The 57258-nt window shown below is 65.4% G+C and carries 52 protein-coding genes and 1 pseudogene (1 of these 53 only partly in view); 18 read left to right on the top strand and 35 right to left on the bottom strand.

Annotated elements, in window-relative coordinates; all coding sequences use genetic code 11:
• From rseP to rpsB, 8 genes are all read right to left on the bottom strand, one after another.
• On the bottom strand, positions 1-580 hold the 5' portion of the coding sequence (gene rseP / locus RBB39_RS13395; protein ID WP_306169144.1) for an RIP metalloprotease RseP. Its footprint begins 779 nt before the window's first position; only the first 580 of its 1359 coding nucleotides appear in the window; its start codon is at positions 578-580; the stop codon falls past the left edge of the window.
• A gap of 97 nt (positions 581-677) precedes the next feature.
• Entirely contained in the window at positions 678-1901 is a 1224-nt protein-coding gene (gene ispC / locus RBB39_RS13390) for a 1-deoxy-D-xylulose-5-phosphate reductoisomerase (protein WP_306169143.1), read from the bottom strand.
• Positions 1898-2704, bottom strand: coding sequence for a phosphatidate cytidylyltransferase (locus tag RBB39_RS13385; protein WP_306169142.1), 807 nt, complete (start codon positions 2702-2704; stop codon positions 1898-1900). The genes ispC and RBB39_RS13385 overlap by 4 nt, the downstream gene beginning before the upstream one ends.
• Positions 2697-3467 carry a polyprenyl diphosphate synthase gene (gene uppS, locus RBB39_RS13380; RefSeq protein WP_045991283.1) on the bottom strand — a complete coding sequence of 257 codons (771 nt, stop codon included), beginning with the start codon at positions 3465-3467 and terminating at the stop codon, positions 2697-2699. The genes RBB39_RS13385 and uppS overlap by 8 nt, the downstream gene beginning before the upstream one ends.
• A 202-nt stretch (positions 3468-3669) precedes the next feature.
• Complete coding sequence (gene frr, locus RBB39_RS13375) at positions 3670-4227, bottom strand: ribosome recycling factor (RefSeq protein ID WP_045991183.1); 558 nt, start codon at positions 4225-4227, stop codon at positions 3670-3672.
• Between the two features lie 4 nt (positions 4228-4231).
• Positions 4232-4999 (bottom strand): UMP kinase, encoded by a 768-nt coding sequence (gene pyrH, locus RBB39_RS13370; RefSeq protein WP_045991184.1) that lies wholly within the window; start codon positions 4997-4999, stop codon positions 4232-4234.
• 143 nt (positions 5000-5142) lie between these two features.
• Positions 5143-6012 carry a translation elongation factor Ts gene (gene tsf / locus RBB39_RS13365; protein ID WP_124803480.1) on the bottom strand — a complete coding sequence of 290 codons (870 nt, stop codon included), beginning with the start codon at positions 6010-6012 and terminating at the stop codon, positions 5143-5145.
• Between the two features lie 150 nt (positions 6013-6162).
• Positions 6163-6909 (bottom strand): 30S ribosomal protein S2, encoded by a 747-nt coding sequence (rpsB, locus tag RBB39_RS13360; RefSeq protein WP_045991186.1) that lies wholly within the window; start codon positions 6907-6909, stop codon positions 6163-6165.
• 395 nt (positions 6910-7304) lie between these two features.
• On the opposite strand from rpsB, the gene map reads away from it, so the two are divergent.
• From map to RBB39_RS13325, 7 genes are all read left to right on the top strand, one after another.
• A complete protein-coding gene (map, locus tag RBB39_RS13355; RefSeq protein WP_045991187.1) occupies positions 7305-8096 on the top strand; it encodes a type I methionyl aminopeptidase in 792 nt (263 codons plus the stop codon).
• Between the two features lie 6 nt (positions 8097-8102).
• A complete protein-coding gene (locus RBB39_RS13350; RefSeq protein WP_045991188.1) occupies positions 8103-10778 on the top strand; it encodes a [protein-PII] uridylyltransferase in 2676 nt (891 codons plus the stop codon).
• A gap of 156 nt (positions 10779-10934) precedes the next feature.
• The gene (gene dapC / locus RBB39_RS13345) at positions 10935-12131 is read left to right on the top strand and encodes a succinyldiaminopimelate transaminase (RefSeq protein ID WP_124803484.1); all 1197 of its coding nucleotides are present in this window, start codon (positions 10935-10937) and stop codon (positions 12129-12131) included.
• A gap of 43 nt (positions 12132-12174) precedes the next feature.
• Complete coding sequence (locus RBB39_RS13340; protein ID WP_108132280.1) at positions 12175-12513, top strand: arsenate reductase; 339 nt, start codon at positions 12175-12177, stop codon at positions 12511-12513.
• Between the two features lie 50 nt (positions 12514-12563).
• Complete coding sequence (gene dapD / locus RBB39_RS13335; protein WP_108132279.1) at positions 12564-13589, top strand: 2,3,4,5-tetrahydropyridine-2,6-dicarboxylate N-succinyltransferase; 1026 nt, start codon at positions 12564-12566, stop codon at positions 13587-13589.
• Between the two features lie 45 nt (positions 13590-13634).
• Positions 13635-14831, top strand: coding sequence for a succinyl-diaminopimelate desuccinylase (gene dapE / locus RBB39_RS13330; protein WP_045991192.1), 1197 nt, complete (start codon positions 13635-13637; stop codon positions 14829-14831).
• A 4-nt stretch (positions 14832-14835) separates the two neighbouring features.
• Positions 14836-15225 (top strand): hypothetical protein, encoded by a 390-nt coding sequence (locus RBB39_RS13325; RefSeq protein ID WP_045991193.1) that lies wholly within the window; start codon positions 14836-14838, stop codon positions 15223-15225.
• Positions 15226-15349: 124 nt separating this feature from the next.
• Here RBB39_RS13325 and RBB39_RS13320 read toward each other — a convergent pair whose 3' ends face one another.
• A complete protein-coding gene (locus tag RBB39_RS13320) occupies positions 15350-15814 on the bottom strand; it encodes a cold-shock protein (RefSeq protein ID WP_045991194.1) in 465 nt (154 codons plus the stop codon).
• A 132-nt stretch (positions 15815-15946) separates the two neighbouring features.
• On the opposite strand from RBB39_RS13320, the gene RBB39_RS13315 reads away from it, so the two are divergent.
• Positions 15947-16225 carry a SlyX family protein gene (locus tag RBB39_RS13315; protein WP_181248591.1) on the top strand — a complete coding sequence of 93 codons (279 nt, stop codon included), beginning with the start codon at positions 15947-15949 and terminating at the stop codon, positions 16223-16225.
• A gap of 379 nt (positions 16226-16604) precedes the next feature.
• On the opposite strand, the gene trxB is transcribed toward RBB39_RS13315, so the two are convergent.
• The 3 genes from trxB to RBB39_RS13300 form a co-directional block, all read right to left on the bottom strand.
• Positions 16605-17558 carry a thioredoxin-disulfide reductase gene (gene trxB, locus RBB39_RS13310; RefSeq protein ID WP_306169141.1) on the bottom strand — a complete coding sequence of 318 codons (954 nt, stop codon included), beginning with the start codon at positions 17556-17558 and terminating at the stop codon, positions 16605-16607.
• 284 nt (positions 17559-17842) lie between these two features.
• Positions 17843-18445, bottom strand: coding sequence for a peroxiredoxin (locus tag RBB39_RS13305; protein ID WP_045991196.1), 603 nt, complete (start codon positions 18443-18445; stop codon positions 17843-17845).
• A 242-nt stretch (positions 18446-18687) separates the two neighbouring features.
• Positions 18688-18897, bottom strand: coding sequence for a CPXCG motif-containing cysteine-rich protein (locus RBB39_RS13300; protein ID WP_045991197.1), 210 nt, complete (start codon positions 18895-18897; stop codon positions 18688-18690).
• Between the two features lie 220 nt (positions 18898-19117).
• Here RBB39_RS13300 and acnA point away from each other — a divergent pair, with 220 nt between their 5' ends.
• The gene (gene acnA, locus RBB39_RS13295; RefSeq protein ID WP_045991198.1) at positions 19118-21862 is read left to right on the top strand and encodes an aconitate hydratase AcnA; all 2745 of its coding nucleotides are present in this window, start codon (positions 19118-19120) and stop codon (positions 21860-21862) included.
• 256 nt (positions 21863-22118) lie between these two features.
• On the opposite strand, the gene RBB39_RS13290 is transcribed toward acnA, so the two are convergent.
• The 16 genes and pseudogenes from RBB39_RS13290 to radC form a co-directional block, all read right to left on the bottom strand.
• Positions 22119-23798, bottom strand: coding sequence for an NAD-dependent malic enzyme (locus tag RBB39_RS13290; RefSeq protein WP_108132277.1), 1680 nt, complete (start codon positions 23796-23798; stop codon positions 22119-22121).
• Between the two features lie 270 nt (positions 23799-24068).
• The gene (gene trpS / locus RBB39_RS13285) at positions 24069-25103 is read right to left on the bottom strand and encodes a tryptophan--tRNA ligase (RefSeq protein ID WP_045991200.1); all 1035 of its coding nucleotides are present in this window, start codon (positions 25101-25103) and stop codon (positions 24069-24071) included.
• 104 nt (positions 25104-25207) lie between these two features.
• Positions 25208-26323 (bottom strand): alanine dehydrogenase, encoded by a 1116-nt coding sequence (ald, locus tag RBB39_RS13280; protein WP_222516075.1) that lies wholly within the window; start codon positions 26321-26323, stop codon positions 25208-25210.
• Between the two features lie 213 nt (positions 26324-26536).
• Positions 26537-27217, bottom strand: a complete 681-nt coding sequence (locus tag RBB39_RS13275; RefSeq protein ID WP_045991202.1) for a response regulator transcription factor — start codon at positions 27215-27217, stop codon at positions 26537-26539.
• On the bottom strand, positions 27214-28773 hold the full coding sequence (locus tag RBB39_RS13270) for a cell wall metabolism sensor histidine kinase WalK (protein WP_108449733.1): 1560 nt from the start codon (positions 28771-28773) through the stop codon (positions 27214-27216). Before RBB39_RS13270 ends, RBB39_RS13275 begins: the two co-directional genes overlap by 4 nt.
• The gene (locus tag RBB39_RS13265) at positions 28770-30380 is read right to left on the bottom strand and encodes a hypothetical protein (RefSeq protein ID WP_306169140.1); all 1611 of its coding nucleotides are present in this window, start codon (positions 30378-30380) and stop codon (positions 28770-28772) included. The genes RBB39_RS13270 and RBB39_RS13265 overlap by 4 nt, the downstream gene beginning before the upstream one ends.
• Positions 30377-31486 (bottom strand): hypothetical protein, encoded by a 1110-nt coding sequence (locus RBB39_RS13260; protein WP_306169139.1) that lies wholly within the window; start codon positions 31484-31486, stop codon positions 30377-30379. The genes RBB39_RS13265 and RBB39_RS13260 overlap by 4 nt, the downstream gene beginning before the upstream one ends.
• Positions 31487-31764: 278 nt before the next feature.
• Entirely contained in the window at positions 31765-32325 is a 561-nt protein-coding gene (locus tag RBB39_RS13255; protein ID WP_306169138.1) for a carbonate dehydratase, read from the bottom strand.
• Positions 32326-32549: 224 nt separating this feature from the next.
• The gene (locus RBB39_RS13250) at positions 32550-32972 is read right to left on the bottom strand and encodes a TraR/DksA C4-type zinc finger protein (protein ID WP_108132275.1); all 423 of its coding nucleotides are present in this window, start codon (positions 32970-32972) and stop codon (positions 32550-32552) included.
• Between the two features lie 403 nt (positions 32973-33375).
• The gene (locus RBB39_RS13245; protein ID WP_045991208.1) at positions 33376-33834 is read right to left on the bottom strand and encodes a thioesterase family protein; all 459 of its coding nucleotides are present in this window, start codon (positions 33832-33834) and stop codon (positions 33376-33378) included.
• 162 nt (positions 33835-33996) lie between these two features.
• Positions 33997-34149 (bottom strand): annotated as a pseudogene (locus tag RBB39_RS13240) (putative signal transducing protein); the annotation flags it as partial.
• A 178-nt stretch (positions 34150-34327) separates the two neighbouring features.
• The gene (locus tag RBB39_RS13235) at positions 34328-35518 is read right to left on the bottom strand and encodes a class I SAM-dependent rRNA methyltransferase (protein WP_045991285.1); all 1191 of its coding nucleotides are present in this window, start codon (positions 35516-35518) and stop codon (positions 34328-34330) included.
• A 64-nt stretch (positions 35519-35582) separates the two neighbouring features.
• Complete coding sequence (mutM, locus tag RBB39_RS13230; RefSeq protein ID WP_306169137.1) at positions 35583-36503, bottom strand: bifunctional DNA-formamidopyrimidine glycosylase/DNA-(apurinic or apyrimidinic site) lyase; 921 nt, start codon at positions 36501-36503, stop codon at positions 35583-35585.
• Positions 36504-36658: 155 nt separating this feature from the next.
• Complete coding sequence (gene rpmG / locus RBB39_RS13225; RefSeq protein WP_016856547.1) at positions 36659-36814, bottom strand: 50S ribosomal protein L33; 156 nt, start codon at positions 36812-36814, stop codon at positions 36659-36661.
• A gap of 112 nt (positions 36815-36926) precedes the next feature.
• Positions 36927-37163, bottom strand: a complete 237-nt coding sequence (gene rpmB, locus RBB39_RS13220; RefSeq protein ID WP_045991211.1) for a 50S ribosomal protein L28 — start codon at positions 37161-37163, stop codon at positions 36927-36929.
• A gap of 398 nt (positions 37164-37561) precedes the next feature.
• A complete protein-coding gene (gene radC / locus RBB39_RS13215) occupies positions 37562-38236 on the bottom strand; it encodes a DNA repair protein RadC (RefSeq protein WP_124803508.1) in 675 nt (224 codons plus the stop codon).
• A gap of 280 nt (positions 38237-38516) precedes the next feature.
• Here radC and coaBC point away from each other — a divergent pair, with 280 nt between their 5' ends.
• From coaBC to slmA, 5 genes are all read left to right on the top strand, one after another.
• Positions 38517-39863 (top strand): bifunctional phosphopantothenoylcysteine decarboxylase/phosphopantothenate--cysteine ligase CoaBC, encoded by a 1347-nt coding sequence (coaBC, locus tag RBB39_RS13210; RefSeq protein WP_253028489.1) that lies wholly within the window; start codon positions 38517-38519, stop codon positions 39861-39863.
• Positions 39864-39923: 60 nt separating this feature from the next.
• Positions 39924-40391 carry a dUTP diphosphatase gene (gene dut / locus RBB39_RS13205; RefSeq protein WP_124803512.1) on the top strand — a complete coding sequence of 156 codons (468 nt, stop codon included), beginning with the start codon at positions 39924-39926 and terminating at the stop codon, positions 40389-40391.
• A 59-nt stretch (positions 40392-40450) separates the two neighbouring features.
• Complete coding sequence (locus tag RBB39_RS13200; RefSeq protein ID WP_253028490.1) at positions 40451-41833, top strand: phosphomannomutase/phosphoglucomutase; 1383 nt, start codon at positions 40451-40453, stop codon at positions 41831-41833.
• Positions 41834-41854: 21 nt separating this feature from the next.
• Positions 41855-42760, top strand: a complete 906-nt coding sequence (gene argB, locus RBB39_RS13195; RefSeq protein ID WP_045991215.1) for an acetylglutamate kinase — start codon at positions 41855-41857, stop codon at positions 42758-42760.
• Positions 42761-42896: 136 nt separating this feature from the next.
• The gene (gene slmA, locus RBB39_RS13190; RefSeq protein WP_045991216.1) at positions 42897-43505 is read left to right on the top strand and encodes a nucleoid occlusion factor SlmA; all 609 of its coding nucleotides are present in this window, start codon (positions 42897-42899) and stop codon (positions 43503-43505) included.
• A 132-nt stretch (positions 43506-43637) separates the two neighbouring features.
• On the opposite strand, the gene RBB39_RS13185 is transcribed toward slmA, so the two are convergent.
• Positions 43638-44078 carry a VOC family protein gene (locus RBB39_RS13185; protein ID WP_124803516.1) on the bottom strand — a complete coding sequence of 147 codons (441 nt, stop codon included), beginning with the start codon at positions 44076-44078 and terminating at the stop codon, positions 43638-43640.
• A gap of 44 nt (positions 44079-44122) precedes the next feature.
• The gene (locus RBB39_RS13180; RefSeq protein WP_124803518.1) at positions 44123-44575 is read right to left on the bottom strand and encodes a DUF411 domain-containing protein; all 453 of its coding nucleotides are present in this window, start codon (positions 44573-44575) and stop codon (positions 44123-44125) included.
• 149 nt (positions 44576-44724) lie between these two features.
• On the opposite strand from RBB39_RS13180, the gene RBB39_RS13175 reads away from it, so the two are divergent.
• Both RBB39_RS13175 and RBB39_RS13170 read left to right on the top strand, forming a co-directional pair.
• A complete protein-coding gene (locus RBB39_RS13175; RefSeq protein ID WP_124803520.1) occupies positions 44725-45258 on the top strand; it encodes a DNA-3-methyladenine glycosylase I in 534 nt (177 codons plus the stop codon).
• Entirely contained in the window at positions 45246-46394 is a 1149-nt protein-coding gene (locus RBB39_RS13170) for a metal-dependent hydrolase (protein ID WP_306169136.1), read from the top strand. The genes RBB39_RS13175 and RBB39_RS13170 overlap by 13 nt, the downstream gene beginning before the upstream one ends.
• A gap of 110 nt (positions 46395-46504) precedes the next feature.
• Here the strand turns inward: RBB39_RS13170 and RBB39_RS13165 are convergent, their stop codons facing one another.
• The 3 genes from RBB39_RS13165 to metE form a co-directional block, all read right to left on the bottom strand.
• On the bottom strand, positions 46505-47110 hold the full coding sequence (locus RBB39_RS13165; protein WP_124803524.1) for an FMN-dependent NADH-azoreductase: 606 nt from the start codon (positions 47108-47110) through the stop codon (positions 46505-46507).
• A gap of 191 nt (positions 47111-47301) precedes the next feature.
• Positions 47302-48057, bottom strand: coding sequence for a COG3650 family protein (locus tag RBB39_RS13160; RefSeq protein WP_124803526.1), 756 nt, complete (start codon positions 48055-48057; stop codon positions 47302-47304).
• 208 nt (positions 48058-48265) lie between these two features.
• Entirely contained in the window at positions 48266-50566 is a 2301-nt protein-coding gene (metE, locus tag RBB39_RS13155) for a 5-methyltetrahydropteroyltriglutamate--homocysteine S-methyltransferase (RefSeq protein ID WP_253029476.1), read from the bottom strand.
• Positions 50567-50670: 104 nt separating this feature from the next.
• Between metE and RBB39_RS13150 the strand changes: the two genes are divergently transcribed.
• Positions 50671-51585 carry a LysR family transcriptional regulator gene (locus RBB39_RS13150; protein ID WP_045991224.1) on the top strand — a complete coding sequence of 305 codons (915 nt, stop codon included), beginning with the start codon at positions 50671-50673 and terminating at the stop codon, positions 51583-51585.
• 45 nt (positions 51586-51630) lie between these two features.
• Here RBB39_RS13150 and RBB39_RS13145 read toward each other — a convergent pair whose 3' ends face one another.
• The gene (locus RBB39_RS13145) at positions 51631-53235 is read right to left on the bottom strand and encodes an ATP-binding protein (RefSeq protein WP_222516089.1); all 1605 of its coding nucleotides are present in this window, start codon (positions 53233-53235) and stop codon (positions 51631-51633) included.
• A 4-nt stretch (positions 53236-53239) separates the two neighbouring features.
• Complete coding sequence (locus RBB39_RS13140; RefSeq protein ID WP_083970186.1) at positions 53240-53953, bottom strand: winged helix-turn-helix domain-containing protein; 714 nt, start codon at positions 53951-53953, stop codon at positions 53240-53242.
• A gap of 380 nt (positions 53954-54333) precedes the next feature.
• Here RBB39_RS13140 and RBB39_RS13135 point away from each other — a divergent pair, with 380 nt between their 5' ends.
• Entirely contained in the window at positions 54334-57222 is a 2889-nt protein-coding gene (locus RBB39_RS13135) for a ribonucleoside-diphosphate reductase subunit alpha (RefSeq protein ID WP_253029475.1), read from the top strand.
• Positions 57223-57258: the final 36 nt, after the last annotated feature.

The following is a 57258-nucleotide window of genomic DNA, read 5'->3' as shown; positions in this document are numbered from 1 at the left end:
GATAGCTGCGGGAGGCACTCGAGCCCTCCTCGCGGGCCTCGATCTCCAGGCTGCCACTGGCGCCGATGGCCGCCACCAGCTTGAGATTGACCTCGTCCCAGGAGCGCACCGTCTCGCCACCGATGGCGGTCAGCTCCATCCCCGACTCTAGGCCCGCTTCGGCCGCCGGCGTCTGCGGGGTGACGTCACCCACCACCGGCACCACCGTGGTAGTCCCGGCGACGAACAGCGCCCAGTAGGCCACCAGTGCCAGCAGGAAGTTGGCCAGCGGGCCCGCCGCAACGATGGCCATGCGGGCCCACACCGACTTGCGATTGAACGCCTGATCGAGCTGGTCCTCGGGCACCTCGCCTTCGCGCTCGTCGAGCATCTTGACGTAGCCGCCCAGCGGAATCGCGGCGATGGCAAATTCGGTGCCATGGCGATCGAAACGCGACCACAGCGGGCTACCGAAACCCACCGAGAAACGCAGCACCTTGACCCCGCAACGCCGCGCCACCCAGAAGTGACCAAACTCATGGAAGGTGACCAGCAGGCCGAGTACGACGATCACGGCCAGAATATTTTGAATCAGGCCCACGCAAGCCTCCTTGGCTGTATCAAGACGGCCGCCGTCGCCGCCGCTTCCCAGGCTCCGGCAGCGCCCAAGGCAAAAGGTTCAACCGGGTGCGCGATCATCACAACGCCTCCAGCCAGGCACGGGCACGCGCGCGGGCGTCATGGTCGGCGGCGAGTACCGCCTCCAGATCATCGGCGCCACCACCGGGGGCACCTGCGCGCACCGCCTCGACCAGCCGGGGGATCTCGGTGAACCCAAGCCGCCCGTCGAGAAAGGCCTCGACCGCCACCTCATTGGCAGCATTAAGCACCGCCGGCTGCAGCCCACCCTCGTCCATCGCCTCACGGGCCAACCGCAGGCACGGAAAGGCGGCCTCGTCGGCGGGTTCGAAGTCGAGCCTGGCCACCTGAAACAGGTCCAGCGCCTCGACCCCTGCCTCGATCCGCTCGGGCCAGGCCAGACCGTAGGCGATGGGGGTGCGCATATCGGGATTGCCGAGCTGCGCCAGCACCGAGCCATCGCTGTAGGCGGCCATGGAATGGATCACGCTCTGGGGATGCACCACCACCTGGATCTGCTCGGGGCGGGCGTCGAACAGCCAGCAGGCCTCGATCAATTCCAGCCCCTTGTTCATCAGGGTGGCGCTGTCCACCGAGATCTTGCGCCCCATGGACCAGTTGGGGTGGGCGCAGGCCTCATCCGGGGTCACCCGGGCCAGCCGCTCGGCATCAAAGCCACGAAACGGCCCGCCAGAGGCGGTCAGCAGCAGCTGAGTCACGCCGTGGCGCCCGAGTCCCCCACGATGCTGGCCAGGCAGACACTGGAAGATCGCATTGTGCTCGGAGTCGATGGGCAGCAGCGACGCACCACTTTGCTCCACCGCTTTCATGAACAGGGCCCCGGACATCACCAGGGCCTCCTTGTTGGCCAGCAGCACGCGCTTGCCGGCCCGCACCGCCGCCAGCGTCGGCAACAGGCCCGCCGCGCCGACGATGGCCGCCATCACCACCTCGGCCTCAGGGGCGCTTGCCACCTCGGCCAGAGCCGCTTCGCCGTGGCGCACCTCGGTGGCGAGCCCGGCCTCTTTCAGTTGCGTGGCCAGCCAGTCGGCGTCGGTCGGCGTGCCGAGCACCGCCACGTCGGGACGATGGGTCAGGCACTGACGATAGAGGGCCTCGCGGGAGCGATGGGCGGTGAGAGCGTGGACCCGATAGCGGTCGGGGTGGCGGGCGATGACGTCCAGGGTACTGGTTCCGATGGAGCCGGTAGCACCGAGCACCGAGACGCCCTTGATGGTGGTCGAGGAGATTTGGGACGAGGCAGAAACTGCAGATGCCGTCATGCTTGCACCAGCCAGGTAAAGAACAGGGCGAACACCGGGACCGCCGCGGTAAGACTGTCGATGCGATCGAGCACCCCGCCGTGCCCCGGCAGCAGCGCGCTGGAGTCCTTGAGGCCGCGATGGCGCTTGAGCATACTCTCGAGCAGATCGCCGAGCACCGACACTAGGGTCACGCCGAGGGTCAACGCCACCAGCGCCAGACCGGCGGACAGCGATAGCTGCTGCCACAGCGCGAACACCAGCGCCAGCGCAGCGGTGACCGCCATGCCGCCATAGACGCCTTCCCAGGACTTGCCGGGGCTGACATTGGGTGCCAGCTTGCGCCGCCCCAGGGCACGCCCAACAAAGTAGGCGCCGATGTCGGCACCCCACACCAGCAGCAGCACGAACAGAAGCCAGGCGCTGCCGCTCTCGCGCAGCAGATTGAAGCCGACCCAGGTCGGCAGCAGCACCCAGGCCCCCATGGCCAGGCGCATCGCCCGCGAGGACCACTGATGGCTGCGCCCAGGATGACCGAGCACCCACCACAGATTCAGCGCCCAGCCCAGCGCGCCGATGACCAGCGGCCACAGCGCCAGGTGCTGGCCGAACTGCCACAGCAGCGCCATGCCAAGGGCCAGCACCAGCGGTGGCAGCAGGCGCGAGGCCCCGCGCTCGAGCCCCGCCAGATTGGCCCACTCCCAGCCCGCCAGCACCACGATGGCGGCGGTAAACAGGGCGAAGGGGCCGCCCTCCAGGCCGAACAGCCCGGCCAGCGCCAGCGGCGCCAGCCAGGCTGCGGTGATGATCCGCTGTCTAAGCACCCTGGGCCTCGAGCTGTTCGTCGGTCATGCCGAAGCGGCGCTTGCGCCGGCAGAAATCCTCCAGGGCGTCATCGAAGGCCTCGCCATCGAAGTCCGGCCACAGGACGGGCGTGAAGTACAGCTCGGCGTAGGCCAGCTGCCACAACAGGAAGTTCGAGATGCGCCGCTCACCGCTGGTGCGAATGCACAGATCCACCGGCGCGGCGTCACTCAGACTGACCTGATCGGCCAGCGCCTGCTCGTCGATGGCGCCGGGGTCGAGCTCGCCGGCGGCCACTCGCTCGGCCAGCCGCCGCGCAGCCCGGGCGATGTCCCACTGACCACCGTAGTTGGCGGCGATCACCAAACGCAGCCCCTGGTTGTCGCAGGTCAGTCGCTCGGCCTCTTCGATACGCTTCTGGATGGCCGAGGAAAACCCCGAGGTATCGCCGATCACCGACAGCCGGATGTCATGCTCGTGCAGCTTCTTGACCTCACGCTTGAGCGCCATCAGGAACAGTTCCATCAAGGCGTTGACCTCGGCCGCCGGGCGCTTCCAGTTCTCGCTGGAGAAGGCGAACAGCGTCAGCGTCTCGATGCGGCGCTCCGCCGCCCGACGAATGACGGCCCTGACCGCCTCCACGCCGGCGTGGTGTCCACGCACTCCTGACAGGCCGCGCGCCTTGGCCCAGCGATTGTTGCCGTCCATGATCACCGCCACATGGCGAGGCAGGCTCGCGGTCGGCGGTAACGGGCGGAGTTCGGGAGACGGCGTTGACTTCATGGTGTCTCGCATGACGGTTGAATCAGGCCCCGAGGCATCCCTGACCCGGGGAGTCCAGACAGTATGACCGATGGCGGGGTCGCCAGGGATCGCTGAACGACGTAGTACCCAGCGGCCGACCGGCCACGCCAGGCGTGACCGCTCGGTATCGCGCCCCCTCCCGGCCGCACTGGCAGGCCGGTACGGGTATCGCCAGGGCGCCTCAGACCTGCATCAGGTCCTCTTCCTTGGCGGTCAGGGTCTTGTCGATCTCGGCGACAAAGCGATCGGTGATCTTCTGGATCTCGTCCTCGCCCTGACGCTCCTCGTCCTCGGAGATATCCTTGTCCTTGAGCAGCGCCTTGAGGTCGTTGTTGGCGTCACGGCGCACGTTGCGAATCGCCACCCGGGCGTTCTCGGCCTCCTGACGCGCCTGCTTGATGTAGCCCTTGCGGGTCTCCTCGGTCAGCATCGGCATCGGCACGCGGATCACGTTGCCGGCAGACGCCGGGTTGAGGCCCAGGTCGGAGGTCATGATGGCCTTCTCGACCTTCGGCACCATGCTCTGCTCCCAGGGCACCACGGCCAGGGTGCGGGCGTCCTCGACGTTGACCGAGGCCACCTGGTTGAGCGGCATCATGGAACCGTAGTATTCGACCTGCACCGCGTCCAGAATGCTGGGATGAGCACGACCGGTACGAATCTTGTTCAGGTTGTGATGCAGCGACTCGACGGTCTTCTGCATTCTTGCTTCTGCGTCTTTCTTGATCTCGTTGATCACGATGTCACCCTCTGTGAATCAGCGTGCCTTCCTTGCCGCCCACCACCAGGTTGAGCAGGGCGCCAGGCTTGTTCATGTTGAAGACCCGGACCGGCATGTCATGGTCCCGCACCAGGCAAATCGCGGTCAAATCCATCACCCCGAGCTTCTGATCGAGGGCGTCATCATAGGACAGTTCGTCGTACTTCACGGCATCGTCGAACTTGACCGGATCCTTGTTGTAGACGCCGTCCACCTTGGTGGCCTTGACCACCACATCGGCGTCGATCTCGATACCGCGCAGACAGGCGGCGGAATCGGTGGTGAAGAAGGGATTGCCGGTACCGGCGGAGAACAGTACCACGTCACCGGAGGTCAGGTAGCGAATCGCCGTGCGCCGATCGTAGTGCTCCACCACGCCGCTCATGGGAATGGCCGACATCACTCGAGAACGGATGTTCGAGCGCTCCAGCGCATCACGCATGGCCAGGGCGTTCATCACCGTGGCCAGCATCCCCATGTGGTCACCGGTCACGCGCTCCATGCCGGCCTCGTGCAGGGCGGCACCGCGGAACAGGTTGCCGCCACCGACCACGATACCGACCTGGACACCGATACCGACCAGTTGCCCGATCTCCAGCGCCATGCGGTCCAGTACCTTGGGGTCGATGCCAAAGTCGGCATCCCCGGTCAACGCCTCACCCGAGAGCTTCAGCAGGATGCGCTTGTACTTCGACACCGCGGCACGGGGCTTCTCGGACTTGGACAGGGGGGAAGAATCGACGCTGCTCATGGCATTTCTCCGCTTTGGGCTTGACTGGGTCGGGTGGCGGTCGGTCAGGCCGCGAGACACCCACCGCTGACGCATACACGAAGGCGTGCGCTTTCGCGCACGCCATCATTACACTGTGCAGGCACAGTTTGGAACCTTGGACCTTAGCTACGCTTGGCCTGTTCCATGACTTCCTTGGCGAAGTCGACCTCTTCCTTCTCGATGCCCTCGCCCACTTCAAAGCGAGTGAAGCCGACCACTTCACCACCGGCAGCCTTGACGAACTCGGCCACGCTCTGGTTCGGGTCCTTGACGAAGGGCTGCTCGGTCAGGCTGTTCTCGGCCAGGTACTTCTTCAGACGGCCCTGGACCATCTTCTCGGCGATCTGCTCAGGCTTGCCGGCCATGTCCGGCTGAGCCAGGATGATGGCCTTTTCCTCGTCGAGGGCAGACTGGGGCATGTCCTCGGGACGGGCCACGGTCGGGTTGATCGCGGCAACGTGCATGGACACGTCCTTGGCGGCTTCCTGGGTGCCGCCCTTGAGCTCGGTCAGCACGCCGATGCGGCCACCGTGCACATAGGCACCCACCAGGTTGCCTTCAGCGGCGTCGACGACGACGGCACGGCGCACGCCGATGTTCTCGCCGATCTTCTGCACCAGCTGCTCGCGGGCGGTTTCCAGCTCGCCTTCGGTCACCGCGGCCACGTCGTCGCTCTTGGCGGCGAAGAAGGCGTCGGCGATCTTGTCGGCGAAGGCCTTGAAGTTGTCGTCACGGGCAACGAAGTCGGTCTCGGAGTTGATCTCGACCATCACACCGTAGCCACCGTCTTCGGCCACACGAGTGACGACGACACCTTCAGCGGCGGTACGACCGGCCTTCTTGGCGGCCTTGAGACCGGAGTTCTTGCGCAGATCCTCGATGGCCTGCTCGATGTCACCGCCGGCTTCGGTGAGTGCCTTCTTGCACTCCATCATGCCGAGCCCGGTACGCTCGCGCAGTTCCTTGACCTGGGAGGCGCTGATAGCTGCCATGGTATTCACCTCTAAATGGTTCGACCTGGGTGTCGGAGAGACCCTCGGTATTACCGCGGGCCTGAAGTAGAGAAAAGGGGGCCACGGCCCCCTTTGCGCCTGTCCGGCGTGGATCGCTTGCGCGATCGGCTGGCCCAGGCGGGCCGAAGCTTACTCGGCAGCGGCAGCGGCGGCGTCGCCTTCGCTGTCGGTCACTTCGACGAACTCATCGGGGCGACCTTCCTTCGCACGGCCACAGGCATCGGCGATGGCCTTGACGTAGATCTGGATGGCGCGGATGGAGTCATCGTTGCCCGGGATCACGTAGTCGACGCCGTCCGGATCGGAGTTGGTGTCGACCACACCGATGACCGGGATGCCCAGCTTGTTCGCCTCGTTGATGGCGATGCGCTCGTGGTCGACGTCGATCACGAACAGTGCGTCCGGCAGGCCGCCCATGTCCTTGATACCGCCGATGGAACGCTCGAGCTTGTCCTGCTCGCGGGTGGCCATCAGGACTTCTTTCTTGGTCAGCTTCTCGAAGGTGCCATCTTCGTGCATGGTTTCGAGTTCGCGCAGACGCTTGATGGACTGACGAATGGTCTTGTAGTTCGTCAGCATGCCGCCGAGCCAGCGGTGGTTGACGAACGGCTGACTCACACGGTTCGCTTCTTCCTTGATGATCTTGCTCGCGCTACGCTTGGTACCGACGAACAGGATCTTGTTGTTGGAAGCGGCCATCTTCTCGACCACATCGATCGCCTCGTTGAGCGCCGGAAGGGTATGCTCGAGGTTGATGATGTGAATCTTGTTACGAGCGCCGAAGATGAACTTGCCCATCTTCGGGTTCCAGTAACGGGTCTGGTGACCGAAGTGTGCGCCTGCCTTGAGCAGGTCACGCATATTGACGTGTGCCATGGATGACTCCTGAAAAATCGGGTTAGGCCTCCACGCACCCCATGGATCCGACCAGAGGTTTCCCTCAGGCACCCGGGACCATGTGTCGGTGCGTGTGTGTTTTCAAGGCGCGAGGCTCCGTCATGGAGACCTCTTCTACTGTTTGTCGCTCGCCAGCGGGCTATCCCGTTGCAGGCGATCGCAAGACCAGGGTCTCGACGAAAACACCAGCAAGGAACGGCGATTGCAGGAAAGCGCGCAGCTTTATACCATGGATGACCTTCGAATTGAAGTCGCCCAACGTCTCGCGCACCTCGACGCGTCCCTCCCCGGAGTCGCCGCGGTCATCGTCGCCGCGAGCCAGCGACTCGGCTCAGCCGCCTGCGCCGGGGCGACACCACCCAGACCGAGATTCCATGAACGTACCCATCAAGACGCCCGAAGAAATCGAGAAGATGCGCGAAGCTGGCCGCCAGGCCGCCAGTGTGCTGGAGATGATCGCCCCCCACGTGGAAGCCGGCGTCAGCACAGGCCACCTGGACAAGCTGTGCCACGACTACATCGTCAACGAGCTCGGCTCCACCCCGGCGCCGCTCAACTATCACGGCTTTCCCAAGTCGATCTGCACCTCGATCAACCACGTGGTCTGCCACGGCATCCCCGACGACAGCAAGAAGCTGAAGAAGGGTGACATCATGAACATGGACATCACCGTAAGGACCGCCGACGGCTACCACGGTGACTCCAGCGTGATGTTCATCATCGGCGAGACCATCCAGGGCGAGCGGCTGTGCCGGGTCACCCAGGAGTGCCTCTACCGCAGCATGGCGCTGGTACGCCCTGGCGCCCGACTGTCGGAGCTGGCCCGGGCCATCGAGAGCCACGCCAAGGCCAACGGCTATTCGGTGGTGCGTGACTTCTGCGGCCATGGCATCGGCGCCGGCTTCCACGAGGACCCCCAGGTACTGCACTATGACGGCTACGCCCCCGAGGCGGATATCGAACTGGCCGCCGGCATGTGCTTCACCATCGAACCGATGATCAACGTCGGCGACCATCGCACCAAGGTACTGCGCGATGGCTGGACCGCCGTGACCAAGGACAAGGGGCTGACCGCCCAGTGGGAGCACACCCTGCTGGTGACCGAGACGGGGGTCGAGGTGCTGACCGCCCGTTCCGACGAAGACCTGTCCTTCCTCGAGCGCTGAGAGCCCATGCTGCTGCACCACTATCGCTTCGCACCGGAATTCGAGCTGTTCGACTTCGACGACTTCGCTCGCCAGCTCGAGGGCCAGCGCTCCCCCATCGCGCCCTTCAAGGGCGCGCTCAAGGAGATCCAGTCGCGGCTGGACGAGCGCTTCCTCGGCGGCGCCGACATCCGCGACCTGGTGCGAGGACGGGCCTGGTGTCTGGACCAGCTGCTGGCGCTGGCCTGGGCACGCCAGCCAGGCCTGGACGATGGTGTAGCGCTACTGGCGGTGGGTGGCTACGGCCGCGGTGAGCTGCACCCTCATTCGGACATCGACCTGATGTTCCTGCTCGAGGACGACGATGACACGCCCTACCGCGAGCCGCTGACCGCCTTCATCACCTTCCTGTGGGACATCGGTCTCGAGATCGGCCACAGCGTGCGCTCGCTCAACGACTGCGAGCGCGAGGCGAAGGCCGACGTCACCGTCATCACCAATCTGCTCGAGTCACGCACCCTGGCCGGCCGCGAGGCCCTGCGCCAGGCCATGCGCGAGCGCCTGTCCGGCGAGCGCATGTGGCCGGCAGACCGCTTCTTCGAGGCCAAGTGGCAGGAGCAGATCACCCGCCACTACCGCTTCAACAACTCCGAGTATCACCTCGAGCCGAACATCAAGAGCTCCCCCGGGGGGCTTCGCGATATCCAGATGATCGGCTGGGTGGCCAAGCGCCACTTCGATACCGAGTCCTACGAGGACGTGGTCGCCAAGGGCTTCATGAACGATGCCGAGCACCGCATCCTGAGCCAGGGGCAGGCCTTCCTGTGGCAGGTCCGCTACGCCCTGCACATGCTCACCGGGCGCGCCGAGGATCGGCTGCTGTTCGACCACCAGAACACCATCGCCGAGCTGTTCGGCTACCGCGACAGTCCCGAGCGCCTAGCGGTGGAACAGTTCATGAAGCGCTACTACCGCCATGTCACCGCCCTGGCCGGGCTCAACGACATGCTGCTGCAGCACTTCGACGAACAGATCCTGAGGCCCGATACCCCGATCAACGTGACCCCGCTGAACGAGCGTTTCGAGATCGCCGGCGGCTACATCCAGGTGCGCTCGCGGACCCTGTTCCGCGACCAGCCGGCGGCGCTGCTCGAGCTGTTCTACCTGATGGCCGAGCACCCCGAGATCGAAGGCGTACGCGCCGACACCATCCGCCTGATCCGCGACCATCGCCACCTGATGGACGACCGCTACCGCAACGACCCGCGTCACCAGGCGCTGTTCATGGCGCTGTTGCGCTCCGGTGGCAATGTCGCCCGCCAGCTGCGCCGGATGAATCGCTACGGGGTGCTGGGCAAGTATCTGCCGGCCTTCGGCCAGGCGGTCGGCCTGATGCAGCACGATCTGTTCCATATCTACACCGTGGACGCCCACACCCTGCGCCTGCTGAAGTGCCTGCACGGCTTCCGCAAGCCCGAGGCGAAGAAGGAGTTCCCGGTGGCGGCGACCCTGATTCACCAGGCGCCGAAGATGGAGATCCTGTGGATCGCCGGGCTGTTCCACGACATCGGCAAGGGCCGCGGCGGCGATCATTCGCTGATCGGCGCCCGCGAGGTCGAGGACTTCGCCGAACGCCACGGGCTCAGCCAGCGTGATACCCGGCTGGTCAGCTGGCTGGTGGAAAACCACCTGCTGATGTCGATGATCGCCCAGAAGCGCGACATCACCGACCCCGAGGTGATTCGCGACTTCGCCGCCAGCGTCGGCGACGAGACCCGCCTGGACTATCTGTACATCCTCACCGTGGCCGACATCACCGCGACCAATCCCACCCTGTGGAATGGCTGGCGCGCCTCGCTGATGCGCCAGCTCCACGCCGAGACCCGGCGGGCACTGCGGCGTGGCCTCGAGAACCCGCTGGAGCGCGCCGACTGGGTCCGCGAGACCCGTGAGGAGGCGCACTCGCTGCTGGCCACGATCGGCGCCGACATGGCGCGGGTCGACGCCCTGTGGGAGTCGCTCGGCGAGGACTTCTTTCTGCAGTACGCCTCCAGCGAGGTGGTGTGGCAGACCCAGGGCATGCTGGCCCACGCCGGCAGCGAGCTGCCGCTGATCCTGATCAACGCGCCCACCGACGACATGGCCGAGGGCGGGACCAAGGTATTTATCCATACCCGTTCGGTGGATGACCTGTTCGCCGCCACCGCCGCCGCCATGGAGCAGCTCGGGCTGTCGATCCACGACGCGCGCATCGCCACCTCGCTCAATGACTGGACGCTGAACACCTTTATCGTGCTCGATGACCACGACAAGCCGATCCGCGACGCCAGCCGCCTCGAGGAGATTCGCCGCCACCTGGTCGAAGAGCTCGACGACCCGGACGACTACCCGACCATCGTCACCCGCCACACCCCGCGCCAGCTCAAGCACTTCAAGGTGGCCACCCAGGTGGCCATCGAACAGGACCCGGGTGGCGAGCGCACCCTGCTGGAGCTGACCGCACCGGACCGGCCCGGCCTGCTGGCTCGGGTCGGCAGTATCTTCATGGAGCAGGGCATCACCCTGTCGGCGGCGAAGATCGCGACCCTCGGCGAGCGCGTCGAGGACGTCTTCTACGTCACCGACCGCGAAGGCCGACCGATCACCGACCCCGAGCGCCAGCAGCAGTTGCGCGAACGGCTGATCGACGTCCTCAGTGTCTAGCGGCCCCGCCGAGCTGACCTGAATCACACAGCAGGCAAGGCGCGTCGATTTGAGGCTGGTACGCCCCTTCCCTATAATCGATGCCCGGTCGCGCCCCGCGCCGACGGCACCCACTCCCGTGATGACAACGACGCCCCAAGGGCGCGCCTGGACCCCATGAACCCTGATCTCGACGCCTTGCAACCCTACCCCTTCGAGCGCCTGGCGGCGCTGAAGGCGGACCTGACGCCACCAGCCGACCTCGCCCATCGTCCGCTGACCATCGGCGAGCCACAGCATGCGCCCTACCAGGCGGCACTCGACGCCCTGGTCCGACATCAGCATGACTTCGCCCGCTATCCGGCCATCGCCGGACTGCCCGAGCTGCGTCAGGCCATCGCCGACTGGGCCAGTAGCCGCTTCGGCCTGGACGGGCTCGACGCCGAGCACCAGGTGCTGCCGGTCAACGGTACCCGCGAGGCCATCTTCGCCTTCGTCCAGGCCTGTCTCGATCGCTCACGCCCGGCGCGGGTGGCGGTGCCCAACCCCTTCTACCAGATCTATGAAGGCGCCGCCCTGCTGGCCGGCGGCACCCCGCTGTACCTCGACTGCCGTGCCGACAACGACTTCCGCCCGGATTTCTCGGCCGTCGACGCCGACACCTGGCGCCAGGTGCAGCTGGTGTTCTTGTGTTCGCCGGGCAACCCCACCGGCGCGGTGACCCCGATCGAAGAGTTCCAGCAGTTGATCGCCCTGGCCGACGAGTACGACTTCATCATCGCCTCCGACGAGTGCTACTCGGAGCTGTACCTGGATGAGCAGGCGCCACCACCGGGACTGTTGCAGGCCGCCGCCGCCATGGGGCGCCACGACTATCACCGCTGCCTGGTGTTCCACTCGCTGTCCAAGCGTTCGAACCTGCCGGGGCTACGCTCGGGCTTCGTCGCAGGCGACGCCGAGCTGATCAGCCGCTTTCGTCGCTACCGCACCTACCACGGCTGCGCCATGGCGCTGCCGATCCAGCAGGCCTCGATCGCCGCCTGGTCCGACGAAGCCCACGTGCGCGACAACCGAGACGCCTACCGCGCCAAGTTCGCCGCGGTCACCGAGATCCTCGCACCGGTGATGGACTTTCCCGCCCCCGAGGCTAGCTTTTATCTGTGGCCAGCGGTCCCCGACGGTGACGACGCCGCCTTCACCAGGCGACTCTACGCCGAGGCCCACGTCAGCGTCCTGCCGGGCAGCTACATGGGCAGAACCGGCAGCGACGGCACCAACCCGGGCGCCGGTCGGCTGAGACTGGCACTGGTGGACGAACTGGCCCCCACTCGGGAAGCGGCCGAGCGCATCCGCGACCTGCTCGCACGCGGCTGATCCCGACCGACGCCACGACCAACGAACATTGAGGACGGGCCCCATGCTGACGCTCTACGTGATCAAGAACTGCGATACCTGCCGCAAGGCCCAGAAGGCGCTGGACGGCAGCGGCCACCCCTACCAGGTCCATGACCTGCGCGCCGATGGCGTATCGGCGGCCCTGCTCGAGCACTTCCTCGAGTCGGTGCCGGTGCTGACCCTGCTCAACAAGCGCAGCACCACCTGGCGCCAGCTACCTGACGACGACAAGAACGACGTCGACGCCAACAAGGCCCGCGAATTGATGCTCGCCAACCCGACCCTGATCAAGCGCCCGCTGCTCGACACCGGCGACGACATCCTGGTCGGCTATCGCGACGGCGACTACGACGACCTCTAATTTTTCGCCCCTCTTTGCGAATTCCAGTACCTACGAAAAGGACATACGGCATGCACAGCTTTGCACTCGGCATCGGCACCCAGAACACCCAGGGCGACTGGCTCGAGGTCTACTACCCGGCGCCGCTGCTCGCCCCCGACGCCAGCCTGGTAGAGGCCGCCGCCCGGGTACTCGACGCGCCCCAGGGCACCGCCGCCGTCAGCTTCCTGCCGGAACACTGCCAGGCCCTGGCCGACGCCCTGCGCGACGCCGGCCACCCGGAGCAGGCCGAACTGGCCGCCAGCCTCAGCGCCAGCCAGCGTCCGCTGGTGGCGACCTTCATCAGTGAGGACCTGCCGCCCCAGAGCGCCCCGGAGGTCTACCTCAAGCTGCACCTGCTGTCCCATCGCCTGGTCAAGCCGCACCAGCTCGACCTCACCGGCATGTTCGGTCTGCTGCGCAATATTGCCTGGAGCAGCGAAGGCGCCATCGACATCATCGAGCTGCCGGCACGCCGCCTCAAGGCCCGCCTGGAAGGTCGCACCCTGTCGGTGGACTGTGTCGACAAGTTCCCCAAGATGACCGACTACGTGGTGCCCAATGGCGTGCGCATCGCCGACACCGCACGGGTGCGTCTGGGCGCCTACCTGGGCGAGGGCACCACGGTGATGCACGAGGGCTTCGTCAACTTCAACGCCGGCACCGAAGGCCCGGGCATGATCGAGGGCCGTATCTCGGCCGGCGTGGTGGTCGGCAAGGGCTCCGACCTGGGCGGTGGCTGTTCCACCATGGGTACCCTGTCAGGTGGCGGCAACATCATCATCTCGGTGGGTGAAGGCTGCCTGATCGGCGCCAACGCCGGTATCGGTATCCCGCTGGGCGACCGCTGCACCGTCGAGGCCGGGCTCTACATCACCGCCGGCGCCAAGGTCACCCTGCTCGATGACCAGGGCCAGGAAGTACGCACCCTGGCGGCCCGCGAACTGGCCGGCCAGGACGATCTGCTGCTGCGTCGCAACTCGACCAACGGCCGTATCGAGTGCCTGACCAACAAGAGCGCCATCGCCCTCAACGAAGCGCTGCACGCCCACAATTGATCCCGAGCGCGGCGGCCCTGGCCGCCGCCTTTCTTCGAGACCGCTATGCCGACTACCGACTTGCCTGCACCGACCGACGCCCCCGCGACCACCGAGACACTCTCGCCCACCCTGGAGCTTGCCCTCGAGCTGTTGCGGCGTCCTTCGGTAACCCCGGACGACATGGGCTGCCAGGCGCTGATGATCGAACGCCTCGAGCGCCTGGGCTTCAACATCGAGTCGCTGCCCTTCGGCGAAGTGGAAAACTTCTGGGCGGTGCACGGTCACCACGGCCCGGTGCTGGCCTTCGCCGGCCACACCGACGTGGTACCCACCGGACCCGAGCACCAGTGGCAGACCCCGCCCTTTGCCCCGATCATCGATGACGACGGCATGCTGCGCGGTCGCGGCGCCGCCGACATGAAAGGCAGTCTGGCCGCCATGGTCACGGCGGTGGAGCGCTTTGTCAGCGCCCACCCCGATCACCCCGGACGCATCGCCTTTCTGATCACCGCCGACGAGGAAGGCCCGGCGGTGGATGGCACTCGTGCGGTGGTCGAGCACCTGCGCGAGCGCAACGAACGCCTCGACTACTGCATCGTCGGCGAGCCCTCTTCCACCGAGCGCCTGGGCGACGTGATCAAGAACGGCCGGCGCGGCTCGCTGGGCGGCGTGCTCAAGGTCCGCGGCATCCAGGGCCACGTGGCCTATCCTCACCTGGCGCGTAACCCGATTCACCAGATCGCGCCGGCGCTGGACGCCCTCGCCAACGAACACTGGGATGCCGGCAACGACTGCTTTCCTGCCACCAGCTTCCAGATCTCGAACCTGCGCGCCGGCACCGGTGCCACCAATGTGATCCCAGGCGAGGTCGAGGCCACCTTCAACTTCCGTTTCTCCACCGAGACCACTGATGCCGAGTTGCGCGAGCGCACCGAGGCCATCCTGCGTGGCTTCGACCTGGACTTCGAGATCGACTGGACGCTCAACGGCCAGCCCTTCCTGACCCGCGAAGGGGCGCTGGTCGACGCCGCCGTGGCCGGCGTCCGCGACGTCACCGGCACCACCCCGGTGCTGTCCACCTCCGGCGGTACTTCCGACGGTCGCTTCATCGCCACGCTAGGCGCCCAGGTGGTGGAACTTGGCCCGCTCAACGCCACCATCCACAAGGTCGACGAGCGCGTGCGCGCCGCAGACCTGGATGACCTGAGCCGGGTCTACGAAGCCATCCTGACGCGGCTGTTCGCCGACGCAAGGAGCTGAAGTGATGACCGAGCGCTACCCGGATATCGAGATCTATCTTGGCGAGGCCAGCGCCGAGCGCATCGGCGAGTGGCTCGGCGCCACCCTGAATGCCCCGCCGCTGACCCCCTGCGGCAAGCTGAAGTGGCGCACCGAAGGTCACCTCGATGGTGCCGACATTCCCGTGTTGCTGGTCGGCAAGGCCGCCGATGGCTTCGCCAGCCTTTGGCTCGACAGCGGCCAGTCCCCCTGGCCCACCGACGCCGACTTCGCCAGGGCCGCCGCCCTGGCGCTGGACTGCGAGGTGCGCTGCTCGCTGGGCGGCTGGCAGCCCGGCGACGACCCCGACCGCTTCCTGCAGGTGTTACCCGACGGCAGCGAATCGGCCATCGACTGGCCCGACTCGGGACACTGACGAGGCACTCCCAGTTTGGCCCTGAGCCGGGCACTGAAACGGGCGCAGAGGCAGACCCGCGGCGCCACAAACGACAACGCCCCGCACTAGGCGGGGCGTCGTGGCAATGGCGAGAGCATCGCGCTCAGGTGATGACGGTGACGTCGTCGGCCTGCAGGCCGCGCTCGTTCTCGATCACGTAGTAGCGTACTCTCTGGCCTTCGGCCAGGGTGCGATGGCCCCGGCCGCGGATGGCACGGAAGTGAACAAAGACGTCCTCGCCCCCGTCACGGGTGATGAAGCCGTAGCCCTTGTTGACATTGAACCACTTGACCTCGCCGATCTCGCGATCGTCATCCTCGACCTCGGCCAGGTTGACCAGCCTTGGCGTCAGGGCATTGAGGGCCAGGGTGGCTACCAGCAACACGCCAAAGACCGCTCCGGCAGCGGCAAGGTAGCCATGCAGCAGTGCCTCCTCGGCGATGGCGCCGTGCAACTCCTCGACGGACAGCCCGGTCACCAGGCTGACGGCAAGAGCAATCAGCAGCGGTGCAGGCGCGGCCAACAGCAGACTGATCACACAACAACGAACGAATACCCTTTTTTTCATGGACGTGAAAAACTCTCTTCTTATGGTGAAAACAGGTGGAATGACCATGGGATCCGCGGCCATGCACGATACACAGACGAGATCCTTCCGCCACGACTTCTCGAAAAAAGCCCAAGGCAGGCAGTTGACACGATGAACAGTGACACACCGCAACATGAGTCTATCACGGGTATTGACAAGTCGTCCGCCGATCTAGCAAAGCGTGTCGAAGAACTGGAGAGCCGTCTGGCCTACCAGGAACACTGGCTGGACAGCCTGGACGCCACCATCGCCGGCCAGGAGCGCCGAATGATGGAGCTGGAACGCATCAATCGCCTGATGCAGGAAAGGCTACGCGAACTGGCGGCCAGCAACGACCGCGGACTGGGCGATGCCCCCGGCCCCGAGGACGAGTTGCCGCCACACTATTGAGGCGCGGCCCGGCGGACAGGACAGTACTGCTCCGCCGCTGCCCCCCCGGCGGATGCCATCAACAAGAACACCGCCAGGCATTTGCCTGGCGGTGTTTTTTGTATCAGATCGATATCGATGCTGCCAGCGGTGCAGTTGTAGTGAGCCTGACGATAGCCTCAGTCGAGGCTGTCCAGATATCGCGCCTGACGATAGCGTCAGTCGAGGCTGTCCAGGTAACGCTCCACGTCCAGCGCCGCCATGCAGCCGCTACCAGCGGAGGCAGTGATATCGCGCCTGACGATAGCGTCAGTCGAGGCTGTCCAGGTAACGCTCCACGTCCAGCGCCGCCATGCAGCCGCTGCCGGCTGAGGCAGTGATATCGCGCCTGACGATAGCGTCAGTCGAGGCTGTCCAGGTAGCGCTCGACGTCCAGCGCCGCCATGCAGCCGCTGCCGGCTGAGGTGATCGCCTGACGATAGACGTGATCCATGACGTCGCCGGCGGCGAACACACCGGGCACGCTGGTGGCGGTGGCGTTGCCCTCGAGGCCTGACTTGACCTTGATATAGCCGCCTGCCATCTCGAGCTGGCCCTCGAAGATGCCGGAGTTGGGGCTATGACCGATGGCGATGAACACGCCGGGTGCGGTGATCTCGCGGGTCGAACCGTCCTCGACCGCCTTGAGCCGCGCACCGGTGACTCCGGTGTTGTCCCCCAGCACCTCGTCCAGGGTGTGGTTCCAGATCAGCTCGACGTTGCCGTTCTCGGCCTTCTCGAACAGCTTGTCCTGCAGAATCTTCTCCGCCCTGAGGCTGTCGCGGCGGTGCACCAGGGTGACCTTGGAGGCGATATTGGACAGGTACAGCGCCTCTTCCACGGCGGTGTTGCCGCCGCCCACCACGATCACTTCCTGGTTGCGATAGAAGAAGCCGTCGCAGGTGGCGCAGGCCGACACGCCCTGGCCCATGAACTGCTGCTCCGAGGGCAGCCCCAGGTAGCGCGCACTGGCCCCGGTAGCAATGATCAGGGCGTCGCAGGTGTAGGTGCCGTTGTCGCCCTTCAAGGTGAAGGGACGTTCGCGCAGTTCCACCTCGTGGATATGGTCGAACAGCACCTCGGTATCGAATCGCTCGGCGTGACGGCGCATGCGCTCCATCAGCTCCGGCCCCTGGACACCGGCGTCGTCGCCTGGCCAGTTGTCCACGTCGGTGGTGGTGGTCAACTGACCGCCTGTCTGCATGCCGGTGATCAACAGCGGCTTGAGATTGGCCCGCGCAGCGTAGACCGCCGCACTGTAGCCGGCAGGCCCCGAGCCCAGGATGATCAGACGTTCGTGGCGCACTTCGCTCATGGCTACCTCACAAGACTAACTTGACTAAGCCGGGGGCTCCCCTGGGGGGCCGCGACGCTAAAGGAAAATGGATTCGATGATGACGGCGACGCAGCGTCGTCATGAGCCAATCCACCAGAAACTCGGGTCGACAGGGTGGCGGTCTGCCGCGCAAGGGTCTGTCGCGACTGGCCAGCACACCAGCATGCCGAGGATATACGCAACGGGGCGGCCAGGCCGCCCCGTCGTGACACTACTCGGGCTGTCCCGAGACGGCTCACCTGGCGGTGAGCGCTGGCAGCGTCTTACAGCTCGCTGGAGTGAGTACCCAGGTACTTGGCGACACCTTCAGCGGTATCCTTCATGCCTTCCTGGCCTTCGTCCCAGCCAGCCGGGCAGACTTCGCCGTGCTTCTGGTGGTGCTGCAGGGCCTTGACCATACGCACCATCTCATCGACGTTGCGGCCCAGCGGCAGGTTGTTGACCACCTGATGCTGCACCACGCCATCCTCGTCGATCAGGAAGGAGGCGCGCAGGGCGACACCGGCTTCCGGATGCTCGATGCCGTACGCCTGGGTGATCTCGTGCTTGACGTCGGCCACGATCGGGAAGCCGACCTCACCGATACCACCGGCGTCCGGGCTGGTCTTGCGCCAGGCGTAGTGGGTGAACTGGGAATCGATGGAGACACCGATCACCTCGACACCCAGATCCTTGAACTGCGCCAGACGGTTGTCATGGGCGATGATCTCGGACGGGCACACGAAGGTGAAGTCCAGCGGCCAGAAGAACAGCACGCGCAGCTTGCCGTTGCTGTCGGACAGCTTGAAGTTCTCGACGATTTCGCCGTTGCCGGTGACGGCGGCGGCTTCGAAATCGGGAGCTTGACGTCCTACCAGTACGCTCATGAAAGTCTCCTTGGAGTAGTGAAACGTGAGGGTTCAAGAATCAGGGGCAAATACCGGATGTCACCCTAGGCCAGCGAACCACACCGGGCCAATCGACCTAGGCCATCGACCCGATAGTCGCCGGCTATTGTCACCCGACGGCGATGACGTCGCAATGACGCCGTCATCGACATCCGCCAGGCTCGAATGAGATCGTTACGCGGCCCACAGCGGCGCATGACACTTCCATCACATGAGCCCTGTCACATGACCTCGTCATCGTCGCCGGCGACCACCGAGACGATATCCTCGGTCACCGCATCCACCTCGATACGGTAGTGGATCGGCGCACAGCACTGGGGGCAGTCTTCCCAGGTCTCGTGGCTGCCCTGGGAGGTGTCCACCACCAGCTCGATATGGGCATCGCAGTAGGGGCAATCAAGCGGCCAGCTCGGCAGCGTCTGTTCGTGCACGATGCACCTCCCCTCTGGTCGCGATCGACGTGAACCTTCACCATGGGGGTGACCCGACAGCCTTTCAAGGCGTGATCCGGCATCCGTTTACACGTCAACGGTTGAAGAACACAACTATGATGACCAAGTACCACTACTAGTACCACCAAGGGATCGATATTGGCCCCGCGCCGATCCCAGCGAACCTGGACCGTTCGATTCAATGCCTCAGGAGGACAGCATGAGTAGCGATTCCCTACCGGATACCCGTCGCACGCTAGATGTAGGCGGGACTCAGTACGACTTCTACAGCCTGGCCCAGGCTGCCGAGGACCTTGGCGATATTCAGCGTCTGCCGATGACGCTCAAGGTACTGCTGGAAAACCAGCTACGCTTTGCCGACGATGAGAGCGTGTCCAGAGACGACCTTCAGGCGCTGGTGGACTGGCAGAAGGAAGGCCGCTCGGACCGCGAGATCGGCTACCGTCCCGCCCGCGTGCTGATGCAGGACTTCACCGGCGTGCCGGGGGTGGTCGACCTGGCCTCGATGCGTGCCGCGGTGGAGAAACTCGGTGAGCAACCGTCGAAGATCAACCCGCTGTCGCCGGTCGATCTGGTCATCGACCACTCGGTGATGGTCGACAAGTACGGCGACCCGTCCGCCTTCAAGGACAACGTGGCGCTGGAGATGGAGCGCAACCGCGAGCGCTACGAGTTCCTGCGCTGGGGCCAGCAGGCCTTCGACAACTTCCGCGTGGTGCCGCCGGGCACCGGCATCTGCCACCAGGTCAACCTGGAGTACCTGGGCAAGACGGTGTGGACCCGGGAAGAGGACGGCAAGACCCTGGCCTACCCGGATACCCTGGTCGGCACCGACTCCCACACCACCATGATCAACGGCCTCGGCGTACTCGGCTGGGGTGTCGGCGGTATCGAGGCCGAGGCCGCCATGCTCGGCCAGCCGGTGTCGATGCTGATCCCCGAGGTCATCGGCTTCAAGCTGACCGGCAAGCTTAGAGAAGGCATCACCGCCACCGACCTGGTACTCACCGTCACCGAGATGCTGCGCAAGAAAGGCGTGGTCGGGAAGTTCGTCGAGTTCTACGGCGACGGCCTCAAGGACCTGCCCCTGGCCGACCGCGCCACCATCGCCAACATGGCCCCGGAGTACGGCGCCACCTGCGGCTTCTTCCCGGTGGACGACGAGACCTTGAACTACATGCGGCTGTCCGGCCGCGACGACGACCAGATCGCCCTGGTCGAGGCCTACTCCAAGGAGCAGGGCCTGTGGCGCGAACCCGGCCACGAGCCGATCTTCAGCGACACCCTGGGACTCGACATGGGTGACGTCGAGGCCAGCCTCGCCGGTCCCAAGCGGCCCCAGGACCGTGTCGCCCTGAGCCAGCTCGCCACCACCTTCGAAAAACTGATGGAGGACGAGGGCAAGTCGGCCAAGGACAGCCGCGACGACAAGATGGGCTCCGAGGGCGGCCAGACCGCGGTCGGCGTCGAGCGCAGCTATCGTCACGCCGACAGCCAGGACGTCAACTACAAGGGCGAGGACTTCAGCCTGGACCCCGGCGCGGTGGTCATCGCTGCCATCACCTCGTGCACCAACACCTCGAACCCCAGCGTGATGATGGCTGCAGGCCTCTTGGCCCGCAAGGCCAAGGAGAAGGGCCTGGCGACCAAGCCCTGGGTCAAGACCTCGCTGGCTCCCGGCTCCAAGGTGGTCACCGAATACCTGGCCGCCGCCGGCCTGCAGGACGACCTCAACGCCCTGGGCTTCAATCTGGTGGGCTATGGCTGCACCACCTGCATCGGCAACTCGGGCCCGCTGCCCGAGCCGATCGAGGATGCGGTCAAGACCGGCGACCTGACGGTGGCCTCGGTACTGTCCGGCAACCGCAACTTCGAAGGCCGGGTGCACCCGCTGGTGAAGACCAACTGGTTGGCCTCACCGCCCCTGGTGGTGGCCTTCGCCCTGGCCGGCAATGTGCGCTGCGACCTGGACAATGACCCCATCGGTGAAGGTAGCGACGGCGAGCCGGTCTACCTCAAGGACATCTGGCCCACCCAGGCCGAGGTCGCCGAGGCGGTGGAGAAGGTCAACACCGAGATGTTCCGCAAGGAATACGCCGCGGTGTTCGACGGCGACGAGGTGTGGAAGGCCATCAAGGTGCCGGAAAGCGAGGTCTACGAGTGGGACGACAACTCGACCTACATCCAGCACCCGCCCTTCTTCGAGGGCATGGGCAAGGAGCCGTCCAAGGTCGAGGACGTCAAGGACGCCCATGTACTGGCCATGCTCGGCGACAGCGTGACCACCGACCACATCTCGCCGGCCGGCGCGATCAAGCCCGACAGCCCGGCGGGCCGCTACCTGCAGGAGAACGGCGTCAAGCCGGTGGACTTCAACTCCTACGGCTCGCGGCGCGGCAACCACGAGGTGATGATGCGCGGCACCTTCGCCAACGTGCGCATCCAGAACGAGATGCTCGATGGCGTGGTCGGTGGCGAGACTCGCCACGTGCCCAGCGGCGAACAGATGGCGATCTACGACGCCGCCATGAAGTATCAGGAGGAAGGCACTCCCCTGGTGGTGGTGGCCGGCAAGGAGTACGGCACCGGCTCCTCCCGCGACTGGGCGGCCAAGGGCACCCTGCTGCTCGGCGTGCGCGCCGTGCTGGCGGAGTCCTACGAGCGCATCCACCGCTCCAACCTGATCGGCATGGGCGTGGTACCGCTGCAGTTCCCCGAAGGAGAGGATCGCAAGTCACTCGGCATGACCGGCGACGAGACGGTCTCCATCGAGGGCCTCGACAGCCTCGAGCCGGGCGGCAAGGTCAAGGTGACCATCAAGGGCGACAAGGGTGAGAAGACCCTCGACGCCCTGTGTCGCATCGACACCGCCAACGAGCTCGAGTACTACCGCCACGGCGGCATCCTGCACTATGTGCTGCGCAAGATGATCGGCGCCGCCTGATCACCCGGCGGGCCCAGGCCCGCCACACAGACGGCCGGCGCATCGCACTGGCCGTCACACCGAGACCTCGCCCACCGGCGAGGTCTTTTTTTGTGCGAATCTTGTTTTCTACTCCATCTACAGACCCTTCAGCGCAGCGCTTGAGCGACCGCATCTATTGCTACCCGCCTGTGTTGCTACCCGACTGCGCCTCACGCCAGCAAATAAAAACCCCGCCTTGTGGCGGGGTTCAGTGATCGCTTGAGCGCGCAGATGCCTAGAAGGCGCGGCGACGATAGTCGCGATAGTTGGGCATCCAGCAGCTCTTTTCGATGTCGCGGCGCAGCTTGGTACCGTCGCTCTTGAGCGCCACGCCCTCGTGCTGGGCCTGGGCCGCCACGTCGAAGGCGATCGACTTGGAGATATCGCGGATGCGCGACAGCGCCGGCAGCATGGCACCCTCGCCCTCCTTGACGATCGGTGCCTCCCGGGCCAGAGCCCGTGAGGCCGCCATCAGCATCGCATCGGTGACGCGGCGTGCACCGCTTGCCACCACCCCGAGGCCGATCCCCGGGAAGATGTAGGCGTTGTTGCACTGGGCGATGGGAATGCGACGACCATTGATCTCGACCGGGGCGAAGGGACTGCCGGTGGCCACCAGGGCGTCGCCGTTGGTCCACTCGAGCACGTCGGAGGGGATCGCTTCGGCCCGAGAAGTGGGGTTGGACAGCGGCATGATCAGCGGCATCTTGCAGTTGGCGTGCATCGCCTTGACCACCGCCTCGGTGAAGATACCCTTCTGGCCACAGACGCCGAGCAGCACCGTCGGCTGAACCTGCTTGACCACCTCGAGCAGGTCCTGACCTTCCCAGCCCTCGACCATACCGGCCGGGTGGGCAAGGCGGCGCTGGAAGTCACGCAGCCAGGTCTGGTCGTCCGTCACCAGGCCCTCGCGATCGACCATGTAGACCCGCTCGCGGGCCTGGGACTCGGTCAGGCCTTCGGCCATCATCGCCACCACCACCATCTCGGCGATGCCGCAGCCGGCGGAGCCGGCGCCGACGAACACCACCCGCTGACGGGCCATGCCCTCGCCACGGGCCTGGCAGGCCGCCATCAGGGTGCCGACGCAGACCGCAGCGGTGCCCTGGACGTCATCATTGAAGCAGCATAGCTCGTCGCGATAGCGCTCCAGCAGCGGCATGGCGTTGGCCTGGGCAAAGTCCTCGAACTGCAGCAGTACCTTGGGCCAGCGCCGCTTCACCGCCTGCATGAAGGCATCGATGAACTCGTCGTATTCTTCCTGGCTGATACGCGGGTGGCGCCAGCCCATGTAGCGCGGGTCGTCCAGCAACTGCTGGTTGTTGGTACCGACGTCGAGCATTATCGGCAGGGTATTGGCCGGGCTGATGCCGCCACAGGCGGTGTACAGCGACAGCTTGCCGATGGGGATGCCCATGCCGCCGATGCCCTGGTCACCGAGGCCGAGGATGCGCTCGCCGTCGGTGACCACGATCACCTTGACGTTGTCCTTGGTGGCGCTGCGCAGGATGTCGTCCATGTACTCGCGGTCGGGGTAGGAGATGAACAGCCCCCGGTGGTTGCGATAGATATTGGAGAACTCCTCACAGGCCTTGCCGACCGTGGGGGTGTAGATGATCGGCAGCATCTCCTCGAGATGCTCGGAGACGAGGCGGAAGAACAGCGTCTCGTTGTCGTCCTGGATCGCCCGCAGGTAGATATGGCGGTCCAGGTCATTCTGGCACTGCTGGTACTGGTGGTAGGCACGCTCGACCTGTTCGTCGATGGTCTCGACGTTCTGCGGCAAGAGGCCGATCAGGTTGAACTGCAGGCGCTCCTTCTGGGTGAAGGCGCTGCCCTTGTTGAGCAGCGGCATCTCCAGCAGAGAGGGTCCAGCGTAGGGAATATAGAGGGGACGCTTGGGTTCTGTGCTCATCTCTCGTCTCGTTTGGTGACTCGGTCAAGGGACTCTGGCGAGTCCGGGCACTCTTCTCGGTACCCTTGGGGAAACACTGACGACATCGCCCGTGCGCGATGCACCGGGCTCAGGCGGCGCCTGCCTGACAAGGCGTTATACCATTCTTCCTTTGTGCCCACTCTAGCACGCCGTCGAGAAAGCCCCGCAAAAGCGGGCCCTCAACGCAGGGCCCATGCGCACTTTAGCTCAGACAAGAGCGACTCGACGATGAGACGCGTAGGAAACGGCTCAAACGAAGCGACCAAGCCCCGCGGCGACACGCAGTCGATCCATCAGCGGAGCAGCCTCGGCACGAGCACGCTCGGCCCCTTGAAGCAGCACCGTCTCGATATGGCCCGGATCTTCCATCAGCGCCTGGTAACGCTCACGCGGGGCGCGCAGCTGTTCGTTGAGGTGTTCGAAGACCCGGTTCTTGGCGTCCCCCCAGCCGATGCCCGCGGCGTAGTCATCACGCATGGCCTGGGTTTCCTCGGCGCTGGCGAAGGCCGAATAGATCTGGAACAGGGTGCAGGTGTCGGGATCCTTGGGCTCGCCGGGCTCCAGCGAGTTGGTCTTGATCTTGCGCACCAGCTTGAGCAGCTTCTTTTCCGGCACGAACAGCGGGATGGTGTTGTTGTAGCTCTTGGACATCTTGCGACCGTCGAGGCCACCCAATACCTGGACCCGCTCGTCCACCACCGCCTCGGGCAGGGTGAAGAAGTCACCCTTGTAGAGATGATTGAAGCGCCCGGCCATGTCTCGGGCCATCTCGATATGCTGGATCTGGTCGCGTCCCACCGGCACCTTGTTGGCCTGGAACATCAGGATGTCGGCGGCCATCAGCACCGGATAGCCGAACAGACCCATGGTGACACCCTTGTCCGGATCCTGGTTGCCGGCTTCGTCGTTCTCCGCCACCGCCGCCTTGTAGGCGTGGGCGCGGTTCATCAGGCCCTTGGCACAGACGCAGGACAGCATCCAGGTCAGCTCGGGAATCTCGGGGATATCGGACTGGCGATAGAAGATGGCGTTGTCGGTGTCCAGCCCCAGCGCCATCCAGGTCGCGGCGATCTCGAGGCGCGACTGCTGGACCCGCTGCGGGTCCTGACACTTGATCAGCGCGTGCAGATCGGCGAGGAAGTAGTAGGACTGCACGTTGGGATCGAGGCTGGCCTCGATCGCCGGCTTGATGGCCCCGACGTAGTTGCCCAGATGGGGGGTACCGGTGGTGGTGATACCGGTCAGCACCCGGGTCTTGTCGGAAGCGGTGGTCGTTGCGGACATGGACGGCACTCTAGTATCGGCAAATGCCCGCTATGGTAACGCCAAGGCCTGTGGATGGCGACCGGGGCGACAGCGCCGCCCCGGCCGACCCTTGGCCAATCACATCAGCCGAGCACACTCTCCACGCTGGTCACCGGCAGCGAGAAGGCCTCCCCTACGGCTGCGTAGGTGAGCTGGCCGTCATGGACATTGAGACCGGCGGCGAAGTGACGATCCTCACCGAGCGCCCGACGCCAGCCCTTGTCGGCCAGCGCCACCACAAACGGCTGGGTGGCGTTGGTCAGGGCCTGGGTCGAGGTGCGCGCCACCGCACCCGGCATGTTGGCGACACAATAGTGCACGACGCCGTCCACCACGTAGGTCGGCTCGGCATGGGTGGTGGGCCTGGAGGTCTCGAAGCAACCGCCCTGATCGATGGCCACGTCCACCAGCACCGCCCCCGGCTTCATTTCCGACAGCATGGCGCGGTTGATCAGCTTGGGCGCCGCCGCCCCCGGGACCAGCACCGCCCCGATGATCAGGTCCGATTCGCGCACCGCTTCTTCCAGTGCGTCGGCGCAGGAAAACACCGTCTTCATGCGCCCCTGGTAGCGATCATCCAGGGTCTCGAGGCGCGGGATCGACTTGTCCAGCACGCTGACATCGGCGCCCAGCCCCAACGCCATGCGGGCGGCGTTCTCGCCGACCACGCCACCGCCGATCACGGTAACCTTGGCAGGCGGCACCCCAGGCACCCCGGGCAGCAATACACCCGCACCGCCCTGGGCCTTTTCGAGACTGTGGGCACCGGCCTGCACGGCCATGCGTCCGGCCACGGTGCTCATCGGCGCCAACAGGGGTAGTCCGCCCTGAGGCGCGGTGATGGTCTCGTAGGCGATGCAGGTCGCGCCGCTGTCCAGAAGCCCCTTGGTCAGGGTTTCTTCGGCGGCCAGATGCAGGTAGGTGAACAGGGTGTGCTGGGGGCGCAGCCGGGCCACCTCTTCGGGCTGGGGCTCCTTGACCTTGAGGATCAACTCGGCGCCATCGAACAGCGCGTCCACGTCGGCCTCGATGGTGGCACCGGCAGCTTGATAGGCCTCGTCGGCAAAACCGGCGCCCTCACCCGCACCGGCCTGCACAACCACCGCGTGGCCACGCTCGGTCAGCTCCCGCGCACCACTGGGGGTCAGGGCGACGCGGTACTCATGGTTCTTGATTTCCTTGGGGACGGCGATCTGCATGGCGACTCTCCCATCGATTCGTACAACAGATTTTTTATCGTCACCCACAGTGAAGCACAGGAATTTTTTGCCAATAAACCCCCGGCGAAAAAACGGAAAGATCAGAAAACTTCACCCTCAAAGACCTTTGAACTTTCTTCCCAGGCCCCTAAAAACAGCAAGACACACCAGGGCGTGAAATTCTCTCCCGGCGGCACCCGATGGCAAAGAGCCTCACACGTCTTGAGCGTCGTAGCGGTATCCGGCGCCGCGGACCGTAGTGATGCGCGAGGCGTGGTCGCCGAGCTTGCGCCGAACCCGCCCCACGTAGACATCGACGGTATTGGTCATGGGGTCCTCGTTGAGCCCCCAGACCGCGTTGAGGATACGTTCACGGCTCATCACCCGCCCGGCATTGCCGAGCAATAGCGCCAGCAGATCGCGCTCCTTGGTCGACAACTCGACGACCTCACCGTCGACCTTCAGGCACAGCGCCTCGCGATCGAACTGCACCGGATCCTCCGCCTGAGCGCCCGGTGTCGCGCCTGCCCGTGCCCGGGCGCGTCGATGCAACGCCTCCATGCGCGCGATCAGCTCGTCGAAAGAAAAGGGCTTGCTCAGATAATCGTCGGCTCCCTTGCGAAGCCCCACGATCTTCTCATCGGTGGCATCCAGGGCCGTCAGCATCAGAATCGGGACCTCGTCGCCCCGTGCCCTGACTCGCGTGCACACCTCATGCCCGGACAGCCCCGGCAGCATGATGTCGAGCAGCACCACATCAAAACCGCCCTCCTTCAACAGCGACAAGGCGGTTTCACCATCACCGGCACGGGTGGCAGTCCACCCCTCGCCCTTGAGCCCGCGACACAGAAAGTCCGCGACCCTATCTTCGTCTTCCACTACCAGCACGTTCACGTCGTCGTGGACTCCTCGGCCATCCCTGGCACATCGATGTAGACGATCAGCCCGCCTCCCGGCCGGTCTTCCAGACCGGCCTCCCCTCCGTGGGCACGGGCGATAGCACGGACAATGGGCAGTCCCAGACCACTGCCCTCAGTGTAGTTGGTGGAGGCATTGGCACCGCGATAAAAGCGTTCGAACACCACCGCCTTGTCGACCGCCGATACCCCCCTGCCATCGTCCTCCACCGCGATTCGCCAGCCACCACCATGACGCCACAGGCGCACCACCACCCGGGGGCCACCGTGGACCCGGGCATTCTGAAGAAGCGCCAGCACCGACTGGCGTAGACGCAGGCGATCCACCTCCACGGGGGCAACGGTCACCTCGGTCTCAAGAGACACCAGCACCGATGACAGACTGATGACATCCTTGAGAAACCCGACCAGTTCGGTCGGTTGCGGTTGCAGGCGCAATTCGCCGCTCTCCTGGCGTGCGATGGTCAGCAGGTCGTCGATCAGAGCAGCAGTATGGCCGGCCGCCTCACGGGCACGACGCAACGCCTCGCGGTAGTCGTCCTCGTCGGGTTGGCGCGCGCGCAGTACCACGTCGCATTCGCCCTGGATGATGGTCAACGGTGTGCGCAGCTCGTGGCTGACATCGGCCAGTAGTCGACGCCGATGCCGTTCGGCCCGACGCGCTTCCTCCAGCAACCTTTCGAGTTCTCCGGTGCGATCCGCCACCGCCTCCTCCAGCGCGCTGTTCTGGCGCTCGAGCGCGCGCCGCTGGGAGTGCACGTCTGCACCCATCTGATTGAGCAGACGGCTGATGCGGCCTAATTCGTCACCGCCGGAGACCTTGATGGCATGACCGAAGGCACCCCCGTGCATACGCTCGACGCCCGCCATCAGCCTCTGAAAGCGCCGCGATACCCGCCAACGGTAGAACACCATAACCGCCACCGTCAGCACCACCGCCAGCAGCGCAAACCCGAGCGCCAGCCAGCGCGTCTGGCGGGCGCCCCGGGCCAATTCCTCGCGGGCTTCGCGCACCTCCTCGATCTCGCCCTCCAGGGCCACGTCCATCAGCTTGCGAAAGCGTTCATCAATGGCTTCATCGAGCAGCGCATAGAAACTCAACCAGCGGCTGACCGGATCGAGCTCCCGCTCCGAGTCGAGCAGCTCAGCGTAGCCGCGGATCACCTCGTCCAGCTGGTCCTCGAGCCTGGCCAGCAGTTCCAGCTCCTCGACTTCCTCGTCCCCTACCAGCTCGATCTCGGCGCCGATGATATCGCGGATCTCGCCGATATCCTGGCGCACCAGCTCCTGTAACCTGCGCTCCCCCTCACCGCCGTCCTGATCACCGATCAGCAAGGCATCTGCGTACTGCTTGAACAGCCGATAGCTGTGGGTCGACAGATTCAGGTGTGCTTCGTAGGAGTGATGCGCCAGGTTCATGCGATCGCTCAACCAGGTACTGCGCTCGACGCTCCAGTAGGCCAACACCGCTCCGGTGCAGGCCATCGTCAGCAAGACCAGGGTATAGGCGGTTACCACACTGATGATTTTCATGACCCCAGTTTACTGTTCCCGCAGACGGAAGGCGTTTTCGGATGATCCATGTTCTCCGACAGGCGCAGCAACATGCCGGCACCGCCGGTGACCGAATCAGGTAGATTGTGCACCAGGGTCGCCTGGCAGCGTGCGTCAAGCAGCGTGAACAGCTCGACGGCGTCCTTGAGCAGCGGCCACAGGTAACTGTCGACCACCACCAGATCAGGGCGCGACAGCAGCGCCTGGACCAGAGCCACCCGCAGGGACTCACCTGGGGTCAGGTTGTGCCCTGCTTCCTCGATCCGCCCATCCAGACCTCCCAGGCGAGCGATCGCAGGGCCTAGACCACACTCTCGCGCCACCCGGCCGATGTCGTCATCGTCGGGGCGCGCGGCGGCCCCCATGGTCAGCGCGCGGCGCAGGCTGCCCCTGAGCAAGGCGGGGCGATCACCGATACAGGCGATGGCCGGCTCGGTCGGCAAGCCGTCAAACCGCAGTCGCCCCGCCTCGGGTGCACGCCGCCGTGCCAGCACCGCCAGCACCCGCGACGCCAAGTCGGGATCATCGGTGGCGAGACACACCCGCTGGCCCGCGCGAATACGCAGATGCAGGGTGCAGCCACCCACCCGCAGGTGCTCCAGATCCAGCGGCACCGGCCGTCCACGTCGACGCACTCGCGGCAAGGCCTCGGTCCGCGCGAGCAGTGCCCGACACTTGTCGCGGGCGACACACCAGGCGCTGTAGCGATCCCATACGCCGATACATTCGCGCACAGGTACCACCAGGATCGCCAGCACCGACAGTGCCGCGGCGGCGTCCGCCGCCGCCAGACCAAAGCGCGCCGTAGCCCACAGCACCGCCGCTCCACCAAGCCCCAGAGAAGCGTTGGGCAGCGCACGCAGCAGCGATACCCGACGTACGCGACGCACGGCGTCCTCGGCACTGCGACGTCCCTTGCGCTCCAGGCTGGCGATTTCACGGGGCAGGCGATTCATCAACGCCAGCTCGCGGGCGATGGGAATCCGCTCCATCGCGGCAATGGCCACCCCGGCACGCCGCCTTCGCAGATCCCGATGCAGGCGGCCCAGCGCCAGACCCAGCCCGGCGGCCAGCGCCACGGCGGCGAAGATGGGTAGCATGCCGGCCAGCGCCAGGACGGGATCGATCAGCCACAGGCACAGCGCCGCCATGGGAAAGACCACCGCCGCAGACACCAGCCGAGAGATGCCCATGCCGACCCAACCCCGGGCCGCCGTCAGGTCACCGACAAAGCGCAGCGACAGCCCTCCGAGGCGACGACCGGCAGGCTCGGCACCGAGGGCAGCGATGGCGTGGAAGACGACGCTGCGAAGCTCCACCGCGTAGCTCTGGCCGATGGCCTCGCCCCGGACCCTGGCCAGTGCCTGACAGGCAGCTATCACCAGCGCCGCCACCGCCAGTATCAGCAGCGAGGTCAGCGGCAGTTGGGTGGAGGCCGAGCCGGACGTCGAACGCAGTGCGACGAAGACATCGCGGGTGGCGAAGGCCGTGGCCATCATCAGCCCAGCCTGGATGATCCCCAAGCCCACCACCAGCGCGATATGGCGGCCTCTGCCACGCCCTGAGAGTTCGGGAAGCTCGCTCATGCGGCGACACCCGTGGCAAGCCGGTTATCCTCTGTCAGGTCCTTGAGCATGGTCTGACCGAGACGCCTTCTGATGATTGGCGCCACCAGCCTCGATACCGCCTCGGGGTCACACAGCGCCTCACGCTTGACCACCGGCAGCCCGGTCTCGCCGCTGGCTTCACGGCTACCGAGCGCCGACAGACTGACCATCCCCGCCAGGGCAAAGGGCGTTTGGCCATGACGTTTGAGCACCGACACACCCCCGACCGCACCCAGCGCATCCGGAGCCGCGAACAGGATACCGTCCAGGCGCTCGATGATCGTGGAATCCGCCAGGATGGCAGCGGTCTCGTCCTGGAACACCCCGTCGGCGATTTCCACCACCACCACCTCGGCACCGCGCGCCGCCGCACCTCCGACCAGCGCCTCGAAGCCACGTTCGATGCGCTCGAGCGGACAGCGGAAGGTCGACGCCATGCCGGCATCGGTAAAGTCACTGACGGCCACCGAGGCGTCAGCGAAGGCGTTGAAGTCACCAAAGGCGCCGGTGCCGGTGGCCTTGACCCCCTCCACCGCAAAGCCCGCACGTTGGAGGCCGTGGGCCAGGCTCACCGCCGCCGTAGTCTTGCCGGCATTCATCGAAGCGCCGAACACCCCAAGCACCACTATGTCATCGGGGATACGCGCATCGGCGATGGCATAGCGGTCAATATTGATCACCTCGCCATGAAGGTCGGCGAGAAAACCCAGCGGTCGCAACTGAGTGGGGCGAGCCATCCTGGCATGTGCCGCCTCGACCTTGCCGGCGATGCCGCCACCGGCCAGCAGATCCATACGCACATCCACCTCAGCGCGGCCCATGAATTGATCCGGTGCGTAGCGATCTCCCACACACAGCACCAGCAGATCACCGGGATAGCTCTCGCTGGGACGGCCGCAGGCCAATTGGACCCGCTTGTGCTGCCCGACCTGGAGGACTTCACACAGGATCAGGTCACCGGCGCGCAAAGGATGGTCGAGACTGACCAGGGAACGGACGTCATCGCGCCTGGCGCGGCGGGTGGTAAAGGCCCACTTGGCGGTGGCGGGGACGGCGAAGGGAGTCACGGCAGCGGCACAGGTCATGGCGGTAATCCTCTGGGATGAAGGCACATCCCGAGGCTACCGTGGGCCGCTCGTTGCATCCTGTCAGGCGGGTGAGCGCGGCATTAAGCCCACATGAACACAAGCTGACAAGGCGCGAAAAAGCGCGTAGCGGATTGGCGACAGCGAACAACCGTGGCCGATAAAGGGCGCTACCCCCCTCCTTCGCCTTGCATCAGGCGCGCAAGCGCTTGCGGTTGCCAAACCTCCCGTCTCGCCGCCCAGAGGCCATCCGCCTATCCTCGAACCAGGGCGCCGGGCTAGAAAGAGCTCTGGATCCGCCTATAGCCTTCCACCAGGCTATTGTTGGTGCGCGCCACGTCTTCGGAAAACGCTGAATCCTGGACCGTTACTCGGGACAGGGTGTCCAGATCGGTCCCGGGGCCAATGCGCTCGGTGGACGGCACATAGAAGTCGTCGGGAAGGTCGCAACCATCTACCACGGCGTTATGGCGCACCACCGCGCCCTTGCCGATAGTGCAGTTGAACAGCACGCTGTTGAAACCGATAAAGGCGCTCTCTCCGACCACGCAGGGACCGTGCACGATGGCGCGATGCGCAATCGACGTGCGTGCACCAATGATCACCGCCGCGCCGGACTTGGAGTGGATGACGACGCCGTCCTGGATATTGGAGTGGGCGCCGATGATCATCGGCTCCATCTTGCCATCGGCATCGACCTCATCGGCACGAATGACCGCGTAGGGGCCGATGAAAACGTTCTCCTCGACGATCACCCGCCCACAGAGAATGGCCGTGGGATCGACAAAGGCGCTGGGGTGGACAACCGGCAAATCGCCGTAGGGATTCTTGCGAATCATTCATGCTTCCTTGGTTGTGATTCCTGCAAATCAGATAGTGATCATCACCCGGCGTGGTCGGCGTGGTCGGCGTGGGCGAATCTTGATGCGACATACGGCGACGCCTTCGCTGAGCCGGTTGGATCATCCGTGGACAAGCCCACCGCGCAGGCACTCGTCCAGACTCAGCATCGCCCTTGCGGGCGGCCATCACGGTCACAAGCGGTGGATGCTTACAGGCGACGCTACTTCCGCGTCCTGGCGAAGTGATGTTCTCTCTGTTCCTGGCGCTGCTTGGCTTCGAGACACAGACGCGCCGTGGGCCGGTGCAACAGCCGTGGCAGGCCGATGGGAACGCCGGTCTCCTCGCAGTAGCCGTACTCACCCGTCTCGACGCGCTTCAAGGCGCTGGCAATATTGCCCAGCAAGCGGGTTTCCCTGTCGGCCTGGCGAAGCTGCAGCTGAAGCTCTTCCTCCTGGGCTGCCTGATCCAGGTCGTCACTCGACCTTTCGCGGGCCGACATGCGCAGGCGAACCTCCTGCAACCGCTCTTCGACCAGCGCCCGTTCCTGCAGCAACCGGCGTCGAAAGAACGCCAGTTGCTCACCGTTCATGTAGTCGTCGTCCGGCATCTCGAGAAGATGCGCTGCGTCGTCCATCGTTGGCATCTCACCGCTCCTCCCGCCAAGCCGATTGCACAAGGCGTCTGAGACCATCACACCCGCACAAATGTTATGTTATAACATTTCTTTGAGGTGGCACAATACACCCGCAAATCCTGCCTCCCAGGGCCACCTCGCTGAGGCGGTCGTTGACCACGTCGCCATCCACGTCCACCAGGCTGGCCCTCCCGCCTCTACCTCGTGGTCCAAAGTGCTGCAGTTCTTCCATGAACCCAGGGAGTCTTTAGACGCATTCAGGAACAAAGTGCGACCTATCACACCCAGGGTCAGGACAAAAAAGCTGCCAGTATTGAGATTCGCCAACTCGACACCCAGGGTGCCAGAAAATTGCCGGAAGGGGTGGAGGCCAGCTGTGTACGCTCAGGTCGGTGTGGTCAGGACGTTATCGTCAGCTTTCTGCAACCAGAGCACCGCCGTAGGCGCTGACGAATTCAGGAGGTAGGCGACGGGGGCGGCCGCTTGAGAGAGCGATGCAGGCGTAGCGGGTACGCGCACGCAGCAGGGTGACACCATCCTGCGGGCGTATGAGTTGAAAGCGGCGGGTCAGGGTCAGGCGCGAGTCGCAGGCGACGATCCAGGTGGCCATGGCCAGGCGTTCGCCCTCGAAACCCGGCGCCAGATAGTCGAGTTCGTGACGGTGCACCGCCATGGCGCGATCCAGCGCCCGGTAGTGTTCCAGGGTCAGACCCAGCTGGCCGGAGTGCTCCCAGCTGGCCTGTTCCACCCAGCGCAGGTACTGGGCGTTGTTGACGTGGCCATAGTGGTCGATGGCCTCGGGCGCCACCAGGATGTCGATCACGAAGGGCCGGGGCAGATCCCAGTCGAAGGCACCGTGTTCAGCGGTCATGATCGTCCTCCTTGCGGCCACCGCAGTTCCAGCAGGTATCGAAGGCCCCTTCGAGCTCCTCGCCGCAGGCCCGGCAGCGCCAGGCGCTGGCTCCTCGAGCGCCTGTTTCACCAGCGCTTCGGCTCGCTCACGGTTGTGCTCGGCGACCCACACCTGGGGCTCGCACTCCAGCGGCGGCAGCTCCCCGGCGCCACCGCCGAGGGTCATGTTGCGCAGTTCGCAGGGGATCCCGGCGGCGTCGAGCAGGTTGCGCACGTGGCCCACCAGCAGGGCGTTGCCGTGGGAAAAGATCAGGGTCCAGGGAACCTCGGTCATGGTGTCTTCCTTGGCGCGGGCTTGCCCAGGCACGATGTGACACTTCCATCGCCCGAGGCAAGCCCCTGCGCCTTTTTCGGCCCAGCGTGTTCGGCCCAGCTAGTTCGGCCCAGCGTGTTCAGCCACGGCGAGTCACGTCGCGCCTATCTAGCTCATGCCTTGTTCAATCGCGCCTTGCTCAGTCGCGAAAGACGCGCACACCGAGCGCCTTGAGGTAGGCGGTTTCGGGGATCGCCGGGTGCACCGGGTGATCCGGTCCCTGGTGGCCCTGGAACAGGATCTGTCCCTGACGATCCTGGTGACGTACCGCACCGCGCACCACGTCGACCAGGCGATCCTGTGCCAGGTGCATGGAGCAGGAGGCGGACAGCAGCAGGCCATCGCGACCCAGCAGGCGCATGGCGTCGCGATTGAGTCGGGCGTAGGCACGCTCGCCGTTGGCGATATCCTTGCGCCTCTTGATGAAGGCCGGCGGATCGAGCACGATCACGTCGAACTTCTCGCCGTCGGCCTTGAGCGCCGCCAGCGCCTCGAAGGCGTCGCCGTGACCCACAGCGACCCGCTCGTGCTGGCCGTTGAGCGCGGCGTTCTCGGCGACGCGATCCAGCGCTGACTCGCTGGCATCCACGCACAGCACTTCGCTGGCGCCATGGGCCGCCGCCTGCACGCCCCAGCCACCGACGTAGCTGAACAGGTCCAGCACCCGCTTGCCAGCCACCCGCTGATTGAGCCAGGCGCGATTGATGCGGTGGTCGTAAAACCAGCCGGTCTTCTGGCCGTCGAGCACGGGGGCGGCGAACTGCACGCCGTTCTCTTCCAGCAGCACCTGCTCCGGCAGCTCGCCCTTGACCACCTCTACCACCTCGCTGAGGCCTTCCTGACGACGACCACTGGTGTCGTTGCGCAGCACCACACAGGCAGGGGACAGCACCTTGTCGAGTGCGTCGAGCAGCTCGTCCTTCACCGCTTCCATGCCGGCGGTGTTGAGCTGGACCACCAGCACCTCGGCGTAGCGGTCGATGACCAGCCCCGGCAGCAGATCGGCCTCACCATGGACCAGGCGATAGAACGGCTTGTCGAACAGGCTCTGGCGCAGCGCCAGGGCCTGATTCAGGCGATGCACCAGCAGCGAGCGATCCAGCCGCATGCTCGGGTCACGCGAGACGATGCGGGCGCAGATCAGCGAGTTGGGATTGACGTAGGCCAGACCCATGGGCTTGCCATTGGCGGCCTCGACGATGACCTGCTCACCGACTTCGAGCCCCTTGAGCGGCGTCTCGGCGATGTCGATCTCGTTGGAATACAGCCACAGGTGGCCGGACTTGAGGCGACGATCGGCGTTCTTTTTCAGGCGCAGCGGACGAGTCACGGTGATCACTCTCTCTACGGAAACTACATGAATAATTGGGCGAGCCCTTCAAGCATCGACAGGACTAACGTTGGCAACGAGGGCAAAACACACTGGCGCGCTGCCCCAGAGTCACGTGCTTCAGCTCACCGCCACAACGGCGGCAGGGTGCGCCGGCACGCCCATAGACGTTGAGGCGCTGGGCGAAGTAGCCGGGTTCGCCGGTGCCGCTGACGAAGTCGCGCAGGGTGGTGCCGCCCTGGGTGATGGCCGCGGCCAGCACCTCCTTGGCGGCGGCGGCCAGGCGATCGTAGCGCTCGCGTCCGATGCGACCGGCAGCGCGGCGCGGATCGATACCGGCCAGAAACAGCGCTTCGCTGGCGTAGATGTTACCCACCCCGACGACCACGGCGTTGTCCATCAAGAACGGCTTCACCGCCGCCTGGCGCCCCCGCGACAGGGCGTACAGCCGGGCGCCGTCGAAGGCCTGCGACAACGGCTCGGGGCCTAGCCGCGACAAGCGGGTATCGTGGGCCTCGTCGTCCCGGAGCCAATCGACGAAGCCGAAACGACGCGGGTCGTGATAGCGCAGGATGACGCCGTCCTCGAGCACCAGGTCCACATGGTCGTGTTTCCTGGGCAGCTCACCGAGGCGGGCAATACGCAGGCTACCGGACATGCCCAGGTGCCAAAGCAGGGTGCCCTTTTCGCGCACTCCGCCGCCGTCGTCCGACCGGGACGCGGCCGTACAGGTACCCTCGGTGCTGGCGACCGTCTCGCCGTTCTCGACGTTTTCACCGCCCTCGCCCGACAGCACCGGCAGCAGCAGGTACTTGGCGCGACGGCGAATCTCGCCGAAGCGGGCGCCGATCAGACGATCGGCGAGATCCTCAGGCACCGGCACCCGCAGGCGCGACTGGCGCACCAGCACCTCACGGATCTCGCGCCCTTGTACGTGGGGGGCGATGCCGCGCCGGGTGGTCTCGACTTCGGGAAGCTCGGGCATGGCGCACCTGAGGCCTGGGGTTAGAGCGGCGAGCAGCGAGCGACATCATGCCATCGCCCAGGGCCGCTGATAGGGACATACGCAAGAACCCGACCTCGGGGCCGGGTTCTCGGTAACAGGCGACAACTCGCCTGCGGTGGAAGCGAGATCAAGCCTTACTTGATCTTGGCTTCCTTGTACATCACGTGCTTGCGAACCACCGGATCGAACTTCTTCATTTCCATCTTGTCCGGAGTGTTACGCTTGTTCTTGTCGGTGGTGTAGAAGTGGCCGGTACCGGCGCTGGACACCAGACGAATCTTGTCACGCATGAGACTTCTCCCAGTTTGCCGCCTGGTACGCGTCGTGCACACCAGGCCAGTCATTCAAGTCGGCGGAGGCCGTTCGCTCAGGCGAACCAGTTGGCTCCCGAGGACGTCACCCTTAGATGGCGTCGCCGCGCTTACGGATATCGCTGAGCACCTCTTCGATGCCCTTCTTGTCGATGATGCGCATGCCCTTGGAGGAAACACGCAGGGTCACGAAACGCTTTTCGGACTCGACCCAGAAGCGATGGCTGTGAAGGTTCGGCAAGAAACGACGACGGGTCTTGCGCTGGGAGTGTGAAACGTTGTTACCAGTCACCGGGCGCTTGCCGGTAACCTGACATACTTTGGACATGAGAGCCTCCAACCGCGTGGCGAGTTGTTCAAAACCTGTCGGGCAAACCGGGAAGGGCGAGAACCGAAGGGATGTGTCGCAGACTGGCCGCGCGGTGCCGGCGAAAGTCCGCATTCATCATGCCCTCAGCAACCTCGAGCCCTGTCATGAGCCCCGTGCTTTTGACCCAAGGGAATTCAAAGGGTGCACTTTATACCAGACCCTGCCTCCATGGGCAAGGGATACACCAACGTTCGCCAGGTCGCTCGCTCACGGCCCGTGTCGAGGTGCTCGAAACGGCTCCGCTGCGTCGACGGCGATGACGTGACGTGTTCGGGTAGAGAGTCGCCCGGCCAGGACGCGATAGGATCGAGACGATCCTCGCCCCGCCTGGGCCAGCTCTCTTTGCGCGCGGCGCATTATACCCAACCTCGCTCGGCAAATGACACCACTTCTGCGTCTCCCACCACAAAATGATCCAGTACACGGATATCGAACAGGCCCAGTGCCTCTTTCAGGCGATCGGTGATACGCCGGTCGGCATCACTGGGCTCGGCCACCCCGGAGGGATGGTTGTGGCACAGGATCAAGGCGCCCGCCCCCAGCGCCAGGGCACGTTTGGCCACCTCACGTGGGTACACCGAGGCGCTGTCCAGGGTGCCGCGAAACAGCACCTCGAAGCGGATCACCCGATGCTGGGCGTCGAGAAACAGTGCGGCGAAGGCCTCGTGGTCCAGATGACGAAGCTGAGCGGAAAGAAAGGTCCTGACCCGCGCGGGAGAATTCAGCGCCTGACCCCGCTCCAGATAGCTCGCCAGATGACGGCGCGACATCTCCTGGGCGGCCTGCAGCTGAACGAAGGTGGCAAGCCCCAGGCCACGCTGGGCACAGACCTCCTGCTGATGCGCCTCGAGCAGGGCACGCAGTCCGCCGAAGGCACCCAGTACGTCCCGTGCCAGGTCCACCGCGGAGCGTCCTGCCACCCCGACCCGCAGCACAATTGCCAGCAGCTCGGCGTCGGATAGCGCGGTGGGCCCCAGCGTCAGCAGCTTCTCGCGAGGGCGCTCGCCCTCTGGCCAGTCTCGTATCGACATCCCTGTCTCCTGCTCCGTTGCTCTCGTCACACCCTGTCGTCACATCCTCTCGACACGCTCTGTCATCACACCCTCTTCTCACACGCAGCCGCCACATCCTGTCGTCACACCCTCTTCTCACACACTCTTGTCACATCCTCCCCTCACGCCCTGTCGGCGAGCGCCGACATACCCGTTGAGTCTAGTGCGGTCTGCCTGATCTGGAGCCAGGGTGCGCGGCTACGCATGATCCGGTACCGGTGGTAAGGTAGAGGGCTGACTCTGGCTGCGGACTTTTTTCATGTTGCACGCTCCCTCCTCTTCCGGTTGCGGCCTGACCGGCTCAGGCCCCGGCGGCCTGCGCCCCGGGCAGCGGGTTGTGCTGGGCATCAGCGCCGGTATTGCCGCCTACAAGAGCGCCTCTCTGGCCCGACTGCTGGTGCAGGCGGGCTGCGAGGTGCAGGTAGTGATGACAGAGGGAGCCCAGGCCTTCATCACGCCACTGACGCTGCAGGCGCTGACCGGACGCGCGGCGCGCACCTCGCTGCTGGACCCCGACGCCGAGCTCGGCATGGGGCATATCGAACTCGCCCGCTGGGCCGACCTTATTCTGATCGCCCCCGCCACCGCCGACCTGATGGCGCGCCTGGCCCAGGGCATGGCCGACGATCTGTTGACCACCGCTTGCCTGGCCAGCGACGCCCGACGGATGCTGGCCCCGGCGATGAACCAGGCCATGTGGCGCCATCCGGCGACCCAGCGCAACGCCGCCCGGCTGGTCGAGGATGGCTGGGCCCTGCTGGGGCCCGACCAGGGCGACCAGGCCTGTGGCGACGTCGGCCCGGGACGCATGATGGAACCGGAGGCCATTCTCGGCGCCCTGCTGGATGCCGGCTCTCCCTCCACGCCCCGGACAGCGACAGGCGTCGTGGGAGAGAAAGGCAAAGCAGTGCCCCCGGACGCAGACCTTCATGTGGTGATCACCGCCGGCCCCACCCGGGAGCCGCTGGATCCGGTGCGCTACCTGTCCAATCACAGCTCCGGCAAGATGGGTTTCGCCCTGGCCGAAGCGGCCCGGGACAGTGGCGCCCGTGTCACCCTGATCGCCGGCCCCGTCAGTCTGCCGACGCCCTCGGGCGTTGCCCGCCACGACATAGAAACCGCGGAAGAACTGCTCGCCGCAGCCGAAGGGCTGATGGATGGCTGCGACATCTTCATCGGCTGCGCGGCGGTGGCGGACTATCGCGCCGAGGCTCCGGCCGAACACAAGATAAAGAAGCGCGATGACGACGACGGTCTTACCCTGAAGCTGGTCAAGAACCCCGACATCATCGCCACCCTGGCTGCCCGCGATCCGCGTCCGCTGATGGTCGGCTTCGCCGCCGAGACCCGCGACGTGGTGCGCTACGCCGAGGGCAAGCTCGCGCGCAAGGGGCTCGACATGATCGTCGCCAACGACGTCTCCCGGGAGGGACTCGGCTTCGGCTCGGACCGCAATGCCGCAACCCTGGTGTGGCGCGACGGCGAGTCTCTCGCCCGCCGCGAAGAGACCGACCAGGACAAGGCCAGCCTGGCCCAAGCCATCATCGCCCAGGCCCGAGCCTGCCTCGAGGCGCGACGTCAGACGGTGCGGCCGAACCCGCGCTGAGCCACGACACCACTTATTTATCAGGAAGCCTGTCTGGCTGCCCAAGACCAAGGACCTTTCATGCACGACACTGCCTCGCGCCCTCGCCTCGCCGTCAAGATTCTCGATGAACGGATCAAGGAGCGCATGCCCCGCTACGCCACCGACGGCTCGGCCGGGATGGACCTTCACGCCCTGCTCGACGCGCCGCTGACGCTGGCCCCCGGGGATTGCGATCTGGTCCGCACCGGGCTCTCGATCCATATCGCCGATCCGGGCCTGGCCGGCATGATCCTGCCCCGCTCGGGGCTTGGCCACAAACACGGCATCGTGCTCGGCAACCTGGTCGGCCTGATCGACTCCGACTACCAGGGCGAACTGATGGTGTCGGTGTGGAACCGATCGACCACCGCCTTCACCCTCGAGCCCTTCGAACGTCTGGCCCAGTACGTGCTGGTGCCGGTGGTCCAGGCCGAGCTGGAAGTGGTCGAGGACTTTTCCGAGAGCCTTCGCGGCGGCGGCGGTTTCGGCAGCTCCGGCCGCCACTGACGCCCCAGGTTCGACTACCCGTTCATTCAAGCGCCACGTCAAAAGGACAGGACCCTCATATGACTCAAGTCCCCTCCACGATCTTTCGTGCCTACGATATTCGAGGCGTCGTCGACGAGACCCTGACCGAAGCCGGGGTCGAGGCGATCGGCCAGGCCATCGGCAGCGAAGCCCAGGCCCGCGGCGAATCCCGTGTAGTGGTGGCCCGCGACGGGCGACTCTCCGGCCCGCGACTGATCAAGGCCCTGACCCGCGGCCTCACCGCCAGCGGCTGTGACGTGGTCGACATCGGCATGGTGCCGACGCCGGTGCTGTACTTTGCCACCCACACCCTGGAAGGCACCCGCTCCGGGGTCATGCTGACCGGCAGCCACAACCCGCCGGACTACAACGGCCTGAAGATGGTGCTGGGGGGCGAGACGCTCTCTGGCGAGGCGATCACCGCGCTCTACACTCGCCTTCAGAACGGCGATCTGCGCGAAGGCCAGGGCCAGGTGTCCGAGCACGATGTGCGTGACGCCTACCTGAAGCACATCCTCGACGACGTCTCGCTGTCGGGCTCGATCAAGGCGGTGGTGGACTGCGGCAACGGTGTGGCCGGTGAACTGGGCCCGCGCCTGGTCGAACAGCTCGGTGCCGACACCGTGCCGCTGTTCGAGGACATCGACGGCAACTTCCCCAACCACCACCCGGACCCCGGCAAGCCGGAGAACCTCAAGGACCTGATCCACGCGGTGGCCGAGCACGGCGCCGACATCGGTCTGGCCTTCGACGGTGACGGCGACCGCCTCGGCGTGATCACCCCCAAGGGGCGCCTGATCTACCCCGACCACCTGCTGATGGCGTTCGCCGAGGACATGCTCAGTCGCAATCCGGACGCCCGGGTGATCTTCGACGTCAAGTGCACCGGCAAGCTGATCGAGGTGATCGAGAAGGCCGGCGGCACGCCGGAGATGTGGCGCACCGGCCACTCCCTGATCAAGGCACGGATGAAGGAAACCGGCGCCCTGCTGGCCGGCGAGATGAGCGGCCACATCTTCTTCAAGGAACGCTGGTATGGCTTCGACGACGGACTCTATGGGGCCGCCCGCCTGCTCGAGATCCTGTCGCGCTTCGACGGCGACGCCGACACCTTCTTCGATCGCTATCCGCAGAACCTGAGCACCCCGGAGATCAACATCGAGGTCACCGACGAGACCAAGTTCGACCTGGTCGCGCGCCTGGCCCGGGAAGGTGACTTCGGTGACGAGGGTGTCAAGACCACCCTGGACGGCATCCGCGTGGACTACCCGGATGGCTGGGGTCTGTGCCGCGCGTCCAATACCACGCCGATGCTGGTGCTGCGCTTCGAGGGTAACGACGCCGCCGCGCTGGAGCGCATTCGCACGCGCTTTGCCAGTGCGCTGGCCGACGTGGACGCTTCGCTCACCCTACCCAACTGACGTGCAGGAGACATGACGCCCATGAGCGAACAGGCACGCGATCCGCGCCTGGTGGTGGAGGTCCTCTCCGAGGCCCTCCCCTATATCCAGAAATTTTCCGGCAAGACCGTGGTGGTCAAGTATGGCGGCAACGCCATGACCGAGGACGCCCTGATCGACTCCTTCGCCCGGGACATGGTGCTGATGAAGGAAGTCGGCATCAATCCGGTGGTGGTCCACGGCGGCGGCCCCCAGATCGGTGATCTGCTGGCCAAGCTCAACATCGAGTCGCGCTTTGTCGGTGGCATGCGTGTCACCGACGCCGAGACCATGGACGTGGTCGAGATGGTGCTCGGCGGACTGGTCAACAAGGATATCGTCAACCAGATCAATCAGTGCGGCGGCAAGGCCATCGGCCTGACCGGCAAGGATGGCGCCCAGATCCGCGCGCGCCAGCTCAAGGTCGAGCATCAGAGCCCGGAAATGACGGCGCCCGAGATCATCGACATCGGCCATGTGGGCGAAGTGGAACACGTCTCCACCGACCTGATCGAGATGCTCGCCGCCCGGGATTTCATTCCCGTGATCGCCCCCATCGGGGTCGACGGCGAGGGTCGCAGCTACAATATCAATGCGGATCTGGTGGCCGGCAAGGTGGCCGAGGCGCTCGGCGCCGAGAAGCTGATGCTGCTGACCAACGTGGCCGGGTTGATGAACCGCGACGGAGAGGTGATGACGGGACTTTCCACCGCTCAGGTCGACGAATTGATCGCCGACGGCACCATCCACGGTGGTATGCTGCCGAAGATCCGCTGCGCCCTCGACGCGGTCAAGGACGGGGTCGTCAGCGCCCATATCGTCGATGGCCGGGTGCCCCACGCCACCCTGCTGGAGATCTTTACCAACGCGGGTGTCGGCACCCTGATCACCAACGAATCGCCCAACTGAAGTACCCGTACCAGGGCGATACGAAAGCGACACGATAACGACGCAAGGAAGTGCGAACCGGGCACAAGCTCCGGACGCAAGGGAACTCGCCCGCCGGCGCCCCGGCGGGCCATCAACGACAAAAGAATTCGATATCATGACGCAGGAAAAGACCCCAAGTCGGCGGGACCAGATACTGCAGGCGCTGGCCCTGATGCTGGAAGAAGACAGCGGCAAGCGCATCACCATCGCCGCCCTGGCGCGCCAGGTCGGCGTCTCGGAGGCAGCGCTCTACCGCCACTTCCCGAGCAAGGCCAGGATGTACGAGGGCCTGATCAGCTTTATCGAGGAGACCCTGTTCGAGCGCATTACGCGCATCCTCGACGAGCAGCAGGAGGCGCTGCCGCGCTGCCATCAGATCATGACCCTGGTGCTGGCCTTCACCGAAAAGAACCCGGGCCTGTCGCGGCTGTTGGGCGGCGACGTGCTGACCGGCGAGACGGCGCGACTGAGGCAGCGTATCCACCAGTTGTTCGAGCGGCTGGATACCCAGTTCAAGCAGGTACTACGCGAGGCGGAGCTGCGCGAGGGTCGCCGGCTGGCGATGCCGGCCAGCGCCGGCGCCAACCTGCTGACCGCCCAGATCGAGGGACGCATCGCCCAGTACGTGCGCAGCGACTACCGCCACCGCCCCACCGAGCACTGGGAAGACCAGTGGCCGGCACTGTCGTCACACCTGCTGAGAGACAGCGCCATCCCCGCCTGAGCAAACGACGCCCGCGCGGCGGGTCACGTGGCAAGCTGCAAGACAAGGCGTCGATGGGGGAGTCAGCTCCCCCATCCCTTCGCGCCCCTTCGGCGCCGCTCGCTGGCACGATCGACAGCGGCCCTTCGCTCGCTACCAGCTGCCGGTGTTCTCCATCGAGGCCCAGGGCTCGGCGGGTTCCAGGGCGTCGCCCTTCTGCAGCAGTTCCACCGAAATGCCGTCCGGACTCCTGACGAAGGCCATATGGCCGTCGCGGGGGGGCCGGTTGATGGTCACACCGTTGTCCATGAGCTTCTGACACAGGGCGTAGATGTCATCGACGCGATAGGCCAGGTGGCCAAAGTTGCGTCCGCCCTGGTACTCCTCCGGGTCCCAGTTCCAGGTCAGCTCGAGCTCCGGCGCGTTGAGCTGGCTTGAGCGCTCCTCGTCCTCTGGCGCCACCAGGAACACCAGGGTAAAGCGTCCCTTGTCGTTGTCCTTGCGACGCACCTCCTTGAGGCCCAGCAGGTCGCAATAGAAGTGCAGAGAGGCGTCAAGGTCGCTGACACGCACCATGGTGTGTAGAAATTGCATTCGGGTCTCCTCGGGGTTCAGGGGGCCGCGTCTGCTGCGCGGGCTCAGGGGTAACGGGCCACTACCATGGCGCGCGCATCATCGGCTGTAAAGCCGAGCACCGCGTAGTCATCGAGGCGGCCGGTCTCCATCCCGGGCGAGCCATGGGGCATGCCCGGCACCGCCAGACCATCGATATCCGGCGACGCCTCCAGCAGCCAGGCCACCTGCTCGGCGGGGACATGGCCCTCGATCAGGTAGCGCCTGCCGTCTTCATTGGTCAGGGTAGCGGTATGACAGGACGCCAACGCCTGGGGAACCCCCAGGCGCTGCTTGACCGACGCCATGTCGGGGCTATCGTGAAGACGCACCTCGAAGCCGGCCTCACGCATATGCTCGGCCCAGGCGCTGCAGCAGCCGCAGTGGGGATCCTTGTGCATGTCCAGGCCGGCGGCCAGTGCAAGCGGGCTGAAGACACCCATGAGAACGGCGCCCAGGGCGCGAGAAAGACGTGTCATCGCGTATGATCTCCTGACGGAAAAAGAGAAGGACAGGCCTCAGGATCGCAGAATCGCGCCATCAAGGGTATGCCGAGTCGGTACCCTTTTGTCGTAGCGCAGGTCGGTCCCAGGGGAATCGAGACACCTTACCAACAAGAGCAAGCCGCATGAGCGAGTACTGCGACCTGGCCCCGGGGCATCCGCTGCACGGGCCCTACCATGACAGCGAATACGGGTTCCCGATCCGAGGCGAGTCCGACCTGTTCGAGCGCCTGGCACTCGAGATCAATCAGGCCGGTCTGTCGTGGCTTACGGTGCTGAAGAAGCGCGAGGGCTTCAAGCGCGCCTTCGACGGCTTCGACGTCGATCGGGTCGCCGCCTACGACGACGACGATCGGGCACGTCTGCTGGCCGACGCCGACATCATTCGTCACCGCCTGAAGATCGAGGCGGTGATCCACAACGCCCGGGTGATCCAGGCCATGCGGGAGTCCCACGGCGGCTTCCAGGCCTGGCTCGATGCCCACCACCCACGTGAGCACGCGGACTGGGTGAAGCTGTTCAAGCGTCACTTTCGCTTTACCGGCCCGGAGATCGTCAAGGAGTTCCTGATGAGCGCGGGCTACCTGGCCGGCGCCCACCGCGACGACTGCCCGGTGCAGGCCCGAATACTGGCGGCGGCGCCACCATGGACTCGCTGACCCAGGCCGCCCTCGGCGCGGCCCTGGGAGGCGCGGTTCTGGGCCGTCACCTGGGCCGCAAGTCATTGCTCGCCGGCGCGGTGGTCGGCAGCCTGCCGGACCTGGACGTGCTGATCGACTACGGCGACGCCGTGGCCAACGTCACCTACCACCGTGGCTTCAGTCATTCGCTCTTCGTATTGACGGGGCTCTCGCTGGTGCTGGCCGGGCTAGCTCAGCGACTGGCCGAGCGTCGGGCCAGACGCCCTGCACAGGGACTGGGCTTGAGCTTAAGCCCGGCACAGGGCCTGGGCTTGCAGCACCTTGGCTTGTTGCGCTGGTGGCTGTTCTTCTGGCTGTGCCTGGTGACCCATCCGCTGCTGGACTCGCTGACCACCTACGGCACCCAGCTGTGGTGGCCACTCGAGGTCACCGCGCCCAGCGCTACCCCGCTGGTGTTCATCATCGACCCGGCCTACACCCTGGCCTTGCTGGTCGCTCTGGTGATCGCACTGTGGCGTGGCCATCGGCCAGCGACCTTGCAACGCGCCGCCAGCTGGGGCCTGGTGATCTCGACGCTGTACCTGCTGCTGGCGCTGGGCGCGCGCGGCTGGGTCGATGCCAGGGCCGACGAGGCGCTCGACCGAGTGGACATGGCCGAGGCACCGCGCCTGATCCAGCCGGCGCCCTTCTCGATCCTGCTGTGGCGGGTCACCGCCGTGGACGGCGATCGCCACGCCGAGACGCTGATCGGCCTGCTCGACGGAGATACCCGCCCGGTCGTCGAACTGTTTCGACGCGGTACCGAACTCGAGGCTGCCGCCCTGGAGCTCGACAGCGGTCGCCGCCTGGCCTGGTTCGCTGGCCCCTTTGTGCGCTACGAGGTGGAGCGCAAGGGAGACGCCGAACGTCTGCTGGCCACCGACCTGCGCCTGGGCTTTCCCGGCTTCCATCCGTTTCGCTTCGCCCTGGCACAGCGCCAGGATGGCAACTGGCGCGCCCTGGAACCGACCCTGCAACTACCGATGAGCGCAAGCCAGCGCCCCATGGGGCAATTGTTCGAGCGCATGCTGTCACCACAGCCCGCGCTGTGTGTCGCTGACTTCGTCGATTCCCGCTGGCAGCTGGGCGCAGGCGACGACTGCGACGCTCGCTGACACCCGGCCGGGTGTCGGCCTCTTCCCTGAGCAACGATCACCATACGCAAGCCGCCGTGGCCAGGGCCACGGCGGCTTGCGAATCAGTGTCTTCAGACGTCGGGCGCGGCTTACAGCCTGGCGATCAGCGCCTCGATCTCGGCGTGGGCAGTGGTGAGGGCCGCTTCCTTGTGTTCGTCACCCATGCTGAGCCCTTCGGCAAACACCGTCTCGACCTCATTGATGCCGATCAGGCCCAGCATATGGCGCAGGTGCGGTGTCTGGGTATCCAGAGCACTACCGGCGTACTGACCGCCGCGAGCGCCCAGCACGATGGCACGCTTGCCCTCGAGCAGCCCCACCGGGCCATTCTCGGTATAGCGGAAGCTCTTGCCCGCGCGCAGGATACGGTCGAACCAGGCCTTGAGCTGGGAGGGAATGCCCAGGTTGTACAGCGGCACGGCGAGCACCAGCACGTCGTGGGCCTCGAGCTCGGCGAGACGCTCATCGGAGCGCGTCGCCAGCTCGCGCTGTGCCTCGCTGCGCTCTGCGTCCGCCACCTGCCAGCTGGACAGCTCCTCGAGGCCCAGGTGTGGCAGGTCGTCGGCGACCACGTCGCGATGGGTGATCTCGATATCGTCACGCTGGCGCGCCAGGCGCTCGAAGTGGCGTGCCAGCTGGGTGGACTGGCCCTGGTCGGCGAGGATGGATGAGGTGACAAGCAGTACGCGGGTCATGGCGAGCTCCTGTGGAAGATGATGTCTGCGCACAGTTTACCGCCAATAAAATTGTCGAAAAGCGAATAAATCTCGGAATATCTTTCGATAAAAACGAATAAAGCGCCGCTCGGCGCTTTATTCGCGTGTGCTGGCTACACAAGCCAAGGACGCTTTCGTCGGCTTGCCAAGCGCGTCCACGTCGCCCCCCGTCAGGGCGCGATGCCCTGCCCACACCCCTGCAGCTGACGTCCGTTGACGTTCAAGGTGACCTGGGCCGGCCAGGGCGTGCCCGCCATATCATCGAAGCAGGCACCGGCCTCGATGCGCAGCTCGAAGGGCGCATCGGCGCGGCCGCTTTCCAGGATCACTCGACCGGCACCGTTGTCCAGGGTGGTGACGCGATAGGGCAGGCTCACTTCACGCTCGCCGTAGTCCAGACTCATGTCAATGCGCGGCACGTCATTGGCCAGTTCGAGGTGCCAGCCTGGCTCGTTGCCCCGGGCCAGGAACATCACCCCGGGCTTGTCGCTGCGCCGCAGGGAGTCGCGGCGGGTACGGGCCTCGCACTCGAGCCGACCGCGGGAGCTCTTGATCACCGCCCGCTCACCAATGATATGGGCGCTGAGTTCCCCTCGCTGGTAACGCTCGCCCTGGTCCACCACCGCCTGGGGCAACTGCTCGGCACCGTGGGTGGTCCACAACCTGAGCGAATCCTCCTGGGTCGCCGAGACCATGTCCTGACTCGGCGAACAGCGCCAGCCAACGAAGGTAGCGCCATCACCGACAAAGTAGGCAGAGGGCAGCAGCGGCGCCTTCTGCTCCACCGGCGCATCGGTAAAGGAACCGCGCCGCTCCGCGCGATCGGTCTGCTCGCTGGCAGGACCGGGAGCGCTGGTAGTGGCGCACCCCACCAGTCCACTCAGCATCACGACAAGGAGGGGTGAGACGACAGCGGGACGACACATGACAGGCTCCTTCGATCACGACATCAGTACGATTCCGTGGCCCCGCCAGGTGCCGTCTGGCGTGTCCCTGTCGGGGCCTACTGGCGAAGCTTACCAGCCACATCGTCAAAAGGCGCGGCTCTGCCACCATGGGATCGCCCCCTCGCACAATCGACGAACTTTCAACCGCGCTTCCCGGCGTCATGGGCCCTCTAGTGCTGCGCGGTCGTCAGGCGTGGCGTCGACGCAGCTCCTTGGCGGCCTGGACCATATTGGCCAGCGCCGGCGTCACCTCATCCCACTGACGGGTCTTGAGGCCGCAGTCCGGGTTGACCCACAGCCGCTCCAGCGAGATGCGCTCGGCGGCCTTTTCCATCAGCGCCACCATCCAGTCCACCTCGGGCAGGTTCGGTGAATGGATGTCGTAGACCCCCGGTCCGATCTCGTTGGGATAGTCAAAGTCACGGAAGGCGTCGAGCAACTCCATGTCGGAGCGCGAGGTCTCGATGGTGATGACGTCGGCGTCCAGCTCGGCGATGGAGGCGATGATGTCGTTGAACTCGGAGTAGCACATGTGGGTGTGGATCTGGGTCGCGTCCGCTACACCGCTGGCCGACAGGCGGAACGCCTCCACCGCCCAGTCCAGATACTCCTGCCACTCGGCCTTGCGCAGCGGCAGCCCTTCCCGCAGCGCCGGCTCGTCGATCTGGATGGCGCGAATGCCTGCCGCCTCCAGGTCACACACCTCGTCACGCAGTGCCAGGGCGATCTGGCGGCAGGTGGTCGCGCGAGGCTGGTCATCGCGCACGAAGGCCCACTGCAGCATGGTCACCGGGCCGGTCAGCATGCCCTTCATCGGCGCCCCGGTCAGCGACTGGGCGTAGCGGCTCCACTCCACCGTCATCGGTGCTGGACGGCTCACGTCGCCGAACAGGATCGGTGGCTTGACGCAGCGTGACCCATAGCTCTGGACCCAGCCGAAGCGGGTGAAGGCGTAACCGTCGAGCTGCTCGCCGAAGTACTCGACCATGTCGTTACGCTCGGCCTCGCCGTGGACCAGCATGTCCAGGCCCAGCTCTTCCTGCAGCCGCACCGCCTGGGCGATCTCCTCGCGCATCCTGGTGTGGTAGTCGTCAGCGGACAGGCGTCCCGCCTTGTGGTCACGACGGGCAGCGCGAATCTCGGCGGTCTGGGGGAAGGAGCCGATGGTGGTGGTCGGAAACAGCGGCAGTCCGAGGGCGCGACGCTGCTGCTCGGCACGCTGCAGATAGGGGCTCGGGCGCTGGCTGTCGGCCTCGCCAAGCGCCGCCAGGCGTGCACCGACCTCGGGACGATGAATCCGTGGCGACTCACGCCGCGAGGCAATCGCCTGCACGCAAGCCGCCAGCAGCGCCTCATCTTCGGGTCGCACCCGGCCAGCGAGCAGTCTTGCCAGGGTCACGGTCTCGTCGAGCTTCTGGCGAGCGAAGGCCAGCCAGCTTCTGAACTCGGCGTCGAGCTCGGTCTCGCGCTCCAGGTCCACCGGCACATGCAGCAGCGAGCAGCTGGGGGCGATCCACAGACGCTCGCCCAGACGGCTGGCGGCGTTGGTCCACTGATCGCGCAGGGCAGCCAGATCGGCGCGCCAGATGTTGCGTCCGTCGATGACGCCCAGCGACAGCACCTTGTGAGGCAGCAGACGGTCGACCACCGTCTCGACCTCCTGTGGGGCACGCACGGCGTCCAGGTGCAGCCCCGCCACCGGCAGATTGACCGCCAGGGTCAGGTTGTCGCCGAGGCCGCCGAAGTAGTTGGCCACCAGCAGCTTGACCCCCGACCCCTGCAGATGATGGTAGGCACGTTCGAAGGCTACCTTCCAGTCGCCGGGCAGGTCCTGGGCCAGGGCCGGCTCGTCGAGCTGCACCCACTCCACACCCAGCTTGGCGAGTCTGGCGAACACCTCGGCGTAGACCGCCAGCACACCATCGAGCAGCGCCAGACGATCGAAGGACGACTCGCCCCGCTCCTTGCCGAGCCACAGCCAGGTCAGCGGCCCGACCAGTGCCACCTTGACCGCGTGCCCCTGCTGCTGCGCCTCGACGACCTCGTCGAACAGCCGCGTGCTGGCCAGGCGGAAGTCCTGCCCCTGGTGCAGTTCCGGTACCAGATAGTGATAGTTGGTATCGAAGTACTTGGTCATCTCGCAGGCGGCGGCGGGTTCTCCGCTGGGCGCGCGGCCCCGGGCCATGCGAAAGGCGGTGTCCAGATCGACTTCACCACGCTCGAGCTCGGCCTTGGCAGCAAAACGCGCCGGCACGGCACCCAGCAGCAGCGACACGTTGAGCACCTGGTCATAGAAGGCGAAGTCGCCCACCGTCACCAGGTCCAGTCCCGCCTCGCGCTGGTCCTGCCAGTGACGCTTGCGCAACTCGTGACCGGTGGCCTCCAGGCTGGCTCGATCGGCATCGCCCTTCCAGTAAGCTTCGGTGGCGCGCTTGAGCTCGCGGTCGGCACCGATGCGGGGATACCCCAGAATATGAGAAAAAGTCATGGTGATTCACCTTGATCATGAATGATACGACGAAGTGTCGCTGGCATCCGAAGGGTGAATCAAACTAAACTTCTTAATCTTTACTATGAAAGAAGCTCACGATAATGCTCGAACTCCGTCATCTGCGCACTCTGATAGCGCTGCGCGACGCCGGCTCCCTGGTGGAGGCCGCCGAACGGGTCCACCTGACCCAGTCGGCGCTGTCCCACCAGCTCAAGGATCTGGAGGAGCGTCTGGGCGGGCCACTGTTCCTGCGCAAGACCCGGCCGGTGGAGTTCACCCGGGCCGGGCTGCGCCTCTTGAACCTGGCCGAACAGATCCTGCCCCAGGTGCGCATGGCCGAGCGTGACCTGGCGCGCCTGGCCGGCAACGAGCAGGGCCGCCTGCACATGGCGATCGAGTGTCATAGCTGCTTTCAGTGGCTGATGCCCACCGTGGATCACTTCCGCGACCATTGGCCGGAGGTCGAGATCGACATCCCCGGCGGCCACCACTTCGATCCGCTGCCGGCGCTGGCCCGCGAGCAGCTCGATCTGGTGATCACCGCCGACCCCCAACCCCTGCCCGGCGTTCACTACGAGCCGCTGTTTCGCTACGAAGGCCTGCTCGCCGTGGCGCGTCAGCATGCCCTGGCCGGGCGCTCCCACGTCTCGCCCCAGGATCTGGCCGACCTGACCCTGATCACCTACCCGGTGGAACGTTCGCGTCTGGATGTGTTCACCCAGTTCCTCGACCCGGCCGGCGTCACCCCCAGGGAGGTGCGCACCGCCGAACTGACGATCATGATGATGCAACTGGTGGCCAGCGGTCGCGGAGTCTGTGCGCTGCCCAACTGGGCACTGACCGAGTACCTGGAGCGGGACTACGTCAAGGCCGTCGCGCTGGGCGAGGATGGTGTCTGGAGCACGCTCTTCGCCGCGATCCGCGAGGACACCCGGGAAGCCCCCTGGATGGTCGACTTTCTGCGCACCGCGCGGGAGACGTCCTTTGCGGTGCTGGAAGGGATCAAGCCGGCCTGAGGCGAGATCAGCGGGGGCGTGACGCAGTGAGTTCGTATGGTGGTCTCAGACCCGGCGGGGGATGATCAGCGAGAAGCGCGCGCCCTTCAGGCCGGGGCTCTCGTCCACGCTGACGGTGCCGCCGTGCCAGGCCATCACCTTCTGCACGATGGACAGCCCCAGCCCGTAGCCGCCGGAGCGGCGGGTTCGGCTGTCGTCCAGGCGGGCGAAGGGCTTGAAGATATCCTGGCGCGCCTCCGGCGGCACCCCTTCCCCATCGTCCTCCACGTCGACCCGCACCTGGTTGGGTTCGTCGAGCAGGCTGACCTTGACCCGGGTGCGGGCGTGGCGGCAGGCGTTGGCCACCAGGTTCTGGGTGGCCCGCTGCAGATAGCGGGAATCGGCGTGGACCTCGATCTCCGGCCCCGCAGACAGACGCACGTCAAGATTGCCGTGCAACGGCATCAGGGAGTCGATCACCCGCTCGCAGATGTCACGCAGCTCCACCGGTTCGGGCGAAGCTTCGACACCGTGGATGGTCTCGCTGTCGAGGCGCGCATAGGTGAGGATTTCGTCGATCAGATCGTCGAGTTCGTCGATGTCGCTGTCGACCCCCTGCAACTGGCGCCTGACCAGGGCGTCCTCGGACATGTCCTCGACCATCTGCACCGCAAAGCGAATCCTCGCCACCGGCGTCCTGAGTTCGTGGGACACTGCCCGGATCATGTCCTGCTGGGCCCGCAACAGCGACTGCACCTGGGAGGCCATGCCGTTGAAGGCCATGCCGACACGCCCGAGAAAGTCGCCGCTCTCGACCTTGACCCGGGTATCGAGGCGACCGCTGGCAAGCCGGGTGGCAGCCATCTCGAGTCGCGCCATGCGCGCCTCGATACCCCGCACGATCAGGTAGATGACGATCGCCAGTGCGCCCATCAGCAGCACCAGCATCGACGCCAACAGCGCCGGCGGAAGCGCCTCGTAGCTGGCCATCGGCCCTACCGTCAGCCAGAAGGGGGCTTCGCCGGGCGGCGTCACCTGCATGAACAGCACCACCGACCAGTGCTCGGGCAGTAGCTGCATCATCACCTCGCCACCGGCCAGGCGGTTGCGCTGACGTGGCTCGAGGATATCCGGAGGGGACTGGCTGATCGATACCGGCAGATCGCCACGGGTCATGCTGTCGATGCTCGCCTGGCGCGCCCCCGCCGGCAGGCTGGCGAGCCATTCCCCGCTGAGCTGGGTCAGGCCCCGCAACTGGCGCTCCGACATGCCGGACAGCGACACCTGCAGGACCGCGCCACCGGCGGGCATCAGCCGCCAGAAGCGCCACTCATGGGGACTGTCACGCCCGACCAGCACGCCGCCGCGCTGCAGTCGAAGACGGGTGAAGTAGCTCGGCGACAGCGACGACAGGGGCACGATCGACATCGACATGTCCAGCGCCTCGGACTTCTCGGCCATCCACTCACGCCGCTCGCCCCGCGGCATGCTGTCGATCATCGTCGCCAACAGGTGCATGGGCGCCTCGGCCAGCTGTTCGCGATAGTGCTCGATGCGCACCTTGTCGATCAGCGTCATGCCCACCATCGCCACGCCGAGCGCCAGCACCAGGGTCGCCGCCAGCATGACGTAGACCCGCAGGAAGGTACTGTCGGCCAGGGCGCGACGCATGGGTTCAGCTGTCCTTCACGAACAGATAGCCCTTGCTCCTGACCGTCTTGATGCGGTGCGGATGATGGGGGTCATCGCCTATCTTGGGCCGAATCCGCGACACCCGCACGTCGATGGAGCGGTCCTGGCCGTCGTAGCGGATGCCACGCAACTGGGAAAAGATTTCTTCGCGGGTCAGCACCCTACCGGCGTGGCTGGCCAGCAGCCACAAGAGGTCGAACTCGGCGCTGGTCAGATCGATACGCTCGCCCTTGAGCCAGGCCTCGCGGGTGGCGTTGTCGATTTCCAGGTCCTGGAACGTCAAGCGGCTTTCGCCACTGACCTCGGCTCCGTCAAGACGACGCAGCAGGGCACGCATGCGTGCCAGCAGTACCCGCGGCTGCACCGGCTTCGGCACATAATCGTCGGCGCCCATCTCGAGCCCCAGGACCTGATCCATGTCGTCGGTCCGGGCGGTCAGCATCAGGATCGGACCACCGTAGTCGCTGCGAACTCGACGACAGATCGACAGACCATCCTCGCCCGGCAGCATCAGATCCAGAATCACCAGATCCGGCTGCAGCGACAGAATACGATCGACGCCGCGACCGCCGTCATCCTCCAGGCTCACTCGGAAGCCGTTGGCTTCGAGGTAGTCCCGCGTCAGACCAGCGAGACGCTCATCATCTTCGATGATAAGTACGTGATCCTGTTCTCGTTGCTCTGAACGTTCTTCCATAGGGGGTCTCATTCCTTTTGGCGAATGCCGGGCATTATCCAACCTGGCCGAATGACTGGTGCTGAGCAATGTCACACGCGATAACACAAGGATACCCGAATTTTGCGCTGTCGCCTGCCCTCGCCCTGATGCGCATCAAGGCCGCCACCACGGCGTCCACGCCGGTTGTGCCCAGTTGCCCCCTTGATGACCACACCTCATCCACAGACTTATCCACTTGATGACGGGCAAGAAGCACACTATCTTGTGTCCGAATATCCAGAGAGACACCACATCATGTGTCTCTAGCAATATCACAGAAGCCTGTCAACTGCCTCTTTCTCGCAGTTGGTCACGCCTGTTTTCACGACTTTTTTTACCTCATAGGGAGCCTCGGCGCCATGGATACCCTCGCTAGCCCGGACCGACCGTCCGTCTCCGTCACCGCCCCCGACACGCTGCGCGTGATCAAGCGCACCGGGGACGTGGTGCCCTTCGACGCCGGCAAGATCGCCGTGGCCATCAGCAAGGCATTCATCGCCGTCGAGGGGGACAATGCCGCCACCTCCAGCCGGGTCCGTGACTTCGTCAAGGAATCCGCCGAGGCCATCGAGCAGACCTTTGCCCGTCGCCTGGCCGACGGTGGCACCGTGCACATCGAGGATATTCAGGACCAGGTCGAGCTGGCGCTGATGCGCAGCGGCGAGCAGAAGGTCGCCCGCGCCTACGTGCTGTACCGCGAGGAACACGCCCGCGCCCGCGAGGAAAGCGGCATCGAGAAGCCGCACCCGACCCTCAACGTCACCGCCGCCGACGGCAGCCGTCGTCCGCTGGACCTGGGGCGTATCGAGACCCTGGTGTTCGACGCCTGCGAAGGCCTCGAGAACGTCGACCCCAACAAGATCGTCCAGGACTCGCTGAAGAACCTGTACGACGGCGTGACCATCGATGGCGTGTCCCAGGCGCTGATGATGACCGCCCGCACCCTGGTCGAGAAGGACCCGAACTACACCTACGTCACCGCTCGTCTGCTGCAGGACAACCTGCGCCGCGAGGCGCTGTCGTTCCTCGACGTGGCCGAGGACGCCACCTACGGCGACATGGCCGAGCTCTACAAGCCGGCCTTCGTGCGCTACGTCGAGCGCGGCATCGAGTTCGAACAGCTCGACCCCGAGCTTGCCAACTTCGACCTGGAACGTCTGGGCGAGGCGCTCGACCACAGCCGCGACAACCAGTTCACCTACCTGGGCCTGCAGACCCTGTACGACCGCTACTTCATCCACCGCGATGACGTGCGCTACGAGCTGCCCCAGGTGATGTTCATGCGCGTGGCCATGGGCCTTGCGCTGAACGAGGACGACCGCGAGACGCGGGCCATCGAGTTCTACGAGCTGCTCTCCAGCTTCGACTACATGGCCTCCACCCCGACCCTGTTCAACGCGGGCACCGTGCGCAGCCAGCTCTCCAGCTGCTACCTGACCACCGTGCCGGATGACCTCGAGAGCATCTACGGCGCGATCCGCGACAACGCCATGCTGTCCAAGTGGGCCGGCGGCCTCGGCAACGACTGGACCCCGGTGCGTGCGCTGGGCTCCTACATCAAGGGCACCAACGGCAAGTCCCAGGGTGTGGTCCCCTTCCTCAAGGTGGTCAACGACACCGCCGTCGCGGTCAACCAGGGCGGCAAGCGCAAGGGTGCCGTCTGCGCCTACCTCGAGACCTGGCACCTGGATGTCGAGGAATTCCTCGAGCTGCGCAAGAACACCGGCGATGACCGTCGTCGTACCCATGACATGAACACCGCCAACTGGGTGCCGGACCTGTTCATGAAGCGGGTGTTCAATGACGAGGAGTGGACCCTGTTCTCGCCGTCCACCTGCCCGGACCTGCATGACCTGTACGGCGTGGCCTTCGAGAAGCGCTATGCCGAGTACGAGGAGATGACCCGCAACGGTCAGCTCAAGCTGTTCAAGCGGGTCAAGGCCAAGGACCTGTGGCGCAAGATGCTGTCGATGCTGTTCGAGACCGGCCATCCCTGGATCACCTTCAAGGATGCCTGCAACATTCGCAGCCCCCAGAGCCATGCCGGCGTGGTCCACAGCTCCAACCTGTGCACCGAGATCACCCTCAACACCTCGCCCGACGAGATCGCGGTGTGCAACCTGGGCTCGATCAACCTGGCGCAGCACGTGGTCGACGGCGAGCTCGACAACGACAAGCTCAAGAAGACCGTGCGCACCGCGGTGCGGATGCTCGACAACGTCATCGACATCAACTATTACGCGGTGCCCCAGGCGCGCAACTCCAACTTCAAGCACCGCCCGGTGGGCCTTGGCCTGATGGGCTTCCAGGACGCGCTGTACGCCCAGGGCATCGCCTACGCCAGCGGCGAGGCGGTGGCCTTTGCCGACCGCTCCATGGAGCTGATCAGCTACCACGCCATCGAGGCCTCCAGCGACCTGGCCGCCGAGCGCGGACGCTACGAGAGCTTCGAGGGCTCGCTGTGGAGCCAGGGCGTGCTGCCGATCGACTCCGTCGACAAGCTCAAGGCCGAGCGTGGCGAGCAGTACATCGAGGTCGACACCAGCCAGACCCAGGACTGGGATCGCATCCGTGACAAGGTGCGCAGCCAGGGCATGCGCAACTCCAACGTGATGGCCATCGCCCCCACCGCGACCATCTCGAACATCTGCGGCGTGACCCAGTCGATCGAGCCGACCTATCAGAACCTGTTCGTGAAATCGAACCTGTCCGGCGAGTTCACCGTGGTCAACTCCTGGATGGTCAACGACCTCAAGGAACGCGGCCTGTGGGACGAGGTCATGATCAACGACCTCAAGTACTACGACGGCAGCGTCCAGCCCATCGACCGCATCCCGGACGACCTCAAGGCCAAGTACGCCACCGCCTTCGAGGTCGAGCCCAAGTGGCTGGTCGAAGCCGCCGCACGGCGCCAGAAGTGGATCGACCAGGCCCAGTCGCTGAATCTCTACATCCAGGGCGTGTCCGGCAAGAAGCTCGACGTGACCTACCGCATGGCGTGGTTCCGTGGCCTCAAGACCACCTACTACCTGCGCGCCCTCGGCGCCACTTCGGTGGAGAAGTCCACGGTGGACCGCGGCAAGCTCAACGCCGTCTCCAACGGCACCGCACCCCAGGCGGCCGCACCGGCGCCGGCACCCGCAGCCGAAGAGCCCCGCGGCATCGACGACTTCCTCAAGGGCAAGGGTGGCCAGCGTCCGCCGTCCGCCGGGGAAATCGACGAGCTGGGCTGCGAGGCCTGCCAGTAACACCGGCGACAACGCCATGACGGACGTGCGGGCCAG

The organism is Halomonas sp. MMSF_3323, assembly GCF_030733595.1.
Classification (GTDB): domain Bacteria; phylum Pseudomonadota; class Gammaproteobacteria; order Pseudomonadales; family Halomonadaceae; genus Halomonas; species Halomonas litopenaei.
Note: the sequence above shows the minus strand (reverse complement) of the source record. Positions and strands in the feature narration are given on the sequence as shown.

What these genes read in the sequence shown, in the direction of transcription:
- ispC (WP_306169143.1), bottom strand. Translation starts at nt 1,901, where the DNA reads ATGACGGCATCTGCAGTTTCTGCCTCGTCCCAAATCTCCTCGACCACC.
- uppS (WP_045991283.1), bottom strand. Translation starts at nt 3,467, where the DNA reads ATGAAGTCAACGCCGTCTCCCGAACTCCGCCCGTTACCGCCGACCGCG.
- pyrH (WP_045991184.1), bottom strand. Translation starts at nt 4,999, where the DNA reads ATGAGCAGCGTCGATTCTTCCCCCCTGTCCAAGTCCGAGAAGCCCCGT.
- tsf (WP_124803480.1), bottom strand. Translation starts at nt 6,012, where the DNA reads ATGGCAGCTATCAGCGCCTCCCAGGTCAAGGAACTGCGCGAGCGTACC.
- rpsB (WP_045991186.1), bottom strand. Translation starts at nt 6,909, where the DNA reads ATGGCACACGTCAATATGCGTGACCTGCTCAAGGCAGGCGCACACTTC.
- map (WP_045991187.1), top strand. Translation starts at nt 7,305, where the DNA reads ATGAACGTACCCATCAAGACGCCCGAAGAAATCGAGAAGATGCGCGAA.
- RBB39_RS13350 (WP_045991188.1), top strand. Translation starts at nt 8,103, where the DNA reads ATGCTGCTGCACCACTATCGCTTCGCACCGGAATTCGAGCTGTTCGAC.
- dapC (WP_124803484.1), top strand. Translation starts at nt 10,935, where the DNA reads ATGAACCCTGATCTCGACGCCTTGCAACCCTACCCCTTCGAGCGCCTG.
- RBB39_RS13340 (WP_108132280.1), top strand. Translation starts at nt 12,175, where the DNA reads ATGCTGACGCTCTACGTGATCAAGAACTGCGATACCTGCCGCAAGGCC.
- dapD (WP_108132279.1), top strand. Translation starts at nt 12,564, where the DNA reads ATGCACAGCTTTGCACTCGGCATCGGCACCCAGAACACCCAGGGCGAC.
- dapE (WP_045991192.1), top strand. Translation starts at nt 13,635, where the DNA reads ATGCCGACTACCGACTTGCCTGCACCGACCGACGCCCCCGCGACCACC.
- RBB39_RS13325 (WP_045991193.1), top strand. Translation starts at nt 14,836, where the DNA reads ATGACCGAGCGCTACCCGGATATCGAGATCTATCTTGGCGAGGCCAGC.
- RBB39_RS13320 (WP_045991194.1), bottom strand. Translation starts at nt 15,814, where the DNA reads ATGAAAAAAAGGGTATTCGTTCGTTGTTGTGTGATCAGTCTGCTGTTG.
- RBB39_RS13315 (WP_181248591.1), top strand. Translation starts at nt 15,947, where the DNA reads ATGAACAGTGACACACCGCAACATGAGTCTATCACGGGTATTGACAAG.
- trxB (WP_306169141.1), bottom strand. Translation starts at nt 17,558, where the DNA reads ATGAGCGAAGTGCGCCACGAACGTCTGATCATCCTGGGCTCGGGGCCT.
- RBB39_RS13305 (WP_045991196.1), bottom strand. Translation starts at nt 18,445, where the DNA reads ATGAGCGTACTGGTAGGACGTCAAGCTCCCGATTTCGAAGCCGCCGCC.
- acnA (WP_045991198.1), top strand. Translation starts at nt 19,118, where the DNA reads ATGAGTAGCGATTCCCTACCGGATACCCGTCGCACGCTAGATGTAGGC.
- RBB39_RS13290 (WP_108132277.1), bottom strand. Translation starts at nt 23,798, where the DNA reads ATGAGCACAGAACCCAAGCGTCCCCTCTATATTCCCTACGCTGGACCC.
- trpS (WP_045991200.1), bottom strand. Translation starts at nt 25,103, where the DNA reads ATGTCCGCAACGACCACCGCTTCCGACAAGACCCGGGTGCTGACCGGT.
- ald (WP_222516075.1), bottom strand. Translation starts at nt 26,323, where the DNA reads ATGCAGATCGCCGTCCCCAAGGAAATCAAGAACCATGAGTACCGCGTC.
- RBB39_RS13270 (WP_108449733.1), bottom strand. Translation starts at nt 28,773, where the DNA reads ATGAAAATCATCAGTGTGGTAACCGCCTATACCCTGGTCTTGCTGACG.
- RBB39_RS13265 (WP_306169140.1), bottom strand. Translation starts at nt 30,380, where the DNA reads ATGAGCGAGCTTCCCGAACTCTCAGGGCGTGGCAGAGGCCGCCATATC.
- RBB39_RS13260 (WP_306169139.1), bottom strand. Translation starts at nt 31,486, where the DNA reads ATGACCTGTGCCGCTGCCGTGACTCCCTTCGCCGTCCCCGCCACCGCC.
- RBB39_RS13255 (WP_306169138.1), bottom strand. Translation starts at nt 32,325, where the DNA reads ATGATTCGCAAGAATCCCTACGGCGATTTGCCGGTTGTCCACCCCAGC.
- RBB39_RS13250 (WP_108132275.1), bottom strand. Translation starts at nt 32,972, where the DNA reads ATGCCAACGATGGACGACGCAGCGCATCTTCTCGAGATGCCGGACGAC.
- RBB39_RS13245 (WP_045991208.1), bottom strand. Translation starts at nt 33,834, where the DNA reads ATGACCGCTGAACACGGTGCCTTCGACTGGGATCTGCCCCGGCCCTTC.
- mutM (WP_306169137.1), bottom strand. Translation starts at nt 36,503, where the DNA reads ATGCCCGAGCTTCCCGAAGTCGAGACCACCCGGCGCGGCATCGCCCCC.
- rpmG (WP_016856547.1), bottom strand. Translation starts at nt 36,814, where the DNA reads ATGCGTGACAAGATTCGTCTGGTGTCCAGCGCCGGTACCGGCCACTTC.
- rpmB (WP_045991211.1), bottom strand. Translation starts at nt 37,163, where the DNA reads ATGTCCAAAGTATGTCAGGTTACCGGCAAGCGCCCGGTGACTGGTAAC.
- radC (WP_124803508.1), bottom strand. Translation starts at nt 38,236, where the DNA reads ATGTCGATACGAGACTGGCCAGAGGGCGAGCGCCCTCGCGAGAAGCTG.
- coaBC (WP_253028489.1), top strand. Translation starts at nt 38,517, where the DNA reads ATGTTGCACGCTCCCTCCTCTTCCGGTTGCGGCCTGACCGGCTCAGGC.
- dut (WP_124803512.1), top strand. Translation starts at nt 39,924, where the DNA reads ATGCACGACACTGCCTCGCGCCCTCGCCTCGCCGTCAAGATTCTCGAT.
- RBB39_RS13200 (WP_253028490.1), top strand. Translation starts at nt 40,451, where the DNA reads ATGACTCAAGTCCCCTCCACGATCTTTCGTGCCTACGATATTCGAGGC.
- argB (WP_045991215.1), top strand. Translation starts at nt 41,855, where the DNA reads ATGAGCGAACAGGCACGCGATCCGCGCCTGGTGGTGGAGGTCCTCTCC.
- slmA (WP_045991216.1), top strand. Translation starts at nt 42,897, where the DNA reads ATGACGCAGGAAAAGACCCCAAGTCGGCGGGACCAGATACTGCAGGCG.
- RBB39_RS13185 (WP_124803516.1), bottom strand. Translation starts at nt 44,078, where the DNA reads ATGCAATTTCTACACACCATGGTGCGTGTCAGCGACCTTGACGCCTCT.
- RBB39_RS13180 (WP_124803518.1), bottom strand. Translation starts at nt 44,575, where the DNA reads ATGACACGTCTTTCTCGCGCCCTGGGCGCCGTTCTCATGGGTGTCTTC.
- RBB39_RS13175 (WP_124803520.1), top strand. Translation starts at nt 44,725, where the DNA reads ATGAGCGAGTACTGCGACCTGGCCCCGGGGCATCCGCTGCACGGGCCC.
- RBB39_RS13170 (WP_306169136.1), top strand. Translation starts at nt 45,246, where the DNA reads ATGGACTCGCTGACCCAGGCCGCCCTCGGCGCGGCCCTGGGAGGCGCG.
- RBB39_RS13165 (WP_124803524.1), bottom strand. Translation starts at nt 47,110, where the DNA reads ATGACCCGCGTACTGCTTGTCACCTCATCCATCCTCGCCGACCAGGGC.
- RBB39_RS13160 (WP_124803526.1), bottom strand. Translation starts at nt 48,057, where the DNA reads ATGTGTCGTCCCGCTGTCGTCTCACCCCTCCTTGTCGTGATGCTGAGT.
- metE (WP_253029476.1), bottom strand. Translation starts at nt 50,566, where the DNA reads ATGACTTTTTCTCATATTCTGGGGTATCCCCGCATCGGTGCCGACCGC.
- RBB39_RS13150 (WP_045991224.1), top strand. Translation starts at nt 50,671, where the DNA reads ATGCTCGAACTCCGTCATCTGCGCACTCTGATAGCGCTGCGCGACGCC.
- RBB39_RS13145 (WP_222516089.1), bottom strand. Translation starts at nt 53,235, where the DNA reads ATGCGTCGCGCCCTGGCCGACAGTACCTTCCTGCGGGTCTACGTCATG.
- RBB39_RS13140 (WP_083970186.1), bottom strand. Translation starts at nt 53,953, where the DNA reads ATGGAAGAACGTTCAGAGCAACGAGAACAGGATCACGTACTTATCATC.
- RBB39_RS13135 (WP_253029475.1), top strand. Translation starts at nt 54,334, where the DNA reads ATGGATACCCTCGCTAGCCCGGACCGACCGTCCGTCTCCGTCACCGCC.